This window comes from Nocardia sp. NPDC051900, from assembly GCF_044452545.1.
In the GTDB taxonomy this organism is placed as follows: Bacteria; Actinomycetota; Actinomycetes; order Mycobacteriales; family Mycobacteriaceae; genus Nocardia; species Nocardia sichangensis.
Genome location: NZ_JBITBU010000015.1, coordinates 1 through 55071, shown reverse-complemented (window position 1 = coordinate 55071; position 55071 = coordinate 1). Strand labels below are relative to the sequence as shown.

Annotated in this window: 59 protein-coding genes (1 of these 59 only partly in view); 27 read left to right on the top strand and 32 right to left on the bottom strand. The window is 68.5% G+C overall.

Features of this window, described 5'->3' with window-relative positions:
* The 5 genes from ACIA5H_RS24770 to ACIA5H_RS24750 form a co-directional block, all read right to left on the bottom strand.
* Positions 1-179, bottom strand: the start of a protein-coding gene (locus ACIA5H_RS24770; RefSeq protein WP_397077531.1) for a hypothetical protein. The gene continues 301 nt to the left of window position 1, outside the view; the window shows 179 of its 480 coding nt (coding positions 1-179); the start codon lies at positions 177-179; its stop codon lies off the left edge, out of view.
* Between the two features lie 213 nt (positions 180-392).
* Positions 393-539: a hypothetical protein gene (locus tag ACIA5H_RS24765; protein ID WP_397077529.1), complete on the bottom strand. Its 147-nt coding sequence runs from the start codon at positions 537-539 to the stop codon at positions 393-395.
* Positions 540-762: 223 nt separating this feature from the next.
* Entirely contained in the window at positions 763-1077 is a 315-nt protein-coding gene (locus ACIA5H_RS24760) for a hypothetical protein (RefSeq protein ID WP_397077527.1), read from the bottom strand.
* Entirely contained in the window at positions 1074-1403 is a 330-nt protein-coding gene (locus tag ACIA5H_RS24755; protein WP_397077525.1) for a hypothetical protein, read from the bottom strand. Before ACIA5H_RS24755 ends, ACIA5H_RS24760 begins: the two co-directional genes overlap by 4 nt.
* Positions 1396-1884 carry a DNA-directed RNA polymerase subunit beta gene (locus ACIA5H_RS24750; RefSeq protein WP_397077523.1) on the bottom strand — a complete coding sequence of 163 codons (489 nt, stop codon included), beginning with the start codon at positions 1882-1884 and terminating at the stop codon, positions 1396-1398. Before ACIA5H_RS24750 ends, ACIA5H_RS24755 begins: the two co-directional genes overlap by 8 nt.
* Before the next feature lie 236 nt (positions 1885-2120).
* On the opposite strand from ACIA5H_RS24750, the gene ACIA5H_RS24745 reads away from it, so the two are divergent.
* Positions 2121-3314, top strand: a complete 1194-nt coding sequence (locus ACIA5H_RS24745; protein ID WP_355076501.1) for a helix-turn-helix transcriptional regulator — start codon at positions 2121-2123, stop codon at positions 3312-3314.
* A 113-nt stretch (positions 3315-3427) separates the two neighbouring features.
* Positions 3428-3553, top strand: coding sequence for a hypothetical protein (locus ACIA5H_RS24740; RefSeq protein ID WP_397077520.1), 126 nt, complete (start codon positions 3428-3430; stop codon positions 3551-3553).
* 117 nt (positions 3554-3670) lie between these two features.
* Here ACIA5H_RS24740 and ACIA5H_RS24735 read toward each other — a convergent pair whose 3' ends face one another.
* Positions 3671-4645 (bottom strand): helix-turn-helix transcriptional regulator, encoded by a 975-nt coding sequence (locus ACIA5H_RS24735; protein WP_397077517.1) that lies wholly within the window; start codon positions 4643-4645, stop codon positions 3671-3673.
* 176 nt (positions 4646-4821) lie between these two features.
* Between ACIA5H_RS24735 and ACIA5H_RS24730 the strand changes: the two genes are divergently transcribed.
* A complete protein-coding gene (locus ACIA5H_RS24730; RefSeq protein ID WP_397077748.1) occupies positions 4822-5175 on the top strand; it encodes a RidA family protein in 354 nt (117 codons plus the stop codon).
* A gap of 57 nt (positions 5176-5232) precedes the next feature.
* On the opposite strand, the gene ACIA5H_RS24725 is transcribed toward ACIA5H_RS24730, so the two are convergent.
* A complete protein-coding gene (locus ACIA5H_RS24725; protein ID WP_397077515.1) occupies positions 5233-6228 on the bottom strand; it encodes an NAD-dependent epimerase/dehydratase family protein in 996 nt (331 codons plus the stop codon).
* Positions 6229-6461: 233 nt separating this feature from the next.
* On the opposite strand from ACIA5H_RS24725, the gene ACIA5H_RS24720 reads away from it, so the two are divergent.
* On the top strand, positions 6462-7058 hold the full coding sequence (locus ACIA5H_RS24720) for a helix-turn-helix domain-containing protein (RefSeq protein WP_364435583.1): 597 nt from the start codon (positions 6462-6464) through the stop codon (positions 7056-7058).
* 62 nt (positions 7059-7120) lie between these two features.
* On the top strand, positions 7121-7519 hold the full coding sequence (locus ACIA5H_RS24715; protein WP_379252722.1) for an NUDIX domain-containing protein: 399 nt from the start codon (positions 7121-7123) through the stop codon (positions 7517-7519).
* Positions 7520-7576: 57 nt separating this feature from the next.
* On the opposite strand, the gene ACIA5H_RS24710 is transcribed toward ACIA5H_RS24715, so the two are convergent.
* Entirely contained in the window at positions 7577-8452 is an 876-nt protein-coding gene (locus ACIA5H_RS24710; protein WP_397077511.1) for a hypothetical protein, read from the bottom strand.
* 365 nt (positions 8453-8817) lie between these two features.
* On the opposite strand from ACIA5H_RS24710, the gene ACIA5H_RS24705 reads away from it, so the two are divergent.
* On the top strand, positions 8818-9339 hold the full coding sequence (locus ACIA5H_RS24705; RefSeq protein WP_379252720.1) for an OmpA family protein: 522 nt from the start codon (positions 8818-8820) through the stop codon (positions 9337-9339).
* 42 nt (positions 9340-9381) lie between these two features.
* On the opposite strand, the gene ACIA5H_RS24700 is transcribed toward ACIA5H_RS24705, so the two are convergent.
* From ACIA5H_RS24700 to ACIA5H_RS24690, 3 genes are read right to left on the bottom strand one after another with little or no spacing between them, the layout of a single operon-like run.
* Positions 9382-12114, bottom strand: a complete 2733-nt coding sequence (locus tag ACIA5H_RS24700; protein ID WP_397077508.1) for a cytochrome P450 — start codon at positions 12112-12114, stop codon at positions 9382-9384.
* Entirely contained in the window at positions 12111-13334 is a 1224-nt protein-coding gene (locus tag ACIA5H_RS24695; protein ID WP_397077506.1) for a cytochrome P450, read from the bottom strand. The genes ACIA5H_RS24700 and ACIA5H_RS24695 overlap by 4 nt, the downstream gene beginning before the upstream one ends.
* Positions 13331-14569, bottom strand: coding sequence for a cytochrome P450 (locus tag ACIA5H_RS24690; protein ID WP_379252717.1), 1239 nt, complete (start codon positions 14567-14569; stop codon positions 13331-13333). The genes ACIA5H_RS24695 and ACIA5H_RS24690 overlap by 4 nt, the downstream gene beginning before the upstream one ends.
* A gap of 270 nt (positions 14570-14839) precedes the next feature.
* Here ACIA5H_RS24690 and ACIA5H_RS24685 point away from each other — a divergent pair, with 270 nt between their 5' ends.
* Genes ACIA5H_RS24685 through ACIA5H_RS24660 form a run of 6 tightly spaced genes read left to right on the top strand, consistent with a single transcriptional unit; the run spans position 14840 to position 19848 of the window.
* Entirely contained in the window at positions 14840-16498 is a 1659-nt protein-coding gene (locus ACIA5H_RS24685) for a fatty acyl-AMP ligase (protein WP_397077503.1), read from the top strand.
* 23 nt (positions 16499-16521) lie between these two features.
* Positions 16522-17310: a ferritin-like domain-containing protein gene (locus ACIA5H_RS24680; protein ID WP_379252715.1), complete on the top strand. Its 789-nt coding sequence runs from the start codon at positions 16522-16524 to the stop codon at positions 17308-17310.
* 4 nt (positions 17311-17314) lie between these two features.
* Positions 17315-17881: a PaaI family thioesterase gene (locus ACIA5H_RS24675; protein WP_397077500.1), complete on the top strand. Its 567-nt coding sequence runs from the start codon at positions 17315-17317 to the stop codon at positions 17879-17881.
* Positions 17878-18144 (top strand): acyl carrier protein, encoded by a 267-nt coding sequence (locus tag ACIA5H_RS24670; protein ID WP_397077498.1) that lies wholly within the window; start codon positions 17878-17880, stop codon positions 18142-18144. Before ACIA5H_RS24675 ends, ACIA5H_RS24670 begins: the two co-directional genes overlap by 4 nt.
* On the top strand, positions 18141-18989 hold the full coding sequence (locus ACIA5H_RS24665; RefSeq protein ID WP_397077496.1) for an SAM-dependent methyltransferase: 849 nt from the start codon (positions 18141-18143) through the stop codon (positions 18987-18989). Before ACIA5H_RS24670 ends, ACIA5H_RS24665 begins: the two co-directional genes overlap by 4 nt.
* A gap of 16 nt (positions 18990-19005) precedes the next feature.
* Positions 19006-19848 carry an acyl-ACP desaturase gene (locus ACIA5H_RS24660; protein ID WP_379252711.1) on the top strand — a complete coding sequence of 281 codons (843 nt, stop codon included), beginning with the start codon at positions 19006-19008 and terminating at the stop codon, positions 19846-19848.
* A 61-nt stretch (positions 19849-19909) separates the two neighbouring features.
* Here the strand turns inward: ACIA5H_RS24660 and ACIA5H_RS24655 are convergent, their stop codons facing one another.
* A complete protein-coding gene (locus ACIA5H_RS24655; protein ID WP_379252710.1) occupies positions 19910-20377 on the bottom strand; it encodes a PaaI family thioesterase in 468 nt (155 codons plus the stop codon).
* 176 nt (positions 20378-20553) lie between these two features.
* Between ACIA5H_RS24655 and ACIA5H_RS24650 the strand changes: the two genes are divergently transcribed.
* On the top strand, positions 20554-21585 hold the full coding sequence (locus ACIA5H_RS24650) for a DUF2293 domain-containing protein (RefSeq protein ID WP_397077493.1): 1032 nt from the start codon (positions 20554-20556) through the stop codon (positions 21583-21585).
* 30 nt (positions 21586-21615) lie between these two features.
* Here ACIA5H_RS24650 and ACIA5H_RS24645 read toward each other — a convergent pair whose 3' ends face one another.
* Positions 21616-22020 (bottom strand): hypothetical protein, encoded by a 405-nt coding sequence (locus ACIA5H_RS24645; protein WP_379252708.1) that lies wholly within the window; start codon positions 22018-22020, stop codon positions 21616-21618.
* A gap of 483 nt (positions 22021-22503) precedes the next feature.
* Here ACIA5H_RS24645 and ACIA5H_RS24640 point away from each other — a divergent pair, with 483 nt between their 5' ends.
* From ACIA5H_RS24640 to ACIA5H_RS24625, 4 genes are all read left to right on the top strand, one after another.
* Positions 22504-23664 carry a lipase family protein gene (locus tag ACIA5H_RS24640; RefSeq protein ID WP_379252707.1) on the top strand — a complete coding sequence of 387 codons (1161 nt, stop codon included), beginning with the start codon at positions 22504-22506 and terminating at the stop codon, positions 23662-23664.
* A 135-nt stretch (positions 23665-23799) separates the two neighbouring features.
* On the top strand, positions 23800-24126 hold the full coding sequence (locus ACIA5H_RS24635) for a plasmid stabilization protein (protein ID WP_355076542.1): 327 nt from the start codon (positions 23800-23802) through the stop codon (positions 24124-24126).
* Between the two features lie 42 nt (positions 24127-24168).
* Positions 24169-24411, top strand: a complete 243-nt coding sequence (locus ACIA5H_RS24630; protein ID WP_355076543.1) for a hypothetical protein — start codon at positions 24169-24171, stop codon at positions 24409-24411.
* 240 nt (positions 24412-24651) lie between these two features.
* Positions 24652-25713, top strand: coding sequence for an NAD-dependent epimerase/dehydratase family protein (locus ACIA5H_RS24625; RefSeq protein WP_379252706.1), 1062 nt, complete (start codon positions 24652-24654; stop codon positions 25711-25713).
* Here ACIA5H_RS24625 and ACIA5H_RS24620 read toward each other — a convergent pair whose 3' ends face one another.
* A complete protein-coding gene (locus tag ACIA5H_RS24620) occupies positions 25714-26322 on the bottom strand; it encodes a TetR/AcrR family transcriptional regulator (protein WP_397077487.1) in 609 nt (202 codons plus the stop codon).
* 64 nt (positions 26323-26386) lie between these two features.
* On the opposite strand from ACIA5H_RS24620, the gene ACIA5H_RS24615 reads away from it, so the two are divergent.
* Complete coding sequence (locus ACIA5H_RS24615; protein ID WP_379252704.1) at positions 26387-27256, top strand: alpha/beta fold hydrolase; 870 nt, start codon at positions 26387-26389, stop codon at positions 27254-27256.
* Positions 27257-27266: 10 nt separating this feature from the next.
* Here the strand turns inward: ACIA5H_RS24615 and ACIA5H_RS24610 are convergent, their stop codons facing one another.
* Complete coding sequence (locus ACIA5H_RS24610; protein WP_379252703.1) at positions 27267-28394, bottom strand: acyl-CoA dehydrogenase family protein; 1128 nt, start codon at positions 28392-28394, stop codon at positions 27267-27269.
* A 137-nt stretch (positions 28395-28531) separates the two neighbouring features.
* Here ACIA5H_RS24610 and ACIA5H_RS24605 point away from each other — a divergent pair, with 137 nt between their 5' ends.
* Together ACIA5H_RS24605 and ACIA5H_RS24600 are read left to right on the top strand one after the other, a co-directional pair.
* Positions 28532-28906, top strand: a complete 375-nt coding sequence (locus ACIA5H_RS24605) for a MerR family transcriptional regulator (RefSeq protein ID WP_355076553.1) — start codon at positions 28532-28534, stop codon at positions 28904-28906.
* Positions 28903-29766 (top strand): TIGR03619 family F420-dependent LLM class oxidoreductase, encoded by an 864-nt coding sequence (locus tag ACIA5H_RS24600; protein WP_379252702.1) that lies wholly within the window; start codon positions 28903-28905, stop codon positions 29764-29766. The genes ACIA5H_RS24605 and ACIA5H_RS24600 overlap by 4 nt, the downstream gene beginning before the upstream one ends.
* Before the next feature lie 32 nt (positions 29767-29798).
* Here the strand turns inward: ACIA5H_RS24600 and ACIA5H_RS24595 are convergent, their stop codons facing one another.
* Complete coding sequence (locus tag ACIA5H_RS24595; protein WP_397077481.1) at positions 29799-30299, bottom strand: flavin reductase family protein; 501 nt, start codon at positions 30297-30299, stop codon at positions 29799-29801.
* Between the two features lie 360 nt (positions 30300-30659).
* Positions 30660-31988, bottom strand: a complete 1329-nt coding sequence (locus ACIA5H_RS24590) for an MFS transporter (protein ID WP_397077479.1) — start codon at positions 31986-31988, stop codon at positions 30660-30662.
* A gap of 60 nt (positions 31989-32048) precedes the next feature.
* Here ACIA5H_RS24590 and ACIA5H_RS24585 point away from each other — a divergent pair, with 60 nt between their 5' ends.
* Positions 32049-32996, top strand: coding sequence for a hypothetical protein (locus ACIA5H_RS24585; RefSeq protein WP_397077477.1), 948 nt, complete (start codon positions 32049-32051; stop codon positions 32994-32996).
* Between the two features lie 39 nt (positions 32997-33035).
* Here the strand turns inward: ACIA5H_RS24585 and ACIA5H_RS24580 are convergent, their stop codons facing one another.
* From ACIA5H_RS24580 to ACIA5H_RS24540, 9 genes are all read right to left on the bottom strand, one after another.
* Positions 33036-34262 carry a cytochrome P450 gene (locus ACIA5H_RS24580; RefSeq protein ID WP_379252699.1) on the bottom strand — a complete coding sequence of 409 codons (1227 nt, stop codon included), beginning with the start codon at positions 34260-34262 and terminating at the stop codon, positions 33036-33038.
* Positions 34263-34272: 10 nt separating this feature from the next.
* On the bottom strand, positions 34273-35535 hold the full coding sequence (locus tag ACIA5H_RS24575) for a cytochrome P450 (RefSeq protein WP_379252698.1): 1263 nt from the start codon (positions 35533-35535) through the stop codon (positions 34273-34275).
* Between the two features lie 203 nt (positions 35536-35738).
* Positions 35739-37031 (bottom strand): cytochrome P450, encoded by a 1293-nt coding sequence (locus ACIA5H_RS24570; RefSeq protein ID WP_355076565.1) that lies wholly within the window; start codon positions 37029-37031, stop codon positions 35739-35741.
* 298 nt (positions 37032-37329) lie between these two features.
* Positions 37330-38559, bottom strand: coding sequence for a cytochrome P450 (locus ACIA5H_RS24565; protein ID WP_355076567.1), 1230 nt, complete (start codon positions 38557-38559; stop codon positions 37330-37332).
* Between the two features lie 13 nt (positions 38560-38572).
* The gene (locus tag ACIA5H_RS24560) at positions 38573-39844 is read right to left on the bottom strand and encodes a cytochrome P450 (RefSeq protein ID WP_379252697.1); all 1272 of its coding nucleotides are present in this window, start codon (positions 39842-39844) and stop codon (positions 38573-38575) included.
* A complete protein-coding gene (locus tag ACIA5H_RS24555; protein WP_039805400.1) occupies positions 39841-40446 on the bottom strand; it encodes an ATP/GTP-binding protein in 606 nt (201 codons plus the stop codon). The genes ACIA5H_RS24560 and ACIA5H_RS24555 overlap by 4 nt, the downstream gene beginning before the upstream one ends.
* A complete protein-coding gene (locus ACIA5H_RS24550) occupies positions 40421-40771 on the bottom strand; it encodes a DUF742 domain-containing protein (RefSeq protein ID WP_039805398.1) in 351 nt (116 codons plus the stop codon). The genes ACIA5H_RS24555 and ACIA5H_RS24550 overlap by 26 nt, the downstream gene beginning before the upstream one ends.
* 73 nt (positions 40772-40844) lie before the next feature.
* Positions 40845-41270: a roadblock/LC7 domain-containing protein gene (locus tag ACIA5H_RS24545; RefSeq protein WP_355076570.1), complete on the bottom strand. Its 426-nt coding sequence runs from the start codon at positions 41268-41270 to the stop codon at positions 40845-40847.
* Complete coding sequence (locus ACIA5H_RS24540) at positions 41270-42622, bottom strand: sensor histidine kinase (protein ID WP_355076571.1); 1353 nt, start codon at positions 42620-42622, stop codon at positions 41270-41272. Before ACIA5H_RS24540 ends, ACIA5H_RS24545 begins: the two co-directional genes overlap by 1 nt.
* A gap of 647 nt (positions 42623-43269) precedes the next feature.
* Between ACIA5H_RS24540 and ACIA5H_RS24535 the strand changes: the two genes are divergently transcribed.
* Positions 43270-43701, top strand: coding sequence for an SRPBCC family protein (locus ACIA5H_RS24535; RefSeq protein ID WP_379252696.1), 432 nt, complete (start codon positions 43270-43272; stop codon positions 43699-43701).
* A gap of 9 nt (positions 43702-43710) precedes the next feature.
* Here ACIA5H_RS24535 and ACIA5H_RS24530 read toward each other — a convergent pair whose 3' ends face one another.
* A complete protein-coding gene (locus ACIA5H_RS24530; RefSeq protein WP_397077469.1) occupies positions 43711-44427 on the bottom strand; it encodes an SDR family NAD(P)-dependent oxidoreductase in 717 nt (238 codons plus the stop codon).
* 85 nt (positions 44428-44512) lie between these two features.
* Here ACIA5H_RS24530 and ACIA5H_RS24525 point away from each other — a divergent pair, with 85 nt between their 5' ends.
* Both ACIA5H_RS24525 and ACIA5H_RS24520 read left to right on the top strand, forming a co-directional pair.
* Positions 44513-45067 (top strand): helix-turn-helix domain-containing protein, encoded by a 555-nt coding sequence (locus ACIA5H_RS24525; protein ID WP_356965396.1) that lies wholly within the window; start codon positions 44513-44515, stop codon positions 45065-45067.
* A gap of 19 nt (positions 45068-45086) precedes the next feature.
* On the top strand, positions 45087-45905 hold the full coding sequence (locus ACIA5H_RS24520; protein WP_397077466.1) for an alpha/beta fold hydrolase: 819 nt from the start codon (positions 45087-45089) through the stop codon (positions 45903-45905).
* A gap of 73 nt (positions 45906-45978) precedes the next feature.
* Here the strand turns inward: ACIA5H_RS24520 and ACIA5H_RS24515 are convergent, their stop codons facing one another.
* Together ACIA5H_RS24515 and dapA are read right to left on the bottom strand one after the other, a co-directional pair.
* Positions 45979-47517: a DHA2 family efflux MFS transporter permease subunit gene (locus tag ACIA5H_RS24515; RefSeq protein ID WP_355076580.1), complete on the bottom strand. Its 1539-nt coding sequence runs from the start codon at positions 47515-47517 to the stop codon at positions 45979-45981.
* On the bottom strand, positions 47514-48449 hold the full coding sequence (gene dapA / locus ACIA5H_RS24510; protein ID WP_379252692.1) for a 4-hydroxy-tetrahydrodipicolinate synthase: 936 nt from the start codon (positions 48447-48449) through the stop codon (positions 47514-47516). The genes ACIA5H_RS24515 and dapA overlap by 4 nt, the downstream gene beginning before the upstream one ends.
* Before the next feature lie 71 nt (positions 48450-48520).
* Between dapA and ACIA5H_RS24505 the strand changes: the two genes are divergently transcribed.
* A complete protein-coding gene (locus ACIA5H_RS24505; protein WP_397077462.1) occupies positions 48521-49396 on the top strand; it encodes a LysR substrate-binding domain-containing protein in 876 nt (291 codons plus the stop codon).
* Between the two features lie 4 nt (positions 49397-49400).
* Here the strand turns inward: ACIA5H_RS24505 and ACIA5H_RS24500 are convergent, their stop codons facing one another.
* A complete protein-coding gene (locus ACIA5H_RS24500; protein ID WP_355076585.1) occupies positions 49401-50057 on the bottom strand; it encodes an EthD domain-containing protein in 657 nt (218 codons plus the stop codon).
* 113 nt (positions 50058-50170) lie between these two features.
* Here ACIA5H_RS24500 and ACIA5H_RS24495 point away from each other — a divergent pair, with 113 nt between their 5' ends.
* Positions 50171-51646: an MFS transporter gene (locus ACIA5H_RS24495; protein WP_379252688.1), complete on the top strand. Its 1476-nt coding sequence runs from the start codon at positions 50171-50173 to the stop codon at positions 51644-51646.
* A 465-nt stretch (positions 51647-52111) separates the two neighbouring features.
* On the opposite strand, the gene ACIA5H_RS24490 is transcribed toward ACIA5H_RS24495, so the two are convergent.
* Complete coding sequence (locus ACIA5H_RS24490) at positions 52112-52270, bottom strand: hypothetical protein (protein WP_355076589.1); 159 nt, start codon at positions 52268-52270, stop codon at positions 52112-52114.
* A 750-nt stretch (positions 52271-53020) separates the two neighbouring features.
* Between ACIA5H_RS24490 and ACIA5H_RS24485 the strand changes: the two genes are divergently transcribed.
* Complete coding sequence (locus tag ACIA5H_RS24485; RefSeq protein WP_397077457.1) at positions 53021-54097, top strand: hypothetical protein; 1077 nt, start codon at positions 53021-53023, stop codon at positions 54095-54097.
* Positions 54098-54106: 9 nt separating this feature from the next.
* Here the strand turns inward: ACIA5H_RS24485 and ACIA5H_RS24480 are convergent, their stop codons facing one another.
* On the bottom strand, positions 54107-54793 hold the full coding sequence (locus ACIA5H_RS24480; RefSeq protein WP_379252686.1) for a PAS and ANTAR domain-containing protein: 687 nt from the start codon (positions 54791-54793) through the stop codon (positions 54107-54109).
* Between the last annotated feature and the right edge of the window lie 278 nt (positions 54794-55071).

Below are 55071 nucleotides of genomic sequence, written 5' to 3'. Positions count from 1 at the left end.
AAGATTTGCAACGTCAACGGCGGTTTCCACCACGAATCCGTGTATGCGGCGACTCCGGGAACTGTGTCGGACAAGAATTTCCGAATGGCCGATTCCATGCGTTCCGGCGCAACCCAGTCCAAGTACGCCTCCGTTGCGGCGTCGAATTCGATATCAAAACCCATTTGGTCGTCGTCCACTGGCGAAGCCTTCCCCTCATGCGAGCTGTCTCGTATCGCGGTTTCGAGCACTACAGTGTCACGTCGGTACGTGTCGCCGGGCAAGCGGTGTGCGGAGGCGGGGTGTCGCCATCATCGCTCGCCATACAGCCGCTCACAGGGCATCCGGGGCAGCCGGTCGGTTGCGCCGCTGGCGACGGCTGCGGCGTCGGTGCAACGGCGGACACTCTGGTCTTACAGGAACACCAGGGCCGCAGTCAGGCACGCCACGTAGTGCAGCTGGTGGCCGCGCATTCGCACGATCAGGTGCACGTCGGGTTCGTCCGGCAAAGGTGAGGTCATGCCGTGCATGGAGTGGTGCGGTTCGTCTGCGGGTTGCATGGGAGCCTTCCGTGAAGGGATCACCCTGGTTTGAATGCTGCTGTAGCGCAATAAATTCGGCGTGTCGGGGGAAGGCTGGCGGGCGGGGTCGGTTGGGCACACCGATGCGGAGTCCCGTCCGCGCAGCCTTCCCCCTTCTGGGTGCCCCGGCACGTGGCGCGCTTCCCCTGTGGTGCAAAGGGGCCAGGGGGACGCGCCTTTCGTGCGGGGCGGTCTGGGTGGTTCAGGTGTTGTTGAGGTGCTGGCCGATGATGGCGGGGATCAACAGGTCCAGAAAGGTGATGTCGTCGGCGGCGGGAATGTTGTCGATGATCGGATCGAGTACCGGTGCGGCATACAGGCGTCCGGTGTGCGGTGCGGCGGCAGCGCGGGCGCTGCTGATCAGTTCATAGACCACCATCGCCATCACACGGACACGGGTCGTGTCGCTCATCCCGTCGGGCACCGCGTCTGTGGTGGCGGCTACCAGAGTGCCGATCACGTCGATAAGAACGTCGAGTTCGGCGTCGGCGCGCTCGGCGTCCTGGTCCCCGGTCACCGACCGGCCTGCGGCGGCTGGGTTGGCGGCGGCGCAGGCTGGGCGGCGGGGTCGGGATAGCGGGTGGGATCGAACACCACGCGGATACCGATCCACGGGCATTTCTGCCCACCGAGCGCGATGTCCATCGGGGAATCGTGGTCGGCCATGCCACCGCGAACCACCGTCACCATCTGCCCGAAGCAGTTCATCGACGGGCATTCGACCGACAGCATTTCGCCGGTCTGGTGGTGGAAGGTGAACAGGCCGCATTGTTCGACGGTGATCCACGGCCCACACACCGGACCGCACCCGTGCGGCACAACAACGTGGGGTTGTTCAGGCATACGCCATCACCCGCCCTCGCTGGCGCACACGCTCGGCGACGCAGCCCCGGATCGCCTCGACCACCGCCCGTCCCGAGGGCCGGTAGGAATCATGGGGCGGATGCACCCACGCCCGAAACAAGCCGGGCCGCTGTCCCGGACCGGGCAACGCGATCTCCCCCGCACGAAGGATCGACACACCCAACCGCGACATCTCCGCGAACAACCGAATGTCCTCCGGCAGATCAGGGCCGGTGAGGAACGTCCAACGCTGCGAACGCGGATGCGTCAGTACCGGCCCGGATTGCTGGCCCGTGCGGTGCATCCACGCTTTGACTTCCGAGCCGATGAACGCGGGCATCATCACCCCGCACACCCGGCCCGCGCGTAGCGTGATGCGCCCCAAGTGCGGTGGGTTGACTTCTGCTGGCAGGTCACACACGTGGCGGTAGAAGTGACATACCGACAACGGTGTGTCCTCAGGCTGTTGCTGTGAGTTCACAAGCGTCTCCCCTCGCTCGAACGATTGGCTTGCACCCGACGCCGAGGCCGACCGCGGGCTATTCGTAATCAGGCAACCAGCAGGGCCGGGATGAAGACCTGGCAGCACCCGGCGTCGGGGCCTATTCAGCGTCAGCGCTCGGCTCGATGGCCACAATGGCAGTAGTGAGCAGCGGCGTTGCAAACTACTAATTCGGAAATCTCTCGAAATCAATTGAGCCCACGTACCGTTGGCATATGGGCGCACAACTAGGGGACCGCCTGCGCAGTATTCGTAAACGGCGTGGGCTCACTCAGGCGGAGCTTGCAGAACGTTCCGGTGTATCGGTTCAGCTGGTCAGGCTTCTGGAGCAGGGTGGTCAGGAATCGACGAGAACTGAGACGGCGCGTCGGCTGGCGAGTGCACTGCGAGTCGAAACATCTGCGTTGATCGTCAAGCCGGATGCGGCCGATCCAGACGTGACAGATGTCGAGTTGTGGGCCGAGGTCCGTCAGGCGCTGGCTGGTATCTACCCGGCTGATGAGTTCAGCGAGCCGCCGACCGTCGCCGGTGTCAGTGCGACATTCGCTGAGGTCAAGCCGCTATTCCGTGGTGGTCGGTTCACAGAACTCGCTCCTCGGCTCGTACCGATGTTGCGCGACGCGGATTACCTGGTTTCTGCTGCGGATTCGGGTACCACCGATGCACGCAGACTACGATCACGGATTCGCCAGATGGTGGCATGGCAAATGTGCCTGACCTGGCAGTTCGACGCCGCAGACCACGCCATCGCCTTGGCACTCGATGATGCCCCCGACCTTCGTGCTGCTGCGCCGTTGGCAGATGCGGATTGCTGGCGCTGGATTCGCAAAGGCGATCTGGCCAAGGCGCGCGAGGTTGCAACTAAGTGGGCGGACGATCTCGAACCGCGCCGGATCTCGAAGGCATCACGGGAAGACCTCGCCGGTTGGGGACTGATGTTGCAACGTGTCTCCACAGCGGCGATACGTGACAACCGGCCTGGCGAGGCAGAAGACGCGCTCGCGTTCGCCCGCGTAGCCGGGATGGCGATCCGTCACGGTGAACACGACTCCAAAGACGGCCTGCTGCACGCATTCGGCCCGGTCACCGTGCAGATGTTGGCGGCAGAGAACGCGATGGTCGTCGACAAACCGCAAGTGGCGCTGGCGATCGGTGCGCAACTGGCGGGGACGAAGTACCCTCTGCCATGGCCGTGGCAGCGTCATCGGCTCGACATTGCAGCAGCACACGCAGCTATGCGGCAGTACCCGGAAGCGCTCGCCGTGCTTCAGCAGATCCGGCGGGAGCTGCCGGAATGGCTTGTGAAACAACGGTTTGCGCGTGACATCCTCGCAGGAATGATCGAGAAGCGCAGGACGCTGACCGCAGAGGTCCGCGAACTGGCGGACTTCGTGCAGGTCCCATACTGAAGCGTTGGTGAGTCCCGGGTACATCGCGAGACCCCGATGTTCCACGACAACGTCAGCCCCGACGCGCCGCCGCCGTGCTCGCCGAAGTGGCGAGCGGCGGTTGGGCATCGCCGATGACCAAGGAAGAGGACGCCGACGACTTCGACGTCTCCCGCCCGACGGCCAACCGGCACTTGGCTTTCGGCTACGGCCCGCACATCTGTCCCGGCGCGCCCAGCTGTGCGACCGCGCACCCGTAGGGGCAAGATCACGCCGAAGGACGTCGGTCTGCCGACAGTGGGCCTGCGGCGGTCGCCCGGCCTGCGGCGAGCGGAGGTCGCGATACTCACCGGGGTGACGTCAGCAGGCGACGACTCTCAGGATGACTCCCCGTAGTAGGTGGCGATCGCGGCGGCGCGGTAGCGAAGGGAAGTGCGTAACGACTGCGGGGCCAGTGCTTCCGCGTCTGTGGTGAGCTGCCACAGCGCCCATTCGGCGTGTCGCGAGTCTTGGAAGATCAGCTCCAGCCGCAGCCAGCCGTCGGTGTCGGTTTCCTCGGTGCGGACGGCCAGTGCGGTGCTCACGAGTTCCTCTCGCCGGGCTGGGTTCACCCGTACCAGCACGGCGATTCGGTCGCCGCCGGTCCGGAACCGCGTGCTGCGTTCCTGCCACGCCCGGTCCAGATCGACCCGGCCCGGTCGCTGTGCCGGTTCGGAGAGTTCCTTCGCAGCCAGCACCCGCGACAGCCGGTAGGTGCGGTCCGCGCCAGATCTCGTGGCCAGCAGGTAACCCTGGTCGCGAACGATGACCAGGCCGATCGGATCCACCGTGCGCCACTTCGGGGTCTGGTCCACAGCCGCGTAGTGGATGCGCAGCTTGTGTCCGGCGAACACCGCGCGCCGGATCTCCGCCGATATGGTGTCGGGCACTTCCTCAGCGATCAGCCGACGCGACAGCAGATCGGTCTGCGGGTCGACGAGCAATCGCTCGGCCACGTCAGCCGCGGTGTCCCGGTAGCTTTCGGGTAGCGCGTCGATCACCTTGAGCATCGCCGAAGCAAGCGCCGAGCCGAGGCCGAATGCCTGCGCGCCGCGACGTGATCCGGCGATCAGCAGGGCAAGCGCCTCGTCGTGGTTCAGCCCGGTGAGCTCGGTCCGAAATCCGGGTAACAACGCGTAACCGCCGTGCCGGCCGCGTTCGGCGTAGACCGGGACACCGGCCGCGGACAGCGCCTCGATGTCGCGCAACACGGTGCGGGTGGACACCTCCAGCTCGTCGGCCAGCTCGGTCGCAGTCAGCCGACCGCGCTGGCGCAGCAGTAGCACCAGCGAGACCAACCGGTCGGCGCGCATACGAAAACTCTAACGAATACACGACACAGGATGTCGTGATTCGCTGGGAGGCTCAGCACCACGGCGTCACGGACGGCGGCCACCGGGCCGACAGGACGTACGTACTTCGAAATCGAATGGGAGCTGATGTGGTAGTTGAACGAACGGCAGTCAACCCGGTGACGTGGTCGGTGGAGATGGGATTCAACCAGGGCGAGCTCGTCTGCGGCCACACCCGGACCCTGTACTGCTCCGGGCAGACCGCGATGAGCGGCGACGGCAGGCCTCAGCATGACGGTGACATGGCGGGGCAGTTGGCGCTGAGCCTGGACAACCTGGAGGCCGTGCTGGGCGAGGCCGACATGTCTCTCGCGAACCTCGTCCGGCTCAACGTCTACACCACCGACGTCGATCTGCTTTTCCAGCACTACGGTGTGCTGGCGTCGAGATTGGGGGCTTCCGGGGTGGCACCGACTACCACGATGCTCGGGGTCACACGGCTGGCGATCCCGGGCCAGTTGGTCGAGCTCGAGGGAACCGCGGTCGCGTGATGCCGCCTCCGGCGAGCACTCGAGCTCCGGGAACTGGTCCGACCGGCCCGTGCCGCATCAGGTGCGGGAATCGGTTTCGCGGCGCACGGATTCGATGATGGCGTCCCGGATGGGCCGCCAGCGCAGGTCGAGATCGGCCAGCGTGCGGGAGTCGTCGGTCGGCGTGGCGGTGGTCAGCAACCACGCCGCCTCGTAGCTGAGGCCCGCGCTGATCGGGAGGAATCGGGCGGCGGCGTCGGTGAGCCGTCCGATTCCCAGCAGGGCGGCCTTCGGCACCGGTATCCGGCGGATCCGTTGCCCGGCAGCGCCTTCCAAAATATCGACGATCTCGTCGAAGGCCACCAGGTGACCGCCGCACAGATAGCGCCTCGGTCCGAGACCGGGGCGCATGACGGCGGCGTGCACGGCGGCCACGTCCCGGACGTCGATCATCTGCATCCCGCCCCGGATTCGCGGAGCGACGCGGGCTCGCAGGATGGCGCCCCAACCGTCGGAGGTGATCCCGGCCTGCGCCCCGAGACCGGGGCCGACGACGCTGGACGGATAGGTGATCACCACCGGGGCGCCGGTGGCCTGCAATGCCCGCGCGATCCGATCGGCGGCCGACTTGGTACGGCCGTAGGCGCTGCGACCCGGCGCGGTGGGGCTATCCGGCGTGATGACCGGATCGGGGCTGGGAAACAGTGCGCTGTAGCTGGCCACGTGCACGATCGGGTCCAGCCCGAGCGCCGTCGCTCGGGCGAGCACCATCGCAGTGGCGTCCGCGTTGACCTCCCACATCAGCTGCTCGCGCCGGTTGTCGGTGCCGACCACGCCCGCCGCGTGCAGAACGGCGTCGCATCCGACGAGCAACTTCTCCACGGTCTGCGGGTCCCTGATGTCACCGGGCAGCACCGACAGCATGTCCGGCGTGGTGTTGTCGAACATGCCGACCACCGCGGCGAGGGACTCGCTCGGATGGACCAGCAGAACGACCTGATGCCCGTCCCGCAATAGTGCGGAAACGGTGTGCGCGCCGAGATAGCCGGTGCCGCCGGTGACCGCTATTCGCATACCGGCTACCCCTCGTCACTTCCGGTCGGCGTCCACGCGCTCGCCGCTCGCGCCGCCGTACCGGCTTCAGCCGGTATGCCTTTCGGTCCGCCCATCTCATTCCTTCGTCACCACGGGTTCCGCCGTCCGGTCCACCGCCGCCGCGCCCACGGCACACGCGACAATGGCCGCACATCGGAAGCATCGGTACAAATTCGATGCCAGTGGCATCGTAATGGAGGTCAGGAAGCGGCATGGGCGAAACGGCGCAGGACCCGCAGTCGGCGACCCGGAGCGCGGGCCGGCCCCGGGACGAGTCGGTCGAGCAGCGCGTGCTGGCGACCGTGCGGGAGATGCTGGTCGAGGTGGGTTGGGACGAGTTGAGCGTGCGGGCGGTGGCGGCACGCGCGGGGGTCGGCCGGGCGTCCATCGGTCGCCGCTGGCAATCGAAGGCCGAACTGGTGCTGCACGCCGTCCTCGGTGAGACGCCGGATCTGGGCCCGTTCGAGGGAACCGATCGGAAGGGATGGATCGAGTGGGTGCTGCGCGGCAGCCGGGAACTGTTCGCGCGGGACGATGTTCGCGCGGCCGTGCCCGGCCTGCTGACCGCGCTCGATCGCGATCGGCAATTGCGCGACCGGCTGTGGGCCGGATTCAGCACCCCCGCGGCCGCGCTGTTCGCCGCGGGCGACACCGAATCGCGTGCGCGATCCGAACTGGATGCCAGGGCCGTCATCGCGCTGGCGGCCGGTGCGGCGCTGTTCCTGGAGTTCGTCGCCGACGGCGACGACACCGCGCTGATCCACCGGCGCATCGGCGAGCTCCTGCACCGCGCCGTGCTCGAGCACTGAGCGGCCCGAACCGCCGCAAATCCGGTTGACGTCGCGTTCGGTCCGCTCAGTACAGTGGGCCGGTGATTCGCACCGCCGCTCTGGCCCATGTCCGGGATCGCCGCCTGCTACAGGCGCGCTCGGTGGGCAAGGACGTCTTCTACATGGCCGGCGGCAAGATCGACCCGGGCGAGACGCCCGAGGCGGCATTGCACCGCGAGGTGCGCGAAGAACTCGGCGTCGGCGTCGTCGCCTACGACGAACTCGGCGTGTTCCGGGCCGAGGCGTACGGGCACTCCCCTGGCACCCAGCTGCACATGACCTGTTTCACCGCGGAACTCGACGGGGAGCCGCGACCCACCAGCGAGATCGCCGAACTGCGCTACTTCACCGTGCGCGAGTACGCCGCCATGGACCACGTCGCCCCCGGCTCGATGCTGGTCTTCCGCAGGCTGCACGAACTCGGCGCGGTCGACTGGTAACTCACCGAGAAGGCCTGACACACAGAGCTTTTCGGGAAGAGCGAGCTGCCTGCCGCATCACGCGCCGTTCTGCTGCGGACCGCGCAGAAAACGACCGACGGCGGTCTCGTCCAGAGCGAGCGCCTTGACGACCGCCGCCGCGCCCACGATCACCATCGACAGGACGAAAAGCCAACTGACCGTGGTGAAGGCCAGGCCGAGCGGACCGAAGTGCGCTTCGGCGTTCGCCGTGGCCCGCGGCAGCACCACCCGCCCCACCGCGTGCATCGCGGTCAGACCGGCGGCAGTGAGCACTCCGGACACCCACAACGGCCGCCCGGTCAGCGCTCCCTTCGTGAGCAGGAAAGGCGCGACCGTCCAGACGCAAGCCCAGACGACCAGCTCACCCGCCAGGGCGAGCGGTCCACCCGCGTACCGGATTCGCGTGAGCTCCCTGGTCTGCCCCACCAGCGCCACCGCGATCGCGACGGCGAGCAGCGCGGCGAGCCAGCGCCACGCATCGCGGGGGCCAAGGGTCGGCACCTTCCATACCGCCGCGTAGACGCGAGCGAGCGCGCGCGCGAACGAGGTCCCGCCGAGCACGACCATGAGCAGTCCGACCACGCCGAAGGCCGCCAGCGTCGGATCGTCCGAACTCGCGCCGGTTTCGGCGCCCAGCGAGCCGGAATCGAACCCGAACTGGTCGTTGATCGTCTCCGCCGCCGCATGCCACCCGCTGAAGACGGACGCGGCGATGATCACCGGCAGCACCGAGGTGAAGATCTGCGCGGCGAGCACCATCGACCGATCGACGATCTGGACCTCCGCCAAGCCATCGATCACCCGGCGCACGGTGCGGCCCTGGGGCGTTCCGCGCAGCCATCCGGTCGCTGCCCGGCTCCGTGCCAGCGAGACTTCCCGGGCCAATGCCACGGACAACTTCACCGACCGCACCGCGATTCACTTCCTCTGCTCATCCGGCCGCGAAGGGCCGATTCGCGCGACTGGTCCGGTCCGTCTCGACGTCCGGCCCCTCCCGAACCGGTCGTCGCCCGGCCGGGAGAACTCCCGCATTTCGCCGAATCGACGCTACGCCGCGCTCATGGCGACTCGCGCACATTCCGGCAACAATTGCGCCGCTCGTGACCGGGAAATGCGGCGACCCGCGAAACGGCACTCCGGGGCCGCGTGCCTGTGCAAGGATCGAGTGCACCGACAGCATTGGACAGACGTATGCGTGCGGGCCTGTTCCCGGGCAATTCCACGCATCGCACCGAATGGCGCATACGGGATTTCTCCACCGAAACAGGAGTAGGCAGATGATTTCCAAGAAAAGCGTCAGTGGAATCGCCGCTGTGGCCGTCGCGCTGCTCGTGACCGCGGCGTGCGGGTCCGACGACGGCTCGAATTCTTCGGCGACGACGACCGAGCAGACCCACCCCCTGCGCAGCAGCCTGGCCGCGACCGCGTCCTCGGCCGTGCGCTCGGGCCTGAACACCGCGCAGCAGGTGATCCAGGACGCGATCAACGCGGCGCTGGCCGCCGCGCCGATCACCTTCGACAGCGGCAGCTCCGACCTCAGCGGGACGGACGTCGCCACCATCAAAGTGGTGGCGGTACCGTTGAAAGGCAACGACGCCAAGGTGGAGATCACGACCTACGCCCAGGACGAGAACCCCGCCACCGCCAAATCCGTGGCCAAGGCCAGGGGCGACAACATCGCGGCAGAACTCGAGTCCGCGGGCGTCGAGAAGTCGCGCATCACCGTGAAACCCCAGGGCAACCCGACCGACCAGAACATCAAGGTCGACGAAGCGAAGATCGAGGTGCTCGGCAGCTGACCGTGTTGCCATCGGGCCGGGTCCGGCCCGATGGCGCCGGACTCACACGGCGGTGAAACGAGTCGGCAGCGCCGCCAACCCGCGGATCACGACATTCGGCTTGTACGGCGGCGTGTCCGACAGCGCCTCGATGTCGCGGACCTTCCGCAACAGCACTTCCAGCAGCACTTCCATCTCCAGCAGCGCCAGCGGCGCGCCGAGGCAGTAGTGGATGCCCAGGCTGAAGCCGAGATGCTTCTTGGCCGGGTTCATCGGGTCCGCGTACCGGGCGACGTCGATGCGATCGGCGTCGGCGTAGGCCGCGTCGTCGCGATTGGCCGAATTGATCAGCACCACCACGCCTTCGCCCGGCTCGAAGTCGTGCCCGGCCAGCGTGATCGGGCGGGTCGCGGCACGCGTGGTGATCTGAACCGACGGTTCCAGGCGCAAGAGTTCGTCGGGCGCCGAGGCGACCAGTTCCGGTCGCTTGCGCAGCGTATCGATCGCCTCTGGGTTGCGCATCAACTGCAACGAACCGGCGCCGATCAGGTTGGCCGTGGTCTCGTGCCCGGCCACGAACGTGGTGATGCAGGTGGCGAGCAACTCCTGTTCGGTGAGCACGTCCCCGCGATCCTCGACCTGGGACAGCGCGCTGAGCAGGTCGTCCTTCGGGTCGCGGCGGCGCTGGTTCAGCAACTCGCGGAAGTAGCCCATGAATCCGCGCGAGGCCGCGCTGCGCGCCTTCAGCGCCGCCGCCGGCAGCGTGTAATCGTGGTCGAAGCCACGCGCCAAATCCTGCGACCACTGGTGAACCTGGTCGTAGGCCTCCGGCGGCACCCCGATCAGCTCGCACGCGATGATCAGCGGCAGCGGGTAGGCGATCATCTCGACGAGGTCGAATTCGCCTGCCTCCATGGCCTTGTCGACCAGTTGCTCGGTGAGTTCCTGGATTCGCGGACGCAGCCTGGTCACCATGCGCGGGGTGAAGCCCTTGGTCACGAGGTTGCGCAACCGGGTGTGGTCCGGCGGCTCCATCCACAGGAACGAGGTGGGCAACTCCTCGGGCGCGTCCTCCGGCGACACCGTCGGATGCATCATCGCCGCCTCCTCCGCGTGGCTCCACGCGGTGGTCGACAGGGCGGCGGCGCAGTCCTCGTAGCGGGTGAGCACGTAGTGGCCCAAGGGGGTCTGGTGCAGGCGGCCCGCCTCGCGCAGCACCCGGGCCGGGCGGTAGGGATCCGGTCTGCCTTCGGGGCCGAAGAGCTGGATCAGGGCGGTCTGGACGGCGGAATCCTGTTCCGCGACAGCCGTACCAGCGGTTGACGAGTCCATGTCGAGTGGTTCCTCCTGTGCGGAGCACCGACGCCGGTCGATGCTGCCGGTAGTCGAAATGGGTCGGCGATCGGAAGGGATGGACGGCCGCGGGTCCGGCGAAGGACCCGATGCGCGAAGGGGTCCGGGACCGGTGGGACGGATGTTCGGTGCGGCCGCGCGGGTGCCGCCGCGCAGCAGTACTCGTCCCGCCATCGCGGGGTGCAGCAGTGCCGTCGGCGGTTCGACCAGGTTCGCCACTCGCAGAAAGGTCCTGGACACATGCGGGTCGACGTGGGCCGCGCGATGCACGCGGGCCACATAGGCGTTGGTGAGCCGCGTGCGCACCGTGCGCGGCCCCACCACCCCCGGATGCGCCAGATCCGCGCCGGCCGACAGTTGCCAGGCGACGTCGAGCGCCTTGTCCGCCGCCGCGTAGAACCTCGCGGGGAGATCGGGCGTGGGTCCGCCGGAGCGCAGGCACGCGCGCAGTGCCGCGGCCTGCTGGGCGGCGACCGCCATGCCCTGGGCGTAGAGCGGGTTGAAGCTGCACAGCGCGTCGCCGAGCAGTAGGAAGCCATGGGGCACCGCGGCACGGCGCCGGTAGGCCCTGCGCACCGGAGCGCGGAAGCGGTGCGGCACCGCGTCGCCGACCGGTTCGGAGCGGGTGATCAGATCGAGGATGTCCGGCGCGGCGAGGGAGGCGGCGAACCGGGTGAAGCCGTCGGGGTCGGTGGGCGGGTGGTCACCGAGTATCCCGGCCAGCGTGACGTGCCAGCGGTCGTCTTCCACCCGCACCGCGCCGCCGCCGCGGCCGCTGGCCCCGGTCGAGATGATCACCGAGGCGTGCCCGTCGAGCTGGCCTTCGAGGCGGCGGTAGAACCGCGAGGAGTAGCCCAGATCCACCTCCAGCCGCTGCTCTGCGGGCGGCTCGGCGCCGAGCGCGGTGAGCCACACCGGCGCTCGCGTGCCGCGTCCGGTCGCGTCGACCACGAGGTCGGTCGCATGCGTCTCGACGCCGGAATCACCCGTCACCGACACGGCGCGCACGCCGTGCCGGTCACCGATCAGGCCGCGCGCGGTTCCCGCCACGAGCCGCACCTGAGAAAGCCGCGATATCCGTTCCCGCAATAGCGATTCCAGCAGAGGCCGGGTCGCGATCAGCGAGGTGAGCCCGGTGGCGGCCGGCGCGGCCCGCAGCCCGCCCACGTACCACCTGGTCGCGACCAGGGCCTCGGCGCGGGTCGCGCCGCGCGCGGTCATCTCGTCGGTGAATCCGGGCAGCAGTTCCTCGATGACGGTGCGGCCGCCATCCAGCAGGCCGTGCAGGTGCCGTGCCTGCGGAACGCCTTTGCGCATGCCCTCGACGTCGAAGCCGTCGCGCTCGAACACCGTGACCCGCGCGAAGTGGTCGGCCAGAACCCGCGCCGCCAGCAGCCCGGCGACGCCAGCGCCGAGCACGACGGCGTGCCGTGCCCCGTTCACAACGTCACCGGCAGCGACACGATGCCGCGGTGGATCAAGCTCGGCCGGTACTCGATCGCGTCGGTCGCGGGCGCCAGTTTCGGAGCCCGCGCGAGCAGCGCGCCGACCGCCGCTTCGGCCTCGATCCGCGCCAGTGGCGCGCCCACGCAGTAGTGGATGCCGAGACTGAAGCCGAGATGCTTGCGCGCGGGATGGTTTCCGGCGTAGCGGGTGACATCGAAGCGGTCGGCGTCCGGATAGACCCGGTCGTCCCGGCTGGCCGACGCCGTGAGCACCACGACTCCGTCGCCCCTGCGGAACCGGTGTCCGCCGACCACCGTGTCGGCCAGCGCTACGCGAATGGTGAACTGGGTGGGCGCGTCGTAGCGGAGCATCTCGTCCAGCGCGGGCGCGATGAGGTCGGGCTGGTCGCGCAGCAGGGCGAGCTGGTCCGGGCTGCGCAGCAGCGCGAGCATGCCGTTGCCGATGAGGTTGATCGAGGTCTCCATCCCCGCCACCAGGGTGAGCAGGGCAATGCCGATCACCTCCGGCTCGGTGAGCTGGTCGCTGTCCGCACTCGCGGCAACCAGCGCGCTCAGCAGGTCCGGCGTCGGATTCTCCTTCTTGCGCTGGACCAACCGGGCGAAGTAGCCCATGCACTCCACGGCCGCGGCGGTGCGGGCCGCCACATCCCGCGGCCCGAGCAGCGAATCGGGGTCGCTGCCGCGCGCGATGGCCAGCTGCCACTCCCGGAACTTCGCGGCGTCGGCCGGGTCGGCGCCGAGCAACCGGACCGGCACCATCGCCACCGCCAGCGGCACCGCCAGGCCGTCGAGCACGTCGAGTTCGCCGCGGACGAGCGCCGCGTCCACGATCTCCCGCACGACCTGCCCGGCGACCGGGGCCATCTCGGCCATCAGCCGCGGGGTGAACGCCTTCGCGACGAGCTTGCGGTAGCGGCCGTGCTCGGGCGGATCCATCCGGACGAAGGAACCGGGAATCGCCGCCGTGGTGTCCCGGAACGGACTGATGCCCGCCGCGTAGCCGTGCCCCCAGTCCGCGCCGGTCAGAATCGCGGCGCACTCCTCGTAACGGGTGACCAGCGTGACCGGCACATCGCCGAACGCGAACGGGAAGAGCGCCGCCGCGTCCCGCACCCGCCGGTAGGCCGGATACGGGTCGGCGCGCTCGCTCGGATCGAAGGCGTCGAAGGTGACTTCGGCGGGCGTAACGGTGTTCATCGGGCCTCCATCCGGACACGCAGTTGCGACATGCCGCGCACGACCACGTTCGGCCGGTACAGCGGTTCCTCGAGCAGGGACATGGACGCGACCCGGTCGGCGATCGCCCGTAGCACCACGCTCATCTCCAGCCGCGCCAGCGGCGCGCCGAGGCAGTAGTGCAGGCCGAGCCCGAAGGACAAGTGCCGCTCGGCCTTTCGACCGCGCGCATACCGCGCGATGTCGAACTCGTCGGCCCGCGGGAACGCCGCCGGATCGCGGTTGGCCGACGCCAGCAGCACGATCACCGCATCGCCCGGCGCGAAAGTCCTTCCCGAAACAGTGATCTCGTCGTGCGCGGTGCGTGTGGTCAGATGCACCGGGGCGTCGTAGCGCAACACCTCGTCCACCGCGGGCTCGGACAGCTCGGGGAAGCCGCGCAACCGCTCGAACTGCTCCGGGTTGCGGATGAGCGCCAGCACGCCGTTGCCGATCAGGTTGACCGTGGTCTCGTGCCCGGCGACGACGAGGATCAGCAGCGTGCCGAGCAATTCGGTGCGCGTCAGGCGCGCGCCCGCGTCGTCGGCCTGCACCAGCGCGGTGATCAAGTCGGCGCGCGGAGTGCGGCGGCGCTGCTCGACCAGGTCGCCGAAGAATTCGAGAAAGGCGTGCACGGCGGCGGTGCGCGCGTCCAGCTCCGGTTTCGACAGCAGCACGTCGGGGTCGAGGCCGCGCGCGATGCCCGCCGAGATCTCCCGCACGTGCTCGTGCGCCTCGGGCGGCACGCCGAGCAGTTCGCACACCATGGTCAGCGGCAGCGGATAGGCCAGCGCCTCGAGCAGGTCGACGTCGCGCTCGGCGAGCATCTTCGCCATCAGGTCCTCGACCAAACGCTCCGCGCGCTCGCGCATACCGCTGACGGTGCGCGCGGTGAACGCCTTGCTCACCAGTCCGCGCAGGCGGGTGTGCTCCGGCGGTTCCATCCAGAGGAACGAGCCGGGCAGTTCGACCTCGCTGTCACCGTGCAGCAGTTCCGGTTCCTCGGCGTGGCTCCAGCGCGGGTCCTGCATGATCGCCTGCGCCTCGTGGTGGCGGGTCACCAGGTGGGTGTCGTGCGGGCCCGGCACGAACGGGGCCGCCGCGCGCAGCACGTCGTAACTGCCGTACGGGTTGTGCCGCATGTGCGCGGCGACGCTCTCGACGACCGCCAGCTGAACCGGGGTCGACTCCTCGACCGCGGATTGGTCGGAACTCACCGGCGACTCCTGGGTAGAAATGGACGCGGCGCGGAAAAGGGCATAGCATCCGCCGGATCGCTGCGGACAATTCCGGGACGCGGGAGAGAATTTCTCGTCCATCGTGGTGCGCGGCACCGGCGCGGTGTGGCGACGATTACCCGTTCCTATCGGGCCATAGCCGAAATACTTTATCGCGCAGTGCGATCGGATGATCGGCCTTGTTTATCGCCGACGTCAATTCACAACGAGTTCAATGCGCCGTCACAATTCGCTGTTTCCGTGGCAGACATGAATTCCGCGGATTCGGCCGGGACCCTGCACGGTCGCCTCGCCGAGATCGCCGCCGCCCATCCCGCGGTGGCCGCCACGTTCTGGTCGCTGCCGGAAACGGTGGACTACGCCGAGCTGCACCGGCGGTCGCTGGTCGCGGCGGCGGCGCTGCTGCGGCGCGAGGTGCGGCGCGGCGAACCGGTGGGCATCCTGAGTCCGAATGCTCCCGAGTTCCTCACCTGCCTGTTCGGTGTGACGGCGGCGGGCGGCGCCGCGACTCCCCTTCCGCTGCCCGCAGGCGCCCGCGCGGCGAGCGGCTACCCGCAGAAGCTCGCCGCCATCGTCGCGGCGGCGGGCATGCGCACGATTCTGGTGTCGCATCGCTTCGCCGACCTGGCGGCACTGCTCGGCGACACGCTGGACGTCGAATTGATCGACACCGCAGCACTTCTCGCGGAGGACACTGCGACGGCCGCCGCCCTTCCCGAGCTGTCGAGCGACGATCCGGCCGTCATCCAGTTCACCTCCGGCAGCACCGCGACACCCAAAGGCGTTCGCCTGACCCACCACAACGTCCTCAGCGGCCTGGCATCGATCCGCACCGGCATCGATCTGAGCCTGGACGATCAGGGCGGGTTCTGGCTTCCGCTGTTCCACGACATGGGCCTGTTCGGCACGCTCTCGGCGATTCTGCGCGGCATCCCCGCCCACGTGTGGTCCCCGCTGTCGTTCGTCAAGGACCCGGCCCGCTGGCTCGCCGACTTCGCCGCCAGCGGAACCACCATCACCGCGATGCCCAATTTCGGCTACGAGGCGCTGCTGGCCGCCGTGCCCGCCGAGCGGGTGCGCGACTACGACTTGAGCCGCTGGCGGATCGCGTTCAACGGATCGGAACCGATCTCCCGAGATGTCGTCGTCGCGTTCTGCGAGCGCTTCGCCCCCGCCGGATTCCGACCGGCGACGATGTTCGGCGTCTACGGCATGGCCGAAGCGACCCTCGCGGTCACCTTCCCGCCGCTGGGCCGCGCGCCCGTCTTCGAGTGGGTGGATCGCGCCGCACTGTCGGATGGCGCGATCGCACAGCGTGTTTCACCGGACGCCTCGGGTGCTCGGCCGGTGGCCGGAGTGGGCTCGCCGGTACCGCGTATGCGGGTGCGCGTGGTCGACCCCGACCAGGACTGTGACCTGCCCGACGGCAAGGTGGGCGAGATCCTCATCCAGGGCGACGCGGTCACCGGCGGATATCTCACCGCCGACCCCGCGCGCGTGTCCGGGCTGTTCGCCGACGGCTGGCTGCGCACCGGCGACCTCGGCTACCTGAGGGACGGCGAGCTTTTCGTCACCGGCCGGTGCAAGGACATGATCACGGTGCGCGGCGTGAACTACTACGCCCAGGACGTCGAGGCCGCGGTACGCGACCTCGACGGCGTGTACAAGGGCCGGTGCACGGCGGCGATCGACCCGCACGGCGCGGACGTGATCGCGCTGATCGCCGAATCCGAGCGCACCGGAGCCGACGCCGACGCGCTGACCGAGGCGATCCGCGCCCGGGTCTCCGCCGAACTCGGCCTGGCCGCGGTCCAGGTCCACCTGGTCGCGCCGCGCAGCATTCCCCGTACCAGCAGCGGCAAGCTCCAGCGGCTCGCCGCCCGCGATCTCATCACCCACCGCAGGTAATCCCGACCGAACCGGAGCCTTTCGTGCACAGCTATGACGTCTTCCGCCACTACGAGCGCCTGCATTGGAAGCTGGCCGACCTCGATCTCGACGCCGTCGACGCGACCCTGGTCCGTCCCGAGTACATCACCCTGGCCAAGAGCGCGACGATGGGCGAGTCCAACGTCATCGCCGCGGTGCACGGATTCCTGAACGAGTTCGTCGACGACTACGACTTCTCCACGTTCGCGGTGGTGTGGGGCTACCAGGAAGTGCAGCACCACTACGCGTTCCGCTCCTGGCTGAACGCGCTCGGCGAGCGCGTGGACGACAAGGCCGTCGACTCGATGCGCGAGCCGTACGCGCCGGGCACCACCCCGTCGGCGACCCTGGCCACCAACATCATCTCCGAGCTCACCGTCAACCACATCTACCGGGCGGTGGCGAACTGGGTGGAGGAGCCCGTGCTGAAGGGATTGCTGCTCAACGCCAGTCGCGATGAGGCGGGCCACGCGCGCGAGTTCATCCACTACGCCACCGAGCGGCTGCGGCGGCGGCCCGAGGAGCTGCCGTCGGTGCTGGAGACCCTCTACGTGTACAGCTCCGAGGCCAAGATCAAGCACCCGGTCAGCACGTTCAAGGCCGGGATCAGCGAACTCGGCGACCACGAGACCATCGACACCGGCTTCGACCTGTTCCTCGAGCAGGTCGCCGCCGAGGGCGAGCTGGAGGTCCTGCACGACAAGGTCCGGCGCACCTTCGCAGGCATGACCGGACTCGACCTGTCCAGCAACGCCAAGGTTCGCCGGGCCCTGGCCGACGCGATCGCCTAGCGCCATGGACCGCGACAGCGCTTTCGACGACACCGTCCACGGCGGAGTGGACACCGTCCGGGTGCCCTGGTCGGTGATCCCGGACTACCGTTGCTTCGGCTGCTCGCCGCACAACACGACCGGCCTTCGCCTGCGGTTCACCCCGCATCCGGACGGGTTGCAGGCCCGGTTCCGGCTCGGGCGCGAGTTCGAGTCCTACCCCGGCGTCGTGCACGGCGGGTTGATCGGCGTGATCTGCGACGAGGTGATGGGCAATCTCATCGTCCTGGCGCGCCGCCACCCGGCGTTCACCGTCACCCAGCGCACCCGATTCCTCACCCCGCTACTCGTCGGACGCGAATACCACTGCGTCGCAACGCTGCCCGGCGACGAAGAAGACCGCCCGATCCGGGCGTCCGCGGAGATCCGCGACGCCGACGGCCTCGTGTGCGCCGGCTCCACCGCGGCCTACCAGCCGTTCGCGCTCGACGACGTGCGCCATCAGCTCACCCTCGGCGACGACGAGGTCGCCGCGCTCTCCCACGCACTGTCCACCGGCACCGCCCTCGCCCCGAACGGAGTCGAGTCATGACCACCACCCACACCGCCGACGACATCCTGCGCACGGTCACCGGCATCGCCACCGCCGAGACCGGCATCCCCGAGACCGAGCTGCGCCCCGACCTGGACCTGCGCGGCATGGCCGGAGTCGACTCGGTGCGCGTGCTGCGCATGGTCGCCAAGATCGAGCGCACCTACGACATCGAACTCGAGGACCAGGACGTGTTCGGCCTGTCCTCGTTGAAAGACGTCGTCACCGTGGTCGGCAAGGCGCTGCGCGAGGCGGCGGCGTGACCGTCACCGACCAGCCGGTCACCGCAGACACCAACCAGCACTACGACCTCGACCCCGACATCTTCGGCCAATTCCTCGACCCGCTGCGCAAATACAGCTCGGCGCTCTACGAATCCGAGGCCGACACCCTCGAGCAGGCGCAGCGGCGCAAACTGCGGTTCGTGGCCGACCGGCTCGGGCTGACCGGCGGCGAACGCCTCTTGGACGTGGGATGCGGCTGGGGCTCGCTGATCCTGTTCATGGCGGCGGAATTCGGCTGCGAGACAACGGGTGTCAGCCCGGCGCCACGCCAGCACGAGTACATCGCCGAGCAGGCCCGCGCCCGCGGTCTCGCGGATCGGGTGCACACCCGGGTCGGCCACTTCGAGCGGATGGAACTGCCGCCGCGCGGTTTCGACGCCGTGACGCTGCTCGGCTCGATCGTGCACATGCCCGATCTCGGCGCGGTCTTCCGCCGAGCCCGCGGGGTGCTGCGGCGCGGCGGCACGCTGTACGTGTCGGAGAGCTGCTTCCGCAACGCGTCCGCGCGCACGGCGTTCGACGCCAAGGCCGGAACCGAGTTCGTGCGCGCTGACATCTTCGGGTGGGGCGATCTGCGTCCGCTCTCCGACCTGGTCACCGCCGCAGAGGACGCGGGATTGTCCGTCATCGCGGTGGACGACCTCACCGAGCACTACCGCCGCACCATCGACGACTGGATCGCGAACGTCGACGCCGCCGCCGAACGCATCGACGCGCACGGGCCCGGCTTGGCCGCGAAGCTGCGGCACTACCTGGAGATCGCGAACGCCGGGTGGGGTTACACCACCAAGCATTACGCGCTGACCTGCCGTAACGCCCGCTGAGCCGCAGGAGCGACAGATGAACATCGAATCGGCGCTGATTCCCGTCGACGAAGTGGTCGCGGCCGTCGACGGTTTCCTCGCGGCCTCGCCCGCCACGCGCGCCTGGGACGTGGAGACCGCCTTCGACTGGTCCCGCGCCGACGCGGGCCTGCTCACCGAAGGCCAGCGGTCCGCGGTCCAGTTCGTCACCCTCATCGAGGACCATCTGCCCGGCTACTTCGACGTCTACCACCGCTATTTCCCGGTGGACGACACCGTCGACCGGGACGCGTTCGTGCACAACCGCGAGCTCTACCACTTCACGGTCCGCTGGGCGCTGGAGGAGGACACCCACGCACGCGCGCTGAGCCGCTACCAGGTGGCGTCCGGGATGGCCGAGCGCGGCGCCCTGCGCGCCGAGCTGGCGATCGAGGGGCAGAAACCGTTCGACCTGCCCTACCGGCATCCGGTGCAGTTCTTCGCCTACGCGCTGGTGCAGGAGAAGGCGACGCAGATGTACTACCAGCACCTGCGCGAGGTGGTGAACGATCCGGTGCTCGGGGCGGTGCTGGCGCGGCTGTCGCGCGACGAGGCGCGGCATTTCAGTTTCATGGCCGACGTGGTCGGCCGCTACCTGCGGGTACGAGGCGACGCCGCCGTGGAGCCGATCCGGGAGGTGATCGCCACCTTCCGCATGCCCTTGGCCGACACCATGCGCGGCTACTGGCGGTGGGCGCTGAAGATCGCCGACGTGGCCTCCTACGACCACACCGAGGCCTACGAGCACCTCGTGAAAGTGATCGACCGCGCGGTGGACGCCCGCAGCGACCGCCTCGACGAATTGGTGCGCTTCATCGACGAATGCCGTGCACTGGCCTGAGTTTCGACACCGGACGGCCCGGCTCCCGATCGTGTTGCGGGAGCCGGGCCGTCCGCTGCGCTCAGTGTTCGGGCTGCAAGACCAGGATCGTGGTCGAACCGTGCGCGATCAGCTTGCCGTTCGCGTCGGTGATCCGGCCCTCCGCCGTCGCGGTACGCCGCCCGAGGTGCACGGCGTTGGCCTCGCAGGTCAGCCGGGAACCGTCCAGCGTCACCGACCGGATGAAGTTCACCTTCAACTCCAACGTCGTATAGGCCACGCCGTCACCGAGCTTCGTGAAGACCGCGCTCCCCATCGCCGTGTCCATCAAGGTGGCCAGCACGCCGCCGTGCACGGTGAACATCGCGTTGATGGCGGCCGGGTTCGGATCGAGGTAGTACCGGGTGTAGCCGTCGCCCGCGGTCTCCAGTCGAATGCCCAGAGACGCGCCGACGCCTAGGTTTTCGCGAAGTCCCCGCTCGAAAACCGTGGTCAGTTCGGTGACACGGGACGCGACGGTTCCGTTGGCGTGAGTGTCGATGCTGGTCATGGCTCTTCCTCCCTGCGAACGTTGCCCCGCTATTCGACCAGCGCCCGATGAACGCCACCCGCCGGCATCCGCTTGCATACCGACATTCGATCGGGTGATAGGACACTTTTTCGTAGCGAATCCGCCGCATCGGCACCGTCCTGCGCCCATCGCGGCGTGCGCTAGGGTTCGAACTCGTGTCCAAGCTGCGGCGACGGGTGGTCGAGGCTGCGGAAGCGGCGCTGGCCCAACGCAAATACGTGTCGGCGGTCGATGTGTTCGCCGTTCTGGGGTGGGTGCGGTCCGGTCAGGTCGATCGCTGGCGACAGGGGCAGGCGCCGTCGCTGGAGCGGGTCACGGCGGTGGACGGGCGACGAATGCTCGAAGCGGCGGATCTGCTGGGCGAGTGGGCCCGCGAGCACGGGCTGACCGCGGCCACAGCGGCGTATCTGTCGAGCGGCCGCGACCGCGAGGCGTTGCGGTTCGTCGACGACGGCGACGACACGGTGTTCCGGGTGCACTGGCTCTCGGCGGAGCTCAGCCCGGCGCGGCGCGAGCAGGTCGTCCGGCGCCAGAACCGGGCCCCGGATCTGACGGTGGTCGAGGCCGCTGAACCTTGGACGTGCGCGGAATGCGCCGAGACCGGCTCGTATCTGATCACCTCCGCGGCCGGGCCGCTGTGCCTCACCTGTTCGGACCTGGATCATCTGGAGTTCCTGCCGGCCGGGAACGCGGCGTTGAGCCGGCGCGCCAAGAAGGAGAGCACCCTCGCCGCCGTGGTGGTCCGCTTCAACCGGCGGCGCAAACGCTACGAACGGCTGGGCATCCTCGTCGAGGAAGTCGCCCTCACCCGCGCCGAACAGCAATGCCTGGCCGACGAAGAGGCCCGTTCCCGCCGCCGCGACCGCGACCGCGTGCGCCGCGCCGCCGAGGACGTCGAATACCGCGCCCGAATGTCCGACGAGATCCGGCGGCTGTTCCCCCGCTGCCCCGCCGACCGCGCCACCGAGATCGCCGAACACGCCGCCGCCCGCGGCAGCGGCCGCGTAGGCCGCACCGCCGCCGCCAAACTCCTGTCCGCCGAAGCGCTCACCCTCGCCGTGATAGCTTCCATCCGCCACCGCGACACCGACTACGACCATCTCCTCATGACCGGCATCCCCCGCTCGGAGGCCAGGGCTCGTATCCGGCCCACCGTCGACCGCGTCCTCGAAAGCTGGCGCGGTTGAGGCGGCGCTGGGTGGCATCGCGTGGTCAGGTCATTTTTCGGCCCCGTCTCCCGCAGGCACCGGCGAACGACGGGCATGCTCGGCCACCCAGACGCCGACGCCGATCGCTCCGGCGACCGGCCACGAGACCAGCCCGGTGACCGCGGCCGCCCCGAGCCCGCCGAAATAGAGCAACGACTCCCGGTCCGGTACTCGATCGAGCACCGCCGTGGTCGCCGAGGAAACACCGGTCGCCACGCTGCGCGGCCCGGGCGGCAGCGGAACTCGCGCCATCCGCATCCCGAGCGTCGGAACCGGGACACGCACCCCGCCGCGCTCTGCGGTCGCGGTGTCGGAGCCGGTCGGCGCTTCGGTCTCGGTGGGCGGCGCGGAACGTGCCTTCTCCGGTGATTCGGACCCGGACTCACGGACCTTCTCGGTTGCTGTCTTGGCCATGACCGCTCCTTCCTGCGCCCTGCACCTCGTCGCTGTGTATGTGATCCAGCCAAGCCGTGCTCGCCCCCCATCGCAACCCCTCGTCGGGATGCGTTCGGTCGCGATGTGACAAACGAACGGACACCGCCGGACGTTCGCGGCCATGGCCGACGGCGGATCGGATGCCCAGCGCGGATGTGCGGTCTCCGCTGCGGACCCTGGGATTCTCCCAGTAGTGGCTGTTCAGTTGCTATGCATCACGATACCCACAATGAATCACCTCAAAATCGCCAGTTATCTTCGAGGCCAGTGGATTTTTCGCGCATTCACGAACTCACCACTTCATGTTGCTGATAGTTTGCCGACGATGCACTCTTATGCCCGCCACTGTTCGGCGAATGCGGCGAACTACCCCTGGAGGTCAAGGTCGTGACTCGTCCGTTTCTTCGTTTGCTCGGCAGTAAACGCATCGGTTCCGCCCGTGCCATCGGCGCGTGCTGCGGAATGGCAGTCACTCTTCTGCTCGGGACGGCGGCAACCGCGGACCCGCTCTATCCGCAGCCCGATCCGGACCCGTTCTACGCCGCGCCCGCCGATCTGGCGGCGCACCGTCCCGGTGACATACTCGACGCGCGCGTCTTGCCACCGCTTCCGCTGTTCCCCGGCGCCACCGTCCGGTTGGTCGAGTTCCGGTCCACGAATTCGCGGGGCGCGCCGATCTCGGCGACGACAACGATCCTCACCCCCCTCGGCCAGCGGCCCGGCATGCCGCTGCTGTCGTATCAGCACTTCATCAACTCGCTCGGCACGCACTGCGCGGTGTCGCACCTGCTCTACCACAACGATCCGAACCTGACGCTGACCACGCCGATGTTGAACGTCCTGCTGGCGCAGGGCTGGACGGTAGCGCTGCCGGACCATCTCGGACCGCAGTTCGCGCTCGGCGCCGGGCGTTTGGGCGGCCAGATCACGTTGGACGGTATCCGCGCGGCCAAACAGCTCCCCGAACTCGGCTTGCAGAGCAGTCCGACCGCGCTGGCCGGTTACTCCGGCGGCGGTCTCGCCACGGCATGGGCGGCCGAGCTGCAACCGACCTACGCGCCCGACCTGCGGCTCGCGGGCGCGGCCATCGGCGGCGCCCCGATGAACCTGGTGACGATGGCCAAAGCGTTGGGTTTCGAACCGCATCCGGCGTTCGGCCTGGCCATGGCGACGGCGATCGGCCTGGAACGGGAGTACCCCGACCGCGTGCCGACCAGCCAGTCACTCAACGAGCGCGGTCTGGCGCTTCGCGACGAGATGGCCAACAGCTGCACCAACGACATCCTCGCCGCGGGCGTGAACGGTAGCGCGCGCGACTATGTGACCTCCACGTCGGTCTTCGACACTCCGGCCGCATGGTCGGTGGTCGAGGAGAACAGTGTGGAGCTCTACCCGAGCGCCCCGGAAATCCCCATTTTCGAATGGCATTCACCTAGCGATGGGCTGATTCCGATCGATGCCATCGACAACACCAATCGCCATTGGTGCTCGGCCGGGGTGCCCGTGCAGACACTGCGCGTGGCCGACGTGGAGCATCTGACCGCAGCGGTCCTCGGCGCCCCCTCGGTGCTGCCGTGGCTCCAAGGCCGGGTTCGCGGCGAGCCCGCGCCCAGCACCTGCTGACGTCAGCTCACCACCTCCCGGAGTAGCGGTCGCGCTCTCGGAAGCTTCGGATGGCCGGGCCCGGCGGACGATTCGGGCCCGATCCGGATTGCGCGGAGATTCCTGGGGTAGACCGCAGATACAGGAGGTGATGACATGCCGAAGGCTTGGACCGACAAGCAGGAACGCCAGTACGAGCACATCGCGGATTCGGCGAAATCCCGGGGCGCGAGCACCGGGCGCGCGAAGGAGATCGCCGCTCGCACGGTCAACAAGAACCGTGCCCAGTCCGGACAATCCAAGACCGCGAGCAAGACGTCGACCGACGACAAGTCCCCGCAGCAGCGCGGTGGTCAGCGTTCGCACAGCGGCGCCCAAGGGCCGACCCGTGACCAGCTGTACAACGAGGCCAAGAAGCGCAATGTCGAAGGCCGCTCGAAGATGACGAAGAAGGAGCTGGCGCACGCGCTCGGACGGGACTGACGCGACGCGCGGCTCGGCGACGAAGAAGCGAAAGGAGTGGAGATGACCAAGCAGCAGGAAACGGGCACCATCACCGGCACCAGGGACAAGGACTACAACCTGATCTGGTTCGTCGAGGCGTCCCTCGAGAACGCACTGCGTCTGGACACGTTCATCCAGGACGCGGAACGCGCCGGAGACACCGAGCTGGTGGAGTTCTTCCGCAAGGCGCAGGCCGACAGCCGCAAGGGCGGCCGGATGGGTAAGGAACTGCTTGCCAACCGTCTCGCCCAATCGAATATGTGACGTTTTGCAGACGAGCGGCGGACGGGAGCCCGAGTGGGTTCCCGTCCGCCGCTGGTTCGCAGGTCGTCCGGATGCGCACCGGCCCGTCGTGACGCGGTCCTGGGCGCGCCTTCGGGCTACCGCACCCGGCGGTCGCCGGGCCCGGCCGGGAAGAATCCGATTCACCGCTCTACCGCGGTGTCGTCGCCGACATCCTGGGTAAGTCGCTCTCGAACCTCGTCACCGAGCCAAGGAGCAGATATGCGCGTCGTCGTGGTCGGTGCCACCGGAAACGTCGGAACGAGCGTGCTGGAGACACTGTCGGCCGAAGCGGGAGTCAGTTCGATCGTGGGGATCGCTCGGCGCGTGCCGGGCATCCCGCGCCCGGGTGTGGAGTGGGTGCGCGCGGATGTGCGAACCGACGACCTGGAGTCCCATTTCCACGGAGCCGACGTGGTCGTGCATCTGGCATGGCTGTTCCAGCCCACCCATCAGCCCATGGTCACGTGGCGCGCCAATGTCGGCGGCACGGAACGCGTGCTGCGCGCCGTCGCCGCGGCGCAGGTCCCCGCGTTGGTCTACGCCTCCTCCGTCGGCGCCTACTCCCCGTGCCAGAGCGACGAGCCGGTGCCGGAGAGCTGGCCGACCGACGGCTGGCCACCCGCCGCTTACATGCGGGAGAAGGCTTACGTCGAAAGGCTGCTCGATCGGTTCGAGGCCGAGAATCCGGATCGCCGCGTGGTTCGCATGCGTCCGGCGTTCATCTTCAGCAGGCACACCGCCAGTCAGCAACGGCGTCTGTTCGCCGGTCCGCTGTTGCCGAACCGCCTGATGCGGCCGGGCCTCCCGCCGATCCTGCCGATTCCGCGCGGCCTGCGGTTCCAGGCGGTGCACAGCGCCGACGTCGGACGCGCGTACGCGCTCGCGATCGCGACCGATGCCCGTGGCCCGTTCAACCTGGCCGCGGAGCCGGTGATCGATCGCTCCTGGCTGGCCGCGGTCTTCGATGCCCGGGTGGTGTCCGTTCCGCCCGCGGTGATCCGCGCCGCACTCGCGATGGGCTGGCACGCGCGGACACTGCCCGCCACGCCGGACCTGTTGGACGGGGTGATGCACCTGCCGATCATGGACACCGGCCGCGCGCGGGCGGAGCTGGGCTGGACTCCTCGGTTCACCGCCGTCGACGCACTCCGGCACCTGATCTCCGGGTTGCGGGCGGGCGCGGGGGAAGACACCCCGCCGCTGGCCAGCGACGCGGGCGGGCCATGGCGCTGGAAGGAGTTCACCTCGGGAGTCGGTGGCCGCGAGATCGGCGTCGGCTAGTCACTCGGCCGAGTGCGCGGCGCGCTGACCGCGCGCCCCGGCCAGTACCTGTTCGATACGGGCACTCGTGGACCGGCCCGCCGCGTGCAACGGTTCCGTCGAGCGCAGCGTGCGGCTGAGGACGAAAGCGCCCTCGAGGCTCGTGAGAACGGCGAGGATGAGATCGCGAGCGTCCGTCGCGGACAGGCCGCGGCGGACGAAGTAGTCGGTGCCCTCGTCGATCCAGGAGGCGATGACTTCGGCGGCGACGTCGCGCAGCGCGGGTTCGCTGTCGGCGATCTCACCCGCGACGGTGCCGACCGGGCACATGTTGATCCAGCCGGTCTGCTCGATCTGTTCGGCGGCCGCCGCGAAGGCGGCGGGTATGGCTTCGCGCAAGTCGTCGTGTGCGTCGAGCAGCAGCGGGAGCAACTGGATGTACGCGGCCCCGGACGTGCGCAGGGCCGCGGCGGCGATCTGCGGTTTGCCCTCGGGAAAGTGGTGGTAGAGCGACCCCATCGGAGCCTGAGCGGCGACGGTGAGTTGCTTGACGCTGGTGCCCGCATAGCCCTGTGTGCGCATCAACTCGGCCATCGCGGTGACGATGCGCTCCCGGGTGCTGGTTGACATTTTCTCGGTCACCCTTCCAGACTAGAGCAAACACTCTAGAGTGATCGCTCGAATGGAGGCGGACATGCCTGTGATCGAACTGCCCGCGGGACGGGTGCACTACGTCGAGCGCGGCGAGGGACCTCCGGTCGTCCTGCTGCACGGCCTGCTGATGAACCACACGGTCTGGGACGAGGTGATCGACGCCCTCCCCGAAGGCTTCCGGTACCTGTTGCCGGACCTGCCGCTCGGCGCCCATCCCCTGCCGCTGCGCCCCGGCGTCGACCTGAGTTTGCGCGGCCTGAACCACCTGATCGCCGACTTCCTCGCCGCACTCGACCTGCGCGAGGTCACGCTCGTTCACAGCGATTGGGGCGGTGCGCTGTTCCTCACCGCCTACGGGCTGGACGAACGCGTCGGCAGGCTGATCGTGCTGCCGTGCGAGGCGTTCGACAACTTCCCGCCCGGCCTGCCGGGCAAGATGGCCACCGTCGCCACTCACCTCCCGGGCGGCATGTCGCTGGCGCTGCGGCAGTTGCGCGTTCGGTGGCTGCGCCGCTCGCCGTTGCTGTTCGGCTGGATGGCGCGGCGCCCATTGCCCGATGCGCTGGTGCGCGGCTGGACCGAGCCGGGGCTGCGCGACGCACGGATCCGGCGGGACCTGCTCGCCTACACCAAGTCGGCGTTCCCGAAACGAGAATTGATCGCCCATACCGAAGCGTTGCGCGACTTCCGTGGAGACGCCCTGATCCTGTGGTCTTCGGCGGGCAAGGTGATGCCGCGCGAGCACGGCCCGCGGCTCGCGGAACTCATTCCCGCGGCCCGGCTGGTCGAAATCGATGACGCGTACGTACTGTCCATGCTCGACCAGCCCGCCGCCGTAGCCGAGGCGATGTCGGCGTTCCTGCTCGACAACCACACCGCACCGGGGCGCGACAAGCGCTCGCCGCGCTAGCACCCGCGAGTCACGCTTCGTCCGGCACGCCGAGGACACCCCGCCCGATCACCCCGGCGATCACCTCCGTCGAATACGCCATGAGCTGGCCGGCCTGGGCATCGCGCAGGTGACGTTGGATCGGCGACCGCTTCAGATACCCCGAGCCGCCGCCGACCCGAACGCCGAGCTGCGCCACGTCGACCGCCACCTTGTTCGCGAGGTACTTGGCTCGGGACAGGTTGTCGAAGAACAGCGCGATCCCATGGTCGGCCTGCCACAATGCCTGTTCGTAGAGCGCGTGCGCGGCGGCGAGCCGGGTCTGCGCGTCCGCGACCTCGTACTGCACCCACTGCTGGTGCGCCAAGGGCTTGCCGAGAATTTCCCTGGTGCGCGCGTGTTCCACCAGCGCGTCCAGCGCGGCATCGGCGATGCCGAGCGAAATCGCGGGAAGCCCGGCCGGGATCACCGCGAAATCTCCCGGACGCGGCGCGCGGCCCCGGTACTCGGCACGCAGCACGGTGTCGTCGAACGCGAGCAGCTGGCTGCGCGTGGCGCGCAGGCCGAGAGTGTCCCAGATCGGGACGATCGATACCGTTTCGTCGGGGACCACGCCGAAGAAAGCGGGTTCCCCCGCCACGAGCGCGTTGACCAGCAGATAATCGGCGATCTCGCTCCCGGAGACGAACCGCTTCGCCCCGCTCAGCGACCACCCGCCCGCGGTCGGCTCGGCGACGTGCTGCGGCTGGAGGAAGCGGTTTCCGCTCGCCGGTTCGGACAACGCGTTCGCGAAGCGCTTACCCGACCGGAACTCGTCGGCGAAGAACGATCCCGAACTCTCGCCGGTGATTTCCGCGAGGGCGACGCCCGCCCCCGCGTGCATGGTCCAGATCGTCGCGGTGGACGGATCGGCTCGAGCCAGGATTCTGACGAGGCGACCGAGTCCCAGGTAGCTCAGGCCCGCGCCACCGGACGATTCGGGCAGCACCGCGTGATCCGCGCCGGCCTCGTGCAACGCGTCCAGATGTTCGACGGCGAGCTCGGCGCGCTCGTCGTAGTCGGCCGCCACGGCCGCGAATCCGGTCGCCAAGTCGGCGACCCGGTCGAGCAATTCCCGCTCGCCGTCGCGGACCGGAACGATGAAATGCGCGTTCGTCACGAAATGCTCTCTGGTCGAGGGGAATCGGCGAGCAAGGCTCGCCGGCTGATCTCCCCCGAGGGTACGCAGCCCGCGCCGACTTGCCTTGACGTCGACGAGAAGGTTTAGCGTGGCGGTAGCGGAGACAAGGAGGACGGATGCGCATCGGCGAACTGGCGGAGCGGGCGGGCACCAGCACGCGCGCCTTGCGTTACTACGAGGAGCACGGTTTGGTGCGGCCGCACCGCGCCGCCAACGGTTACCGCTCGTACGACGACGCGGAGGTGCTGATCGTGGCGCAGATCCGCGAACTGCTCGGCGCGGGCTTCGATCTCGACGACATTCGTCCGTTCGTCGCCTGCCTGCGGGCGGGCAACGGTTCCGGAGACGTCTGCCCGGACTCGGTGTCCACCTTGCGGCGCAAGCTGTCCGAGGTCGATTCGTACCTGGCGCGGCTGGAGCGAGTACGAGGCCAGCTGCACGAGCGGCTCGCGGCGGCCTGCGAGTTCGACCGGATCGAGGAGCCGCGGTGAGGTTCGCGGTCAGCTACAGCACTCCCTTCTTCGGCGTCGACCCGGACCGGTTGATCGCCTACGCCCAGCACGCCGAGCGCTGCGGATTCGAAGCGATCTACCTGCCCGAGCACGTCGCGCTGTACCCGGGCGCCGCGGTCGGACCGATGGAGATCACGCCCTCGGTGCCGTTCGCCGACCCCCTCGACGCGCTGAGCTTCGTGGCCGCAGCGACCGAGCGGATCCTGCTCGGCACCGCGGTGCTGCTATTGCCCTACCACCATCCGGTGGTGCTGGCCAAACGCCTCGCGACGATCGACGTGCTGTCCAAGGGACGGATGCGCCTGCTCACCGTGGGGGTGGGAACCCTGCCCGGGGAGGCACAGGCCGTCGGCGTCGATTTCGCCTCCCGAGGCCGCCGCGCCGACGAGGCCATCGATGTGCTGCGACTGCTGTGGTCGGGCGGCGCGGACGGGGTGAGCTTCGAAGGCGAGTTCTTCCGGTTCGAGAACCTGTGCAGTTATCCGAAACCCCTCGGCGGCGACCTGCCGATCCATGTCGGTGGATCGAGCCGCGCCGCGGCGCGCCGCGCCGGTTCCCGCGGCGACGGTTACTTCCCCGGCGGGGTGCTCGGGCCCACCGAACGCGCCGCCCAGCTGGAGATCGCCCATACCGCGGCCGCTGCGGCGGGCCGGGATCCCGGCGCGTTCGAGTACACGCGCTGGGGATCTGTCGACATGCCGGTCGAGCGGGTCGAGGGACTGGCCGAACAGGGTGTCACGCGCATCGTGGTGAGCGCGAGCACAGGGGACCCTGAGCAAGCCAGAGACGAGTTGTCCGCCTTCGCCGAACGATTCGAACTTGCGAACGCACTGAAATAGCTTTCGCGTCCGGGCGGCGGTCCCGAACCAACTCAGACGGTATGGCCCGCAACCAGATCCGCTACCGAGTGGTAATGCAGCGTCTCCGCGGTGGGCCGCAGCACGGCGCCGGCCTCGGGTTCCAGCAGCATCCCGACGTGATCACCGAGGTCGTAGCGGTCGCGGATACGAGCGACGAACCAGCTGGGCACCGTGCTGAGCACCGGGATGCCGCCCGGACCCGGGCGCCAGTCGCAGTGCACGAACTTGTCGATGTCGTCGCCGGTCTCACCGCCGAAAAGCCGTGCGAGGGAGACTTGTTCGCTGCCGAGCAAATGCACCGCGAGCCGGTCGGCGTGCTGCGCGACCCGATAGGTGTAGTTCTTCTTGGACAGGCCGATCAGGAACCGGCGCGGCTCGATGCTGACCTGCGTCGCGAAGCCGACGAGACAACCGGCGCGCCGGCCGTCCGCCTGCACGGTGACCAGCAGCACGGGATAGTCCGCCGCCGCGACCACCGCGTCGAACACTGCGGTCCGGTCTTCGGTAGCCATCGGTCCTCCCAGCGTGATGCGGCGTCTTCCCCGGATGCCCGCGCGACCGTCGCGCAAACATGCCGGAACGAGCAGCGCTCACCCTACAACCGCGGCGGCAAGTCGTCTGAGACGCCGACGCCGACAAGGGTGAGACGCCCGTACGACGGCCCGGTAGATCAGCCCTTTCCGATCTACATTGCCGTGGATGATAGTCCACCACAACGACTTCCGTGCCGACACTGAAAACGCATGGTGGCGGTCGCCACATTGCGAGCGCATCTCTGCATACGGCCTGGCCCTCACCTCGGCGGCCGCGGTTCGGCGGCACGCATCGCGCCCCGGACTCGGCGGCGAGTGAGGCCATGGGCAGGCCGAGGATCACAGATCCGCGTCCCGGTCGACGGGAGCGTCGCCGGTGCGCCGCCGCAGTGTCATGACGCCCGCCGCGGCGGCGATCATGCACAATCCCACCACCCAGAGCCCGGCGCGCTGGCTGCCGGTCACGTCCTTCAGCCCACCGGTGACGTACGGCGCGACGAAACCGCTGACGTTGCCGACCGAGTTGATCAACGCGATGCCGCCCGCCGCCGCCGCGCCGGACAGGAAGGTGCCGGGCAGGGCCCAGAACGTCGGCAGCGCCGCGAGCACGCCCACCGCGCACACCGTGACCGCGATCATGGCGGCGAACGGATCGCCGAGATACAGCGCCACCGGGATGGCGAGACCGCCCAGCAGCGCGGGCAGGGCGACGTGCCGAGCCCGCTCACCGGTCCGGTCGCCGTGCCTGCCCCACCACACCATCACCACGGCCCCGACGAGGTAGGGCACCCCATTGATCAGTCCGCGCTGCACCACCGAATAGTGCGTTCCGTATTGCTGCTGGAAGCCGTCGATGATCGTCGGCAGGAAGAATCCCAGCGCATACAGGCCGTAGACGATGCCGCCGTAGACGAAGGCGAGGCCGAGCACCCGCGGATGGGTCAGCGCACGACGCAACGTCCAGTGCTCCGCGCGCCGCAACGTGGCCTGCTCCGTGGCGAGTTCGCGAGTGAGCCATGCACGTTCGGCGGAGGCCAGCCAGCCCGCCTGCTCGGGACGGTCGGTCAGATAGAACCAGGTCGCCACCGCCAACGCGACGGCGGGCAACCCCTCGACCAAGAACATGAAACGCCAACCGCTGAGCCCGAAGACGCCGTCGCCGTATCGAATGATCAAGCTGGACACCGTCGCGCCCAACGCGGTGGACATGGGCACCGCGGTCATGAACAACGCGACGATCCGCGCCCGTTGCGCCTGCGGGAACCAATAGGTCAGATAGAGCAGGATGCCGGGAAAGAAGCCCGCCTCCACCACACCCAGCAGGAACCGCAGGAGATACAGCACGGTGGCGTCGGGTACGAAGGCCATCGCCGTGGCCACCAGCCCCCAGGTGGCCATGATCCGGGCGATCCAGCGCCGGGCGCCGAACCGGTGCAGCGCCAGGTTGCTCGGCACCTCCAGCAGCAGGTATCCGACGAAGAAGATGCCGGAGGCGAATCCGAACGCGGTCTCGGTGAGCCCGAGCTCGGTCTTCATGCCGCTCGGCCCGGCGAACCCGATGTTCACCCGGTCCAGATAGTTGACGAAGTACAGCAGCCCGAGAAAGGGCAGCAGGCGAATCGTGACCTTGCGCAGCGTCGTGTCTGCCGCCTCGGCGGTGGAAACCATCTGCGCACTCTCGGCTCCGGACGGCCGCGTCGTCAAGGGCGGCGCAGTAAAATCCGTCCCATGGCGGTTACCTGGCCGGACGAGGTGGACGACGTTCTCGGCGGCGATCTGACGTGCGCCGCAGCGTATGTGACGCCCGCGGGCGGCGCGGTGGTGTCGGCGGTGTCGCCGATCGGGCTGCGCGACCGGGCAGCGGGCACGGTGGGGTTCACGACTTCACTCGGGTTCGGACGCAAGCTGGAGCGAATGAAGCGGGAACCCAAAGTGGCGCTGGCGTATCACGCGCGCGAGCACGGCATCGGAAGCCGGGACAACTCGCGATTCGTGCTGGTGCAGGGCACCGCGGCGTTCGACCCGACGCCCGACCAGGAGGCGCTGGACCGCCTCGGCGCCCAGGCCACGCCCTACCTGGGCGCACCGCGGCGCGGTGTGTTCTGGGACCGGTGGCTGCGCGCCTACTACGCCGATCGAGTGGTCGTGACCGTGACCGTCGACCGCATCGTCGTATGGCCGGACCTCGACGCGGCGGGCACGCCCGAGATCCTCGGTGCCGCAGCGCCTTCTGTCGAACCAGCGACACAGCAGCCTCCGGCGAAGGGGACGGGCCCCCGGGTGGACGTCGCCCGGACCGCGGCCCAGGCGGCGAAGCTGCCGCACCGGCTGCTCGGCTACCGGCAGGCCGACGGCTACCCGGCGGTCGTCCCGGTGCAGGTGACGGGGTCGAGCGCCGACGGTGTGCGGTTGACCGTCCCGGCGGGCCTGCCGCAAGGCGGACGCCGCGCCGGGCTGCTGGCCCACGAGTATCGGTCCCAGTTGATCGGCTTGGAATCGCGGCAGAACACCGGCTGGCTCGAGGTTTCCGGCACCGAGGCGGTGTACGCGCCGCACACCGCGTCCGGGTTCAAAGCGCCGCCGAACAAGACGATCCTGTTGCTCGGCAACGGTTTTCTCGCCCGGCGCGGACTCGCGAAGGCTCGCAAGTCCGGCTTGGTCGAAGCATTGCGCTGAACCGCGCCTCCGGCGGCGACCGGAGGCGCGGGTCAGCCCCTAGTCCGCCGCCAGATACACCGGGAGCCTGGCGTGCCCGTTGGAGATGAAACTGGACACGCTCCCGAGCTCGGCGGGATCGGCCGCCAGACGCAGGTTCGGGAAGCGCTGGAAGAGCGCGGGCAGGGCGACCTCGGCTTCCAGCCGCGCCAGGGGTGCGCCCAAGCAGTGATGGGCCCCGTAGCCGAAGGCCAGATGTTCCTTGCTCGCTCGCCGCACGTCGAACTCGCTCGCGGTGGGGCCGTGCAGTTTCGGATCGCGATTGGCCCCGGCGTAGGAGGCGAGAATCGGTTCACCCTTGGCGATGCGCAGGCCGTCGATCTCGATGTCGTCGGCGGCGAAGCGCAGCGGCAGGTGCGCCACCGGCGCCTCGTACCGCAGCGCCTCCTCGATCAGATCGGACCAGGCCGCACGCCCCTCGGTCACCTCGGCACGCTGGTCCGGGTGGGTCAGCAGCGCGAAGACGGCCTGATCGAGCAGGTTGACCGTGGTCTCGTGCCCCGCGCTGATGACGAGCAGCAGCGTGTCGATCAACTCCTGCTCGGTCAGCTGCGAGCCGTCCTCCTCGTCCCGGTGCGAGATCAGCAGGCTGGTCATGTCGTCACCGGGTGTCTCCCGCCGATAGGCGACGAGCTCACCCAGGATCCGGTACATCTCCATGTAGTTCGCCTGGGACTCCTCGGGCCCGAGCGACGTATCGAAGATGCCGTCGACGCATGTGCGCAGACCGGCGTTCAGGTATTCCGGAACGCCCATCAGCGCGCTGATGACCTGGATCGGCAGCGGGTAGGCGAAACCTTCCCTGAGATCGACCGCTTCGCCCGCCTGCGTCGCGGCGAGCGCGCCGAGCAGGTCCGTCGTGATCTGCTCGACCATCGGGCGCATCGCTTGGGTGCGGCGGTGCGTGAAGGCGGGCGCGACGAGTTTGCGCAGCCTGCGGTGGTCGGCACCGTACGCGGTGAACATGTTGTTCACCGCGACCCACGGCAACAGCGGCCAGTCCTGGGGTATCTCGCCGTTGATCAACGCGGGCCAGTGCTGCTTGCCGTCCTTCGACACCCGGGGATCGGCCAGCAACCGCTTGAGCACGTCGGCGTCGGTGACCGACCACGCTCGCACGCCGCCCGGCAATTCGACCGGGGTCACCGGCCCGCGCGCACGAATACGAGCGGACTCACCCTGAATGTCGGCACCCAGCGGGTCGAGGACCAGGGGTTGTGTGTCCATCGATGACTCCTTAGAAGACGGTCAGTGGAGGGGATTTCGGAAAGACGACCGGCAGGGAGACCAGAGCGCGGTGGAACGGTCCTGGCCGCCAGTTCAATTGATCGGGCCGCAGGCCCAACCGCATCTCGGGCAAGGCGTCGAGGATCTGATCGATCGCGTCCTGCACCACCAGGTACGCGGCCGACCGGGCGGGACAGGCGTGCGGGCCCACGCTCCACGCCAGATGGGCACGGCTGTCGGTGCGCTGCCCGACGCCGATCGCCGGGTCGTTGTTGCATCCGGCCATGCTGATCAGCACCGGCTGGTGCGCGGGTAGCCAGACATCATCGATGAGGATCGGCTGGCGCGGGAAGCTGACGCAGTAGTTCGCCATCGGCGGGTCGTTGAACAGCACCTCGTCGAGGGCGTCGCGCGTCGAGAGGCTGCCGCCGAGAAAGTCTCCCGCGAAACGTTCGTCGGTGAGCATCAGCAGCAAGGTATTGACGATGAGGTTCTGCATCGGCTCGATGCCCGCGCCGTAGAGCGTGACCAGCTGGTGGATCATCTCGACGTCGTCCAGCCCGGCCTCATGCTGCAACAGCCTGGACGTGATGTCGTCGCCGGAGTCCTTGCGCTTCATCTGCACGAGTTCGAACAGCGCGTCGGTGAGCATCGCGTTGCCCTTGTCCGCGTTGACGCCTTCGAAGATGGCGGCCATACCGGTCGCGACCTGCTGGCCGATGTCCGCCGGACAGCCGAGCATGGCATTGAGCACCGCGAAGCTGAGCGGGAACGCGTATTGGCTGATGAGATCCGCTGCGCCGTCCTCGCAGAAGGCGTTGATCAGCGGGATGGCGATCTGCTCGACGGTTCCGTGCAGCGCGTGCAGGTCCACCCCGGCGATGCTGGCGACGTTCGCCTGGCGGTAGCGCAGATGCTCGAGACCCGAACTTCGCAGCGCGTTCGGCCGCCACTCCAGCATCGGCAGGACCGGGCACTCGCCCGGAATGTCCTTCTGCCAGATCCGCGGATCGGCCGGGAAATGGTCGGGATCGTTGAGGATGCGCAGCGCGGTGTGGTAGCCGATCACAAGGGTGGCGGGCACGCCCGGCGACAGCTCGATCGGAACGAGCGAACCGAATTGGCGGCGCATTTCGCGGTACGCGTTGTGCGGATCTTCCGCGTATTCCTGCGAATACAACGGGTAACGAGGGCCGCTGGTGTCGATCGGCGAGCCGTGCGAGACGGGGCACCCATTCGCGGAAGTGGACGGCGGGAAGTGTGGCGTGGTCAAAGACGAAACTCCAGAGGAACGAACATGCGACGAACGCGATCGACCGGGCGCGTGCGCGCCGCGACGGCGAAGGTCGGCGTGATGCGTGGGGATCGGTGACAGGCCGGCGCACACCCTCATCAGCTGTGTGCACGACGACCTCTGAGCGGCAACCTCCTTCTGGACGGGAACGCGGCGACGGCGGCTTGTCGGACGGAGCACGGCTACTGCGCCGCGCTCCCCTCCGGCTGCGGGACATAGACGGGCAGGGGCGGTGATTCCGGGAAGAGGACCGGCAGGGCGGTCAGCGATCGATGGAACGGACCCGGGCGCCAGGTCAGCTGCTCGGCAGGAACACCCAACCGCATCTCGGGCAGCGCGTCGAGCAGCTGATCGATGGCGTCCTGGGCGATCAGATAGGCCACCGACCGGGCCGGACAGGTGTGCGGCCCGACGCTCCAGGCGAGATGAGCGCGATTGTCGGTGTACCGCCCCGTGTGGATCGCCGGGTCGTTGTTGCATCCGGCCATGCTGATGACCACCGGCTGGTGGGCGGGTAGCCAGACGCCGTCGATCAGGATCGGCTGACGGGGGAAGGTGACGCAGTAGTTCGACAACGGCGGGTCGGTGAACAGCACCTCGTCCAGCGCGTCGCGGGTCGAAAGGCTGCCACCGAGGAAGTCTCCCGCGAAACGTTCGTCGGTGAGCATCAGTCGCAGGGTGTTGATGATCAGGTTCTGCTGCGGCTCGATGCCCGCGCCGTACAGCATCAGCACCTGCTGGACCATCTCCGCGTCATCGAGATCGACCGGGTGCCGCAACATCCGGGAGACGATGTCGTCGCCGGGATGGGACCGCTTCAGCGTCACCAGGTTCGCCATCGCGTCGTTGAACATCGCGTTGCCCCGCTCGGCATCCACCCCTTCGAACATCGCGGCCAGTCCCATCGCCGCCTGCTGCCCGATCTCCGGCGGGCAGCCGAGCATCGCATTGATCACGGCGAAGGCCAGAGGGAACGCGTATTGGGCGATCAGGTCGGCGGAGCCGTCTGCGCAGAAGGTGTTGATCAGCGGAGCGGCGATCTGCTCCACCGTATTGCGCAGCGCGAATTGATCGATCTCATCGATGCCCGCGACGATGGCCTGCCGGTACCGGGCGTGCACAAGGCCGGAGTTGCGAATCGCGGCCGGACGCCACTCGAGCAGCGGCAGGACCGGACAGTCACTGGGCACGGTCTGCTGCCAGGTCCGCGAGTCGGAAGGAAAATGATCGGGATCGTTCAGAATGCGCAGCGCGGTGTGATACCCGATCACCAGCGTCGCGGGCACGCCGGGAGACAGCTCCACCGGCACCAGCGAACCGTATCTCGCGCGTGCCTGCCGATAGACCTGGTGTGGGTCCGCCGCGAAATCGTCCGCGTACAACGCGACCCGGGGTCCGTCGGAGCCGACCGGTGAACCGTGCGGGACCGGGCAGCCGGTGGAGAAGGACGATGTCGAGGACTGTGGGTGGGTCAAAACGTGACTCCAAAGTCGGAACGTTCGACGAGCAGGGTGGGCACACGACAAGCGTCCCGAAGCCCGGGAAGCGAATTGCCATGTGAGCGTCGCGAATTCGACACTACGTCGAATTCCGCTGCCGCAGAGCATATCTCGTGTGCCGAAACGGTGCGATCGTGCGTGTTCCCAAGTGCGTACGCCGACGGTGGAACACCTCCGCCCGCGTATCCCCGAGGGACACGCGGGCTGTCGAGTCCCGGCGCGGGACAGCCGAGCGCCCATGCCGGGTGTGATCGAGATGTTCTTCCCGGCCGACCTACTCCGTCGCCTCCAAGAACACCGGCAGCTCGGAATGACCGTTGGAGATGAAGCTGAGCACGGTGCCCAGCTCGGACGGATCGACCGCGAGGCGCATGTCCGGGAAGCGCCGGAAGATGGCCGGAAGGGCGATCTCGGCTTCCATCCGGGCCAGCGGCGCGCCCAGGCAATGATGCGCCCCGTAACCGAAGGCCACATGATCCTTGACCGAGCGACGCAGGTCGAACTGGTCGGCGTTCGGACCGTGTACCTTCGGATCGCGGTTGGCCGCCACGTAGGAGGCCAGGATCGCCTCCCCCTTGGGAATACGGACGTCGGCGATGTCGATGTCCTCGACGGCGTAGCGCAGCGGCAGGTGCGCGACCGGCGCCTCGTAGCGCAGCGACTCCTCCACCACATCCGACCAAGGGATCCGCCCCGCCACCACGTCGGCGCGCTGGTCCGCACGGGTGAGCAACGCGAAGATTGCCTGATCCAGCAGGTTCACCGTCGTCTCGTGCCCGGCGTTGATGACCAGCATCAGGGTGTCGACGAGTTCCTTCTCGGTCAGCTGTGAGCCGTCCTCCTCGTCCCGGCTGGCGATCAGGACGCTCGTGATGTCGTCGCCGGGCGCCTCCCGCCGGTACGCCACCAGTTCGCTGACGAGCCGGTACATCTCCAGGTAGTTGGCCTGGGCCTCCTCCGGACCGAACGAGGTGTCGAAGAATCCGTCGACACATTTCCGCACGCCTGGGCCCAGGTGCTCGGGCACACCCATCAGCTCGGTGATGACCTGGATCGGCACCGGATACGCGTAACCCTCACGCAGATCGACGGCCGTGCCGCGCGGGGTCGCGGCCAACTGGTCGAGCAACTCGGCGGTGATCGCTTCGATGCGCGGTCGAAGCGCCACCGTACGACGGTGCGTGAACGCGGGGGCGACCAGCTTGCGCAGCCGCCGATGCTCGGCGCCGTAGGCGGTGAACATGTTGTCGACCGCCACCCACGGGTGCAGCGGCCACTCCTCGGTGATCTCGCCGTTCATGAACGCGGCCCAGTGCTGCCTGGGATCCTTCGAGACGCGCGGGTCGGCCAGAAGGCTCTTGAGCACGACGGCATCGGTGATCGACCACGCCGGCACCCCGCCGGGCAGTTCCACCAGGGCCACCGGCCCACGCTCGCGCAGCCGCGCCGCTTCGCCTTGGATATCGGAACCGGTCAGATCCAAGACTATCGGCTCTTGCGACATCGGACGCTTCTCCTTACACCATGTTCAACGGAGGGGACTTGGGGAAGACGACCGGCAGGGCCGCCAACGCCCGGTGGAATGGGCCGGGCCGCCAGACCACTTCGTCCGCGGGCACGGCCAGCTGCATTTCGGGGAGAGCGTCGAGCAGCTGGTCGATGGCTTCTTGCACGACCACGGACGCGACGGACTTCGCGGGGCAGGCGTGCGGGCCGACCGCCCACGCCAGATGCGAGCGATTACCGGTGCGGTCGCCGCCGCGGATCGCCGGATCGTTGTTGCACCCCGCCAGGCTGATCAGCACCGGCTGGTGCGCGGGCAACCAGACGTTGTCGATCAGGATGGGCTGGCGCGGATAGGTGATACAGAAGTTCGCCATGGGGGGGTCGTTGAACAACACCTCGTCCAGCGCGTCACGCGTCGACAGCGCGCCGCCGAGCATGTCGCCACCGAAACGGTCGTCGGTGAGCATCAGCAGCAGGGTGTTGGTGATGAGGTTCTGCTGCGGCTCGATCCCGGCGCCGTAGAGGCTGATCAGGTTCGACAGCATCTCCTCGTCGTCGAGGCGGGCCGGGTGATGCGCCAACCGGGAAGTGACGTCGTCGCCCGGCTCCGCGCGGCGCTGGTGGATCAGCTCCATCAGCGCCTCGGAGAGCATCTGCATGCCCTTGGCCGCCTCGACGGTGTCGAAGAGCATCGCCATGCCGGTGGCGACCCGCTGCCCCAGTTCCGTCGAACAGCCGACGATCCGGTTGAGCACTTCGAAGACGAGCGGGAACGCGTACTGGGTCACCAGATCGGCGGACCCCGCCTGGCAGAAGGTGTTGATCAGCGGAATCGCGATGCGCTCTACCATCGAGTGCACCTCGTGCAGGTCGATGGCGTCGATGCTCGCGACGTAGGCGCCCCGGTAGCGGGCATGCGCCGCGCCGCTGTTGCGCAGCGCGTTCGGGTACCACTCCATCATCGGACGGATGGGCGAGTCCTCGGGGATGTTCTTCTGCCAGATGCGCGGATCGGCGGGGAAGTGCTCGGGATCGTTGAGGATCCGCACGGCTTCCTGATAGCCGATCACCAGCGTGGCGGGCACCCCTGGCGACAGTTCGATCGGGACCAACGAACCGTGGCGCCTGCGCATTTCCCGGTAGATCCCGTGGGGGTCGGCCGCGAATCCCTCGGCATAGAGCGGAATTCTGGGACCGTCGGTGTCGATCGGCGATCCGTGTGCGACCGGGCAGGCGCCGCTGGATAGGTGCGCGGGGTGGGTCGAGGACTGGGACGTGGTCAAATGCGAGACTCCAAACGGTGGAACAAGAATTCGACTAGCGTGATCAGCGAACGCAGGCACGTGCCTCGATCCCGGGCGTCCAGTGACGTCAGGGGAGTCCCGGGTTCCAGGTCGAGGGCATCGCGCACCTCGTCGAGCGGGTAGGGCCGGGCGCCTTCGAACTGGTTGACGGCGACCGAATACGGGACGCCGCGCTCCTCCAGCACCGAGAGGACCTCGTCGGACTTCTCGATGCGGCGGGTGTCCACCAGCACGAGCGCGCCGAGCGCACCGCGGGCCAGCTCCTCCCACAAGGGGACGAAACGCTGCTGACCCGGAGTGCCGAACAGGTAGAGCGCCAGTTTGGGACTGAGCGTGATGCGGCCGAAGTCCATCGCGACCGTGGTCTGCGACTTGCCGGGCAGCCCCGCCATGTCGTCGACGCCGACACTGGCTTCGGTGATGGTCTCCTCGGTGCGCAGCGGTTTGATCTCCGAGACGCTGCTCACGAACGTGGTCTTGCCGACACCGAAGTTGCCGGCCACCAGCAGTTTCACCGAGCGGGTCACGGTCTCCGGCACGTAATCGACGGCGCGATCAGACGGCGAGAGCACGGAGCCCATTGAGTACCTCCTCCAGCAGAGCGATCTCCGGCAGGGACTCGGCCGGGGTGGGGGTGACCAGGTGCCCGCCGTCCATGAGATCGGACGCGACGATCTTCACGACGGACGGCGGAAGGTCCAGGTACGCAGCGATCTCCGCGATCGACAGCGCACCCCGACGGCTGCACAGGGCCATGACCCGGCGCGCATCGGGCGACGCGCCGGGGAGTGGATCTTTGGCGGTCAGGACCAAAGTAACCAGGTCCAGCTCGCGAGTGGGGCGCGTACGCCCTCCGGTGCGCACATAAGCCCGGACCAGGTCCGGATCGCGCCGCGGCTTGCTCATGACGGCACCTCGCTCTCGCTCGGCTCCGTGCTGCCCAGCGGCGCAGTACCTCTGACTCGCTCGCTGCGCTCGATCATGGCATTTCGCTGCCGTCAACGCGCCTGCGCGGCTGGCTGCCGAGCTCGCGTCCGACCCGGCCTGCCAGCTCGTTCATCCGGTGGGCGACGAGGCCCACGTCGATGTCGTTGGTGGTCGCGACGCCGAGTAGCGCGCCCTCGCCTGCCGCGGTGATGAGGATCATCCCCTGGTCGTACTCGGTGATGTTCTGCCGCACGCCGTTCGTGGCGTCACCGCAGAATTCGCCGAGCGCCTTACCGAGCGAACGCAGGCCGGAGGCCGCGGCGGCGAAGCGTTCCGCCTCGTCGCGGGCGATCCCCGTGGAGTGCGCGATCCGCAGGCCGTCGTCGGACAGCAACACCGAGAACCGCACACCCGTGATGCTGAGATCTTCGAGTAGCCAGCCCAGTTTGTTGCTGCTGTCGGTCACGGGTGTGGCCATCAGGATGTCATCCCTTCCGTGTCATCAGATGCGGCGGCGCGGCCGCTCTTGGAGCCGGTATGCCAAGCTGCGGCGACCTCGGGGCGAGCGAGGCCGGGTTCGGTGCGCGGCCCGACCGGGGCGAGTGCGACCGTCCTGCGTCGCCGCTTGGGTAGCCCGCCGCTGGTGATCTCGCTCACCGACAGCGACGGCTCGTTCTCGCCGGGCTGTTCGCTCGGCGCGTCCTGCGCGGGAACCGTGACCGGCTCCGGTTTTGCCTCGGTCACGGGCGCGACCTCCTGGACGTTCTGCGGGGTGACCAGCAGCGACTCCGGGATGTAGACCATCGCGCGCATGCCGCCGTAGACGTTCGGGCCGTCGATGTAGACGGTGAAGCCGTAGCGGCGGGCCAGCGCGGCGATGCCCGGGAAGCCGACCTTCGGCGACGGGCCGAGCTGGTGGATGTCGACGGGCCGCTCGTGCGCGAGCACCTGGCGGGCCTCCTCCATCTGCTCGGCGTTCATCCGCACGCCCGCGTCATCGATGATGACGGTGACGCCGTGGTGACCCTCCTGGAAGTTGACGTCCACGTAGGAAGTCGGCGGCGAGTACCGCAACGCGTTGTCCAGCAGAGTCGCCAGTGTGTGCACGAGCGGTTCCACCGCGCGGCTGATCACGACACGGTCGAGCTGGTTGGGCCGCACCCGCAGGTACTCCCGGACACGGCCGATGGCGCCGCCGACCACGTCGGTCAGCGTCTGCGCGGGCCAGCGGCGGCCGGGCAGACCACCGCAGACGATCACGTAGGACTGCGCCTGGCGGATCATCTGCTGCACCGTGTGGTCGATGCGGGTGAGGGTTTCGTACACCTGATCGTCGCGATGCTCACGCAGCGCGGCGCTCACCACCTGGCTGACGTCGGCGCCGAGGCTGACCACGGAGGTGCCGAACGAGCGGACCGCGGCGCTGGTCGCCTGGCGCGATGCGGAGGCGACCTCGTTGCGCGCGGCCTCCTCGGCCGCCTTGATCGCCTGCTGTCCTTCGTTGTTGGTCAGCTCCCTGGTCTCCGAGCGCATCAGGCTCAGATCGTCGGCATACCGCTCGGAGATCCACCGCAGGATCTGCGCGAGCCGCGAATTCTCCATGCCCGCCTGGACTTCGACCGGGGGCACCTGGGACTCGAACCGGCGGATCGACTCGGCCACCGCGGGTAGCGTAGTGGCGGCGAACCGCTCGAGCGTGTCCTCCGTCGCGCGCTGTTCCCTGGCCAGAGCCTCGAGCTTGGCCCGCTGAGCCCTGGCATACTGTACTGCGTACAACGCCCCCGCTACGGCGATCACCAAAGCGACGGCGAGGATCCATGAAAGCACCACGGCGATATCTTGATTCATCAGTTCTTTCGTCGTTGACTGGTCTCGAGGAATCGGCCCACTGCCATCCTGCTTCGCTCGCCTTCCCTCGCCTGCCGACCATGAACGGACCGGTCGGTGGGGTCCGCGTCGGAGTACCGGAAATCCCACGACGGCACCGGCGCTCACCGAGAGCGCCTACCGCACAGTGCCCGCAGGACAGGCGATTACATGTCAATCGCCGACCGCCCGGATCGTGTCCGAACGGTAACCAGAACCCGACCATTCGCACATTAGCAGCATTCCAACGAACTCTCTGCCGATCCCACAGACACTTTCCGGATTCCCGGAACTGGGACGATAGGTGCCGCGGATCGCGACATAGCTGCGCAATAATGTTGGGCTGCCGCGCAACCCGTGGACCATTTGTCCTGCATATGGGCCCGCGCGTCGGACCAGCACCGGAAGCGCGGGGGCGGCGCGGAGGCCCCGAACGCCCACGGCGGCCGAGCCGAACAGGCGGAACGGCCGTTCGCTGACGCATCAACAAATGTATTGGCGGGTGCTCGAATTCGATTCCGCGAAGTAGCGTCCACCGCTGTGCGGGGAGTCCGCACGGACCGGCCTGCCTCGCCACCGACCGGACCGCCGGAGCCGGATACCATGCGCCCATGGCAAAGCTGAAGGTCTCGGTCGACGTTCCGATCTCGCCCGAGGAGGCCTGGACGCACACCTCCAACCTCGCCGAACTCGACAAATGGCTGACCATGCACGAAGCGTGGCGCGGCGAGGTTCCCGCCGAATTGACCGTCGGCACCCAACTGGTCGGCATCGCCTCGGTCAAGGGCCTGCGCAACCGGGTCACCTGGACCGTGCGGGCCGCCGAGCCGCCGCGCCGCCTGCGACTGACCGGCGCGGGCAAAGGCGGCACCAAACTGGGGTTGCAGCTGCTCGTCGCCCCGAAGGGCTCCGGTTCGGAGGTCACCGTCGACATCGAACTCGGCGGCGCGCCGCTGTTCGGCCCCATCGGATCCGGTGTGGCCCGCGCCGTCAAGGGCGATATCGAACGTTCCCTGGACCGCTTCATCGCCCTGTACGGCTGACCTCCGCCGTCATACGTCGATGGCGTCGAAGATCGTTTCGGCGCGGTCGCGGGTGCGATACATGCCCCACGCGGTATCGGCCAAGTCGTCCGGATCGAGAGTGTGGCCGTCCGCGCTGCCGAAGCGCGCCGGGTCGGCGGTGACCATCGCGTGGATGTCCCCGCGCTCGACGAGTCCGCCGATGGTGAGCGCGCCCGCATAGAGACCGCGCTCGGCCAATGCCGCGTTCAAGGTGAGCGCGTAGTTGCGCAGTGCCGCCGCGGCGAGGGCGAGGTGGCCGAGCATGGGCATGGGGCGGACGCTGGAGAGCCCGCCGGCGAAAAGTAATGCGCCTTTCCCACGATCGAGCATGCCCGGCAACACGTCGCTCACCACGTCGACCGCGGGCCACACCCACTCGAACGCCGATCGCGCCGTGGCCGCGTCGATGTCGGTGATCGGCACGGGCCGCTGCGTGGAACCCGGTCCGTAATAGACCATTCCGATCGGTCCCTCCTTGTGGATGTCGCCGAGTACCACGCCGAGCCGCGACCGGTCGGTGACGTCCGCGACGTGAGCGGTGGCGTGTACACCACGCTCCGCCAGGTCCGCGAGGTACCCGGCGTGCCGTGCATCGCTGCGCGAGATCAGCGCGACGCGAAACCCTTCCCGTCCGAAGCGCCGGGCCATCGACATCCCGAGGCCGGGGCCGACACCGACGATCACTGCTGTTCCCTGATCCGCCATGCGTTCTCCTTAATTTGAGGCCCCCCTCGATTTATCACCGTAGCACAGAATCTGAGGCATGCCTCAGGTTCGGTAGGATGATCGCGTGACCAAACCGCTGCGCCGGGACGCCGCTCGCAATCGCGACAATCTGCTGCGGGCAGCGGCCGAAGTGCTCACCGAGCAGGGCCTCGACGGCTCGCTGGAGGAGATCGCGCGGCGCGCCCGCGTCAGTATCGGGACGCTGTACAACCACTTCCCCACCCGCGACACCCTGATCGATGCCCTTCTGCCGCCCCGGCTGGCGGCGGTGGACGAGATCGCCGCCCGGGCGGCGGCCGAACCGGACGCGTGGACGGCGTTCACCGGATTCGTGGAAGACCTGCTCAACAGGCTCACCGCCGATCGCGGACTGCTCGAGGCGTTCACCGGGGATCATCCTGCGGCGGCTCAACTGGCGGAGGCCTGCCATCGCGGGATGTCGCACCTGTCGGCGGTGCTCGCGCGCGTCCGGGATGCCGGCGCGCTGCGCGCCGACGCGACCGACGAGGATGTCGTCAACTTGATGTGGGCGCTGTCGCTGCTCGGCGAGACCACCGGCTCGCCGTCGTGGCGGCGCGGCCTGGAGATCGTCTTCGACGGGCTTCGCGGCGATCGCTGAACGAAAGGATTTCGTAGAGGTGCCCTACGCAACGGCGGCCGACGGAGTTCGCCTCGCCTATCAAGTGGCGGGCACGGGCAGCGCGCTGGTCCTGCTCGCCGGTCAGGCCAACACCCACCACTGGTGGGACGGCATCCGCGCGGACTTCGAGACCGGGCACCGCACCATCACACTCGACTGGCGCGGCACCGGCGACAGCGACAAGCCCGACGAGGTGTACAGCACGCGGGGATTCGCCGACGACGTGGTCGCGGTACTCGACGACCTCGGCGTGCGGCGGGCCGCCGTCTACGGCACGTCCATGGGCGGGCGGGTGGCGCAGTGGCTGGCCGCGCGCCATCCGGACCAGGTGCACTCCCTGGTGCTCGGCTGCACTTCCCCCGGCGGCAAGCACGCATTCGAACGCGGTCCCGAGGTCAGGAGGTCGCTCGCGCAGCGTGACCCGGCCGCCGCGCGACAGGCTCTACTGGAACTGATGTACACCCCGGCCTGGCTGGCGAGCACGTCCGGCCCGTACAACACGCTCGGCGACCCGGCCATGCCGGTTTACGCGAAGCGCAGGCATCTGTACGCGAGCAACAAGCACGATGCATGGGATGTTTTGCCGGACATACGGGTTCCCACCCTGGTGGTGCACGGCACGGAGGACCGCTTCAATCCCGTCGCGAACGCTCCCCTGCTGGTCGAGCGCATCCCCGACGCGCGACTACATCTGATCGAGGGCGCACGGCACGCGTATTTCGACGAATTCCGCTTGGTGGCGAGCCCGGCCGTCCTGGCGTTCCTCCGCGAGGCGCGGCGGCGGCCCACCGCAGGCCTTGCCCACGGTAAGAAATAGGGGCCGCGGCGGCATCCGCCCGGCCCCTACGGCGGTAGGTCCCGGGATCGGCGGGCGATCCCGGGACCTACCGCTAGGCGTGCACCACTGTCGCCGCGTCGGCCCCCTGCGGGTTCTTCGGCTTGGTCCGCGGCAGGAAGGACGCCGGGATCAAGGTGAGCACGATCAGCACCAGCGCCACCACATAGGTGTGGCTGAACGCCTCCGCGGCCTGCTGCAGACCGGTTTCGACGGCGCCCGGCGGAAGCTGGCTCGCCAAGCTGGGATCGAAGTTGGCCGCGATCGCCGGGCGCGCCAGCGGCTGGTTGTTCAGCAGGTTGGTCAGCACCACCGACATCGTCGCCGTGCCGATGGAGCCCGCGGTCTGGTTGACGATGTTCATCAGCGTCGACCCGCGCGCCACCTGCTGGTGGGTGAGGGTCTGGATCGCCGCGGTCATGATCGGCATCATGGTGCAGCCCATGCCGAGGCCCATCACGAACAGCGCGCCGATCATGGGGAGATACGAGCTGTCCGCGTCGAGCTGGACGAAGTAGGCCGTCCCGATCGAGATCAGCGTGATACCGACCAGCACGATCTTGCCCGGGCCGATCTTGTCCACGAAACGGCCCGCGATCGGCATGCTGAGCATCGCGCCGATGCCCTGCGGCGCGATCAGCAGACCGGCTTGCAGCGCCGACTCACCGCGCACCTGTTGCAAATAGGTCGGCAGCAGCAGACCCGCTCCGAAGAACGCGATGGCGAACAGCACCATCGTGAGCACCGCGAAGGTGAGCGCGCGGTTGCGGAACAGGTGCAGATCGATCAGCGGGTGCTCGGTGCGCAGCGCGTGGAACACGAACGCGACCATCAGCACCGCGCCGATGGCGGCCGGGATCAGCACCCGCGCCGCGAGCACCGTCCCCTGCTCCGGGATGGAGGAGACGCCGAACAGGAACAGCGCAAGGCCGGGCGAGGCCAGCAGCATGCCGATGAAGTCGAACGACTCGGACGGCTCCGGCTTGTCGCTTGGCAGCACGATGAACGCCAGCGTCAAGGCGATCACGCCGATCGGCAGGTTGATCAGGAAGATCCAGTGCCAGCTGAAGTTCTCGATCAGCCAGCCACCCAGGATCGGGCCGCCGATCGGGCCGAGCAGCATCGGCACGCCGAGCACCGCCATCACCCGGCCGACCCGCTGCGGACCGGCCGCATGGGTCATGATCGTCATGCCGAGCGGCATCAGCATGCCGCCGCCGAGGCCCTGGATCACGCGGAACGCGATCAGCGATTCGATGTTCCACGCCGTGCTGCACAGCAGTGAGCCGAGCACGAAGAAGGTCAGCGCCATGATGTACAGCCGCTTGGTGCCGAAGCGGTCGGCCGCCCATCCGGTCAGCGGGATCACGGTGGCCAGCGCCAGCGTGTACCCGGTCATCGTCCACGCCGCGATGGCGTAGCTCGTGTCGAACTCGCGCTGGAAGGTCGGGATCGCGACGCTGACGACGGTGATGTCGAGAATCGACATGATCGCGCCGAGCACCACGACGCCGGCGACCTTGAAGACGGCCGCGTCGAGTTTGTCGGTGGCCGGGTCGGGCCCAGCCGCCTGGGTATCCGGAGGTTGTGTCACCGCTTAAGCGTGGCACCTTCACGGCCGCAATACCAGTCATTACGGGTTCCCGTTGCCGGAAATTCCGCCAGCGCGACCAAGGCGGCCCGAGTCGCTGCCTCGCTCGCGGGCAGCAGAGGCAACCGTACCGCAGGGCTCGGTATGCGGCCTTGCGCCGCGAGCACCGCTTTGATCACCGCGGGGTTGGGTTCGGCGAACAACGCGGCCGACAATACCGCGAGCCGGTGACCGAGCGTCCGCGCCACATCGACCGGACCGGAGCGCCACGCGGCGACCATCGCCGCGAACGACGAAGTGTGCACGGCGGCCGAGGCCGCGATCGCGCCGGACGCGCCGAGGGCCAGCAGCGGCGCGGCGAACAGGTCGTCGCCGGCCAGTACGGCGAAGTCGGCGGGCCGGGCGGCCATCAGCGTGACGGTGGCGTCGTCGACGGCGCCGACGGCATGCTTCAGGCCGATGACGTTGGGCAGGTCGGCCAGCGCGAGGAGTGTCGCGGTCCCCAGGGAGAGTCCGGTCCGGTAGGGGATGTGGTAGATGATCAGCGGCGCGGGAGAGGCCGCCGCGAGTTCGCGGAAATGCGCGAGCACGCCCGCCTCGGAAGGGCGCGTGTAATACGGGACCACGGTGAGCGCCGCGGTGGCGCGCGGATCCAGACCGGCGAGGGCTTCGACGGAGGCCGCCGTCGAGTTCGATCCGGCGCCGACGATCAACGGCGCGTCGCGTTCCCGGCACACGCGCGCGCAGACGGCGATCACTTCCGCGCGCTCGGCGGCGGTCAGAGTCGCGGGCTCCCCGGTGGTGCCGAGCGCGACCAGGCCGGTCGCGCCGTCGTCGAGGACTTGGCGGGCGAGCCGCTCCAGCGCGTCCGCGGCGAGTGCGCCGTCGGCCGTGAACGGGGTGACCAGAGGAACGAAAAGACCTGCGAGCGTCATGACGATCAGCCTCGCCGCTGGAATTCATCAGATCCAGTTCACGTTTCTGTCGCAGACCATAAGCTGAACTTATGCTCGACGTCCGCAAACTCCGCCTACTGCGGGAACTGTCGCACCGCGAGACCATCGCGGCGGTCGCGGAGGCCCTCGCTTACACTCCTTCGGCGGTCTCCCAGCAACTCGCCGCACTGGAACGGGAAGCGGGCGTGCCACTGTTGACGCGGACGGGCAGGCGGGTGACGCTGACCCCGGCGGCCGTGGCGCTCGTCGGGCACACCGAGCGGATACTCGCGGTGCTCGAGCAGGCCACCGCCGAACTGGCCACGATCCGCACCGAACTCACCGGAACCTTGCGCATCGGCGCGTTTCCGACCGCGGTGCGGACCATCCTTTCCCCCGCGCTCGTCGCGCTGAGCAGCGCGCATCCCCGGCTGGAATGGCGTGTGACCGAATTGGACCCGGCGCTGGCGCCCGACGCGCTGCGCGCCGAGACGCTGGACGTCGCGCTGATCCAGGAGTACGACTACGCTCCGGTCCCCGCCGATCCCGCGTTGCACAGCGAGCCGTTGTTCGAGGAGATCGTCCATCTCGCCGCGCGCACCGCCGAACCGCTAGCCGCGCATCGCGAAAGCGCTTGGATCGCAAGCACTCCCGGCACAATGTGCCACACCATGACGATGCGTGCCTGCGAGGCGGCGGGCTTCACGCCCAGGATCCGGCATCACGCCGACGACTTCGGCACGGTCCTCGCGCTCGTGGCCGCGGGTCAGGGTGTCGCGCTGGTCCCGGAATTCGGTACGCGGGATTGCCCGCCGGGCGTCATCCTCGGCGCGCTGCCGATGCGACGGCGCACGCACCTCGCCTACCGGCGCGGCACGGGCGACCATCCCGCCGTGCGCGCCGCACGCGTCGCGCTGCGCGAATCGGCGGGGCGCTCCGGCCGCTGAACCCTCAGCGCAGCCGATATCGGCTGGTGGGCACGACATCCAAGTTCCGGTCACCGCCGAAGGTCGCGACGCTGGCCATCAGCCGATCGATGCGGCGCGCCAGCTCCGCTCCGTCACCGCCGCTGCCGTAGAAGGCGTGCGGATCGGTGAGCGCCGCGAGCGGGAAGAGCTCCTCCACGATCCCGGCGATGTCCGGCGCACCGGCCGTCGCGGGCCCGGTCACGACGTTCTGCACGTAGCCGAAGGTCGCCTGGGTCTCGATGGCGACGGCGGTGTGCTGGTTGCGCCAGCGATCCAGCCACTCGGCATGCGACAGGTCGTCCGGTTTACGCAAGAAGGCGAAGTTCGACAGGCCCGGCGCACGCTCGAGCACCGCGGTGACCGGCGGGGGAATCGGCGTCACCTCCTCGACATGCCAGCCTTCCACCCGCTCGGCCACGGTGCTCAGCACCCGCGCGGCCGCCTCCGCCTGCGGCGCGTCCGCCCACCAGACGCTGACGACGGCTCGCACCGGTTCGTCGAACGACGTGATGCGCAGCATCGCCGTCTCGACCGCCGCGTCGGAGATGTTCGCCTGCACCGCGGCGGCCCCGGTCAGGAGCGGCGCGAAGTCCGCCGCGAGCAGGTCACCGACGCCCCACAGCGCAAAGATGGTCTTCATCGACAGGCCACTTTCTAGAACACGTTTCACTCGTGTTCGAGCCTAACGCACCCGCGCGGTTGGCGGCTCGGGCTCGGGGTATCCGATCCGCAGGCTTGCGAAGGTGGTGATCCGTGCGGACCATATCGACCGACATACCGGCCAGGCTGGATCGTCTGCCCTGGTCTCGGTGGCATTGGATGATCGTGATCGGGCTCGGGTCCGTCTGGATCCTCGACGGTCTCGAAGTGACCGTCGTCGGCAGCGTGGCCGCGCGGCTTTCGGAACCGGGCAGCGGCCTGACCATCACGGCCGCACAGGTTTCCGGCGTCGCGGCGGCGATGTACGTCGCGGGCGCGGGCTCGGGCGCTCTCTTCTTCGGTTGGCTGACCGACAGGTTCGGCCGCAAGAAGCTGTTCCTGATCACGCTCGCGATCTACCTCTTCGCGACCGCCATGACGGCGTTGTCGTTCTCGATGTGGTGGTTCGTCTTGTTCCGCTTCCTCACCGGCTTCGGCATCGGCGGCGAATACGCGGCGATCAACTCCGCGATCGACGAGCTGATCCCCAAGCAGTACCGCGGACGCATCGACATCGTCATCAACGGCACCTATTGGCTCGGCGCGGTCGGCGGCGCGTTGCTGTCCATCGTCGCATTGAACACGAATCTGTTCCCGCCGAATGTGGGCTGGCGCTTGACCTTCGCGCTCGGCGCCGTGTTCGGCCTGATCATCCTGCTGGTGCGCAGACATGTGCCGGAAAGTCCGCGCTGGCAGTTCATCCACGGTCACGAAGACGACGCGGAACGCTCGGTCACCGCGATCGAGGCGCGCGTCCGGGACGACACGGGCGCCTCGCTCGCCGACGTCTCCGATCACCGGATCCGGATTCGGCAGCGGCGCAGCATCTCCTTCCGGGAGATCGCGGCGGTGATGGTGCGGCACTATCCGCGGCGCAGCGTGCTCGGGTTGTCGCTGTTCATCGGGCAGGCGTTCCTCTACAACGCCGTCACGTTCAACTACGCGCTCATCCTGTCCAGATCGTTCGGCATTCCGGACGACCGGGTCGGCTATTACTTCGCGGTCCTCTGCTTCGGCAACTTCCTCGGCCCGTTGCTGTTGGGCAAGTTCTTCGACACGATCGGGCGCAAGCCCATGATCGCGGGCAGCTACCTCGGCTCGGCCGTGCTGCTGCTGGGCACGGCATGGCTTTTCGCGGCGGGCCACCTGAACGCGACCACGCTCACCGCCTGCTGGACCGCGGTGCTGTTCGTCGCGTCGTGCGGCGCCAGCGCGGCGTATCTGACCGTCAGCGAGATCTTCCCGATGGAGACCCGCGCCATGGCCATCGCCTTCTTCTACGCGATCGGTACCGTCGCGGGCGGCGTCGCGGGACCGTTGGTGTTCGCCGGGCTGACCGCGGACGGCGAGCCGGGGAAGACGGCCCTGGCGTTCACCATCGGCGCGCTCGCCATGTTCGCGGCCGGTCTGGTGGAACTGGCCTATGGGGTGCGCGCGGAAGGGCGGTCGCTGGAGGATTTGGCCGAGCCGCTCAGCGCGACGCCCGAGCGGGCGCGCGTCGAGGCCGGCCAGCCGCCGCCGAGCGGATAGGGACGACACCGCGGATCGTCGCTGGCGATCCCCCGCCGCAAACCCATTACGGCACTTGGCCACAAACGCCACCCGCGCGGCGGCGGAAACGGCGTGACGACCACGCAGAACGCAGGCCGGACCTGCCCCGGAATTCGCGGGGCGGTCATGGATGGGACGAGTCGCTACATCCTCGCAAGTCGAGCCGAACTCGGAGCGAGTCTTCGATTTCGAACTCCGCGAAATGTGAATGTCATGTAAACGCGCGGGGTTTTCGGTGAACTCGCTCCCGGCCCACTGTTCACGCAACGAACGACATTCCTCATCGCCCTGTGCGCGCGGCGCTTTCGGCTATGCCGCGGAAAACACTTGCACACATTCGGGCGAAGTCGCAGAACAACTCACTGCCCGCAATTACGCGCCGAGGGCCGGCCGCGGCGGCCGGCCTTCTGCACGTCGCGGCGAAACCGACGAGCCCGCGGCTCGTCAGTTGTGCCGCGGGTCGGCGGCCGAGGCGTGTGGCCGGGTGATCCGGCGATGCGCCATGACTTCGGCCCACCAACTGCTCAGCGGGCTCGGGTCGGGCCATACGATCCGATCTCGTTCTTCGTCGTCCGCGACGGGCGCTTCGGGTTTCTCGATCACGATGACGTTCCTCTGCGCTGGTGCACGTAGCCGTACACATACTTGCGGAGAGCCCTCGTGTCCGTGCGCGCCGGTAGTTTCGCGACAGAGCGCGTCGAATCGGCTGAACGTCGAGCAGCGCGGGTTCCTCGCCCCTTTTTATCGGATGACCGCGCTGTCGATCCGATACACCCCACATTTACCACAGCCGACGTGAAACAAACCGCTCTTTTCGGTTTACGATCTGGACACCAAGCGGTCGCTTGTTTACATTTTTCGGCGCTGAACAGTGGAAATAGCGGGTTCGACCGGGTTTCTTACACGAAACCGAAAAAGCACCGGGTGGTGAAACACACGCGGCCAACTCGTCGCCTTCACCCACGGCCGCCGCGCTGACAGTGATCGGCCTCGGCCGCGTGTACGCGACTCCGGAACGCGGCGCGGTAGCGGCGGCGGTTGCTCCGGTCGGAGCCGCGGAGCTTTCCCCGCATCGTCACACCCGACCACGAAGCCCGGAAGGCTTCGTAAATTCCTCGGCTACAACTCGTGTGGCAGCGCGCTCCCACACGAACGCGCCGCGCCCGAGCACCTGCGTTCGCTGATTCGGCTCGACACGCCCGGGTACCCGCCGATTGTGGTGCACCGAACCGAAGCCGTCGGCACACACGAGGAAGTCACCTGGCGCCGAGCGGCACGGACCGAGTGGTCGCCGATGGTTTCCGACGACCACCGGCACGGACCTTCGCGGCCAGGGATGCCCAGGTGATACCGATGGCCGACCTCCGCCGCATAATCCATAAGCACGGGCCCTTCGTATCGGTCTGCTTCGACAGTTCCCACGACACCGAGGACGCGGCGCGCGGCACCGAACTGCGCTGGCGTTCGATCGACGCCGAACTGGACCGCAGCGGAGCCCGGCCGCGCATCCGCAGGCTGCTCGCCCAGGCGATCGAACTGCACCCACCTGCGCGGGGGCGATGCGGCAGGCTGCTCATCGCCGACGAGACCGAGGTGCTCGCCGACGAACGTCTACCGAGCCCGCCCGACATCGAGACCGTCCGGGTGTCGCCCCTGCCCTACCTGCTGCCGCTGATCGAGGCGCAGGCGGAGAAAGTACCGCATGTCGTCGCCCTCGTGGGCCGAGTGGGCTCGGAGTTGTACGGACTCGACGGCCACGGCAGCGAAACGAGGCACACCCTCCGCAGCGCCGGCCATCCGGTGCTCGAGCCTCGGCGCGACGACTGGTCGCACCGCACGATCCGGCAGCGGATCGAGGACACGGCGCGACGCGACGTCCGCGAGTTCGCGGGCGAGCTGGACCGGCTCGCCGATACCGTGCGCGCGGAGGTCGTCGTGCTCGCCGGGGAAGCCTTGGCACGTGCGGAACTTCGGGCGGTGTTCGATGCGAAGGGCAGGGACGTCATCGACGCCGAAACCGGCACGCTGACACCGGGTTCGGACCCCGATGCGCTCGACGCCGAGGTCCGCGAGATTCTGCACCGGGTGGCGGCGCGGCGGCGACGCCGGGTCCTCGAGCGCTTCGCCGCCGAGATCGAGCGCCCGGACGGCTTGGCGGTGGCCGGACTGGCCGCGACCACCAGCGTGCTGCGCGCCGCCACGGTGGAGCGGCTACTGCTCGATCGCGGGGTGCTTGGCGACCGGTTGGTGCTGGCCGGGTCCGCCCCGAACCCCCTGATCGGCCCGGCCACGAACGGCTCGGCCGGTGAGATGCGCCGCGCCGACGAGGCGCTGCCGGTGGCCGCTCTGGCGATCGGGGCCGAGATCGTCCTTGTCGACGCCGTGGCAGCCCTGCACGACGGGGTCGGCGCCGTGCTGCGCGACCACTAGGACCGCTCCCTACGACTTCGGGATGCGCTCGTGCAAGGTGAGCAGCATGTGGTCGAAGGCGGTCTGCACCCCGGGCGGAGCCGGGGGCAGCCGGTCGATTTCGGCGATGAGCTGGGCGGCGAGGTCGCGCAGCTTGACGTTGGTCTCCTGCGAGCGCCACTGCAATACGTGAAATGCCTGGTCGGCGTTGATCCGGTAGACCCGCATCAGCACGCCTTTGGCCTGCTCGATCAGCGCGCGCGCTTCGACGAGTCGCGGCAGCGTGTCGTCGAGCAGATCCTGGCGGTCCTCGGCGATGGTGGCCGTCAGGTCGACGTAGTAGCCCGCGGTGCCGACCACGGTGCCGTTCTTGTCGGTCATGGTGTCGCCCAGTACGAGCACATGGTGCGGCACACCCGCGGTGTCGATGATGCGATGACGGCTGCAGAACGGTTGGGCGTTGCGCACCGACTTCTCGATCGCCTCCGCGACGTGATCCCGGTCCTCGGGGTGCTTGTGCGCGAGCAGCAACTCGGTCGTCGGCGTCACCGCGTCGGGTCCGTAGCCGTGCATCGCGGCGACCTCGTCCGACCACTCCCAGTGCTGGTCGGCGAACCAGAACCGGAAGCTTCCCGTGGCTTGCGGGATCCCCGCACCGACTACCCGGGCTATGGTGCCTTCGGCCGTGTCCACGGTTGAGTCGCCCGATTCGTTCATCGCGTAAGTATGCTCCTACCTGCAGCGTCTCACCTGATCCCGGCGATCGAAGCGGACTTCGACCGCACACCGCACGCGGTGACAACATCATCTTATTCCCGGCGAAGCATGGCCGACCGGACGATTCGCCGCGAGCCCGTCGCCATGGCCGGGATAGTCTTGGGGTCGTGGGGGGGGGGGGGGGGGGGGGCGCGCGCGCCCGCGGCGGCGAGCGTGACGGCGAGGTGGGCGAGGAGCCGCCGCGGCACCGGGTATAATATGAGGATATTATGTGAGTA

What these genes read in the sequence shown, in the direction of transcription:
- ACIA5H_RS24765 (WP_397077529.1), bottom strand. Translation starts at nt 539, where the DNA reads ATGCAACCCGCAGACGAACCGCACCACTCCATGCACGGCATGACCTCA.
- ACIA5H_RS24755 (WP_397077525.1), bottom strand. Translation starts at nt 1,403, where the DNA reads ATGCCTGAACAACCCCACGTTGTTGTGCCGCACGGGTGCGGTCCGGTG.
- ACIA5H_RS24745 (WP_355076501.1), top strand. Translation starts at nt 2,121, where the DNA reads ATGGGCGCACAACTAGGGGACCGCCTGCGCAGTATTCGTAAACGGCGT.
- ACIA5H_RS24740 (WP_397077520.1), top strand. Translation starts at nt 3,428, where the DNA reads ATGACCAAGGAAGAGGACGCCGACGACTTCGACGTCTCCCGCCCGACG.
- ACIA5H_RS24735 (WP_397077517.1), bottom strand. Translation starts at nt 4,645, where the DNA reads ATGCGCGCCGACCGGTTGGTCTCGCTGGTGCTACTGCTGCGCCAGCGC.
- ACIA5H_RS24730 (WP_397077748.1), top strand. Translation starts at nt 4,822, where the DNA reads ATGGGATTCAACCAGGGCGAGCTCGTCTGCGGCCACACCCGGACCCTG.
- ACIA5H_RS24725 (WP_397077515.1), bottom strand. Translation starts at nt 6,228, where the DNA reads ATGCGAATAGCGGTCACCGGCGGCACCGGCTATCTCGGCGCGCACACC.
- ACIA5H_RS24720 (WP_364435583.1), top strand. Translation starts at nt 6,462, where the DNA reads ATGGGCGAAACGGCGCAGGACCCGCAGTCGGCGACCCGGAGCGCGGGC.
- ACIA5H_RS24705 (WP_379252720.1), top strand. Translation starts at nt 8,818, where the DNA reads ATGATTTCCAAGAAAAGCGTCAGTGGAATCGCCGCTGTGGCCGTCGCG.
- ACIA5H_RS24695 (WP_397077506.1), bottom strand. Translation starts at nt 13,334, where the DNA reads ATGAACACCGTTACGCCCGCCGAAGTCACCTTCGACGCCTTCGATCCG.
- ACIA5H_RS24685 (WP_397077503.1), top strand. Translation starts at nt 14,840, where the DNA reads ATGAATTCCGCGGATTCGGCCGGGACCCTGCACGGTCGCCTCGCCGAG.
- ACIA5H_RS24675 (WP_397077500.1), top strand. Translation starts at nt 17,315, where the DNA reads ATGGACCGCGACAGCGCTTTCGACGACACCGTCCACGGCGGAGTGGAC.
- ACIA5H_RS24670 (WP_397077498.1), top strand. Translation starts at nt 17,878, where the DNA reads ATGACCACCACCCACACCGCCGACGACATCCTGCGCACGGTCACCGGC.
- ACIA5H_RS24660 (WP_379252711.1), top strand. Translation starts at nt 19,006, where the DNA reads ATGAACATCGAATCGGCGCTGATTCCCGTCGACGAAGTGGTCGCGGCC.
- ACIA5H_RS24655 (WP_379252710.1), bottom strand. Translation starts at nt 20,377, where the DNA reads ATGACCAGCATCGACACTCACGCCAACGGAACCGTCGCGTCCCGTGTC.
- ACIA5H_RS24645 (WP_379252708.1), bottom strand. Translation starts at nt 22,020, where the DNA reads ATGGCCAAGACAGCAACCGAGAAGGTCCGTGAGTCCGGGTCCGAATCA.
- ACIA5H_RS24640 (WP_379252707.1), top strand. Translation starts at nt 22,504, where the DNA reads ATGGCAGTCACTCTTCTGCTCGGGACGGCGGCAACCGCGGACCCGCTC.
- ACIA5H_RS24635 (WP_355076542.1), top strand. Translation starts at nt 23,800, where the DNA reads ATGCCGAAGGCTTGGACCGACAAGCAGGAACGCCAGTACGAGCACATC.
- ACIA5H_RS24630 (WP_355076543.1), top strand. Translation starts at nt 24,169, where the DNA reads ATGACCAAGCAGCAGGAAACGGGCACCATCACCGGCACCAGGGACAAG.
- ACIA5H_RS24625 (WP_379252706.1), top strand. Translation starts at nt 24,652, where the DNA reads ATGCGCGTCGTCGTGGTCGGTGCCACCGGAAACGTCGGAACGAGCGTG.
- ACIA5H_RS24620 (WP_397077487.1), bottom strand. Translation starts at nt 26,322, where the DNA reads ATGTCAACCAGCACCCGGGAGCGCATCGTCACCGCGATGGCCGAGTTG.
- ACIA5H_RS24615 (WP_379252704.1), top strand. Translation starts at nt 26,387, where the DNA reads ATGCCTGTGATCGAACTGCCCGCGGGACGGGTGCACTACGTCGAGCGC.
- ACIA5H_RS24605 (WP_355076553.1), top strand. Translation starts at nt 28,532, where the DNA reads ATGCGCATCGGCGAACTGGCGGAGCGGGCGGGCACCAGCACGCGCGCC.
- ACIA5H_RS24595 (WP_397077481.1), bottom strand. Translation starts at nt 30,299, where the DNA reads ATGGCTACCGAAGACCGGACCGCAGTGTTCGACGCGGTGGTCGCGGCG.
- ACIA5H_RS24590 (WP_397077479.1), bottom strand. Translation starts at nt 31,988, where the DNA reads ATGGTTTCCACCGCCGAGGCGGCAGACACGACGCTGCGCAAGGTCACG.
- ACIA5H_RS24585 (WP_397077477.1), top strand. Translation starts at nt 32,049, where the DNA reads ATGGCGGTTACCTGGCCGGACGAGGTGGACGACGTTCTCGGCGGCGAT.
- ACIA5H_RS24580 (WP_379252699.1), bottom strand. Translation starts at nt 34,262, where the DNA reads ATGGACACACAACCCCTGGTCCTCGACCCGCTGGGTGCCGACATTCAG.
- ACIA5H_RS24565 (WP_355076567.1), bottom strand. Translation starts at nt 38,559, where the DNA reads ATGTCGCAAGAGCCGATAGTCTTGGATCTGACCGGTTCCGATATCCAA.
- ACIA5H_RS24555 (WP_039805400.1), bottom strand. Translation starts at nt 40,446, where the DNA reads ATGGGCTCCGTGCTCTCGCCGTCTGATCGCGCCGTCGATTACGTGCCG.
- ACIA5H_RS24550 (WP_039805398.1), bottom strand. Translation starts at nt 40,771, where the DNA reads ATGAGCAAGCCGCGGCGCGATCCGGACCTGGTCCGGGCTTATGTGCGC.
- ACIA5H_RS24545 (WP_355076570.1), bottom strand. Translation starts at nt 41,270, where the DNA reads ATGGCCACACCCGTGACCGACAGCAGCAACAAACTGGGCTGGCTACTC.
- ACIA5H_RS24535 (WP_379252696.1), top strand. Translation starts at nt 43,270, where the DNA reads ATGGCAAAGCTGAAGGTCTCGGTCGACGTTCCGATCTCGCCCGAGGAG.
- ACIA5H_RS24530 (WP_397077469.1), bottom strand. Translation starts at nt 44,427, where the DNA reads ATGGCGGATCAGGGAACAGCAGTGATCGTCGGTGTCGGCCCCGGCCTC.
- dapA (WP_379252692.1), bottom strand. Translation starts at nt 48,449, where the DNA reads ATGACGCTCGCAGGTCTTTTCGTTCCTCTGGTCACCCCGTTCACGGCC.
- ACIA5H_RS24505 (WP_397077462.1), top strand. Translation starts at nt 48,521, where the DNA reads ATGCTCGACGTCCGCAAACTCCGCCTACTGCGGGAACTGTCGCACCGC.
- ACIA5H_RS24500 (WP_355076585.1), bottom strand. Translation starts at nt 50,057, where the DNA reads ATGAAGACCATCTTTGCGCTGTGGGGCGTCGGTGACCTGCTCGCGGCG.
- ACIA5H_RS24485 (WP_397077457.1), top strand. Translation starts at nt 53,021, where the DNA reads ATGGCCGACCTCCGCCGCATAATCCATAAGCACGGGCCCTTCGTATCG.
- ACIA5H_RS24480 (WP_379252686.1), bottom strand. Translation starts at nt 54,793, where the DNA reads ATGAACGAATCGGGCGACTCAACCGTGGACACGGCCGAAGGCACCATA.